44 protein-coding genes and 1 pseudogene (1 of these 45 running past the window's edge) are annotated in these 57,671 nt (G+C 71.2%); 23 read left to right on the plus strand and 22 right to left on the minus strand.

Annotated features, from left to right (window positions below; genetic code table 11):
- Window positions 1–490 precede the first annotated feature (490 nt).
- From ACLBYB_RS05260 to ACLBYB_RS05270, 3 genes are read right to left on the minus strand one after another with little or no spacing between them, the layout of a single operon-like run.
- Window positions 491–3,640: an efflux RND transporter permease subunit gene (locus tag ACLBYB_RS05260; RefSeq protein ID WP_447698148.1), complete on the minus strand. Its 3,150-nt coding sequence runs from the start codon at window positions 3,638–3,640 to the stop codon at window positions 491–493.
- Between the two features lie 9 nt (window positions 3,641–3,649).
- The gene (locus tag ACLBYB_RS05265) at window positions 3,650–4,990 is read right to left on the minus strand and encodes an efflux RND transporter periplasmic adaptor subunit (RefSeq protein ID WP_447698149.1); all 1,341 of its coding nucleotides are present in this window, start codon (window positions 4,988–4,990) and stop codon (window positions 3,650–3,652) included.
- Window positions 4,991–5,045: 55 nt separating this feature from the next.
- Window positions 5,046–5,243: a polyhydroxyalkanoate synthesis regulator DNA-binding domain-containing protein gene (locus tag ACLBYB_RS05270; RefSeq protein WP_091675875.1), complete on the minus strand. Its 198-nt coding sequence runs from the start codon at window positions 5,241–5,243 to the stop codon at window positions 5,046–5,048.
- Between the two features lie 246 nt (window positions 5,244–5,489).
- On the opposite strand from ACLBYB_RS05270, the gene ACLBYB_RS05275 reads away from it, so the two are divergent.
- Together ACLBYB_RS05275 and ACLBYB_RS05280 are read left to right on the plus strand one after the other, a co-directional pair.
- Window positions 5,490–6,167, plus strand: coding sequence for a response regulator transcription factor (locus ACLBYB_RS05275; protein ID WP_020091096.1), 678 nt, complete (start codon window positions 5,490–5,492; stop codon window positions 6,165–6,167).
- Window positions 6,160–7,578 carry an ATP-binding protein gene (locus ACLBYB_RS05280; protein ID WP_447698150.1) on the plus strand — a complete coding sequence of 473 codons (1,419 nt, stop codon included), beginning with the start codon at window positions 6,160–6,162 and terminating at the stop codon, window positions 7,576–7,578. The genes ACLBYB_RS05275 and ACLBYB_RS05280 overlap by 8 nt, the downstream gene beginning before the upstream one ends.
- Before the next feature lie 516 nt (window positions 7,579–8,094).
- Here the strand turns inward: ACLBYB_RS05280 and ACLBYB_RS05285 are convergent.
- The gene (locus ACLBYB_RS05285) at window positions 8,095–9,711 is read right to left on the minus strand and encodes an FAD-dependent oxidoreductase (RefSeq protein ID WP_447698151.1); all 1,617 of its coding nucleotides are present in this window, start codon (window positions 9,709–9,711) and stop codon (window positions 8,095–8,097) included.
- 127 nt (window positions 9,712–9,838) lie between these two features.
- Here ACLBYB_RS05285 and ACLBYB_RS05290 point away from each other — a divergent pair.
- A pseudogene (locus ACLBYB_RS05290) lies at window positions 9,839–10,273 on the plus strand (IS481 family transposase); the annotation flags it as partial.
- A 460-nt stretch (window positions 10,274–10,733) separates the two neighbouring features.
- On the opposite strand, the gene ACLBYB_RS05295 reads toward ACLBYB_RS05290, so the two are convergent.
- Window positions 10,734–10,907, minus strand: coding sequence for a hypothetical protein (locus ACLBYB_RS05295; RefSeq protein WP_165923179.1), 174 nt, complete (start codon window positions 10,905–10,907; stop codon window positions 10,734–10,736).
- Between the two features lie 79 nt (window positions 10,908–10,986).
- Entirely contained in the window at window positions 10,987–11,253 is a 267-nt protein-coding gene (locus ACLBYB_RS05300; protein WP_091675883.1) for a hypothetical protein, read from the minus strand.
- Between the two features lie 984 nt (window positions 11,254–12,237).
- On the opposite strand from ACLBYB_RS05300, the gene ACLBYB_RS05305 reads away from it, so the two are divergent.
- Complete coding sequence (locus ACLBYB_RS05305; protein WP_020091090.1) at window positions 12,238–12,462, plus strand: hypothetical protein; 225 nt, start codon at window positions 12,238–12,240, stop codon at window positions 12,460–12,462.
- Window positions 12,463–12,961: 499 nt separating this feature from the next.
- Here ACLBYB_RS05305 and ACLBYB_RS05310 read toward each other — a convergent pair whose 3' ends face one another.
- The 3 genes from ACLBYB_RS05310 to ACLBYB_RS05320 form a co-directional block, all read right to left on the minus strand.
- Window positions 12,962–14,290 (minus strand): HlyD family type I secretion periplasmic adaptor subunit, encoded by a 1,329-nt coding sequence (locus ACLBYB_RS05310; protein ID WP_447698152.1) that lies wholly within the window; start codon window positions 14,288–14,290, stop codon window positions 12,962–12,964.
- The gene (locus tag ACLBYB_RS05315) at window positions 14,287–16,011 is read right to left on the minus strand and encodes a type I secretion system permease/ATPase (RefSeq protein ID WP_100251533.1); all 1,725 of its coding nucleotides are present in this window, start codon (window positions 16,009–16,011) and stop codon (window positions 14,287–14,289) included. The genes ACLBYB_RS05310 and ACLBYB_RS05315 overlap by 4 nt, the downstream gene beginning before the upstream one ends.
- A gap of 105 nt (window positions 16,012–16,116) precedes the next feature.
- Window positions 16,117–18,726, minus strand: coding sequence for a hypothetical protein (locus tag ACLBYB_RS05320; protein ID WP_447698153.1), 2,610 nt, complete (start codon window positions 18,724–18,726; stop codon window positions 16,117–16,119).
- Between the two features lie 485 nt (window positions 18,727–19,211).
- Between ACLBYB_RS05320 and ACLBYB_RS05325 the strand changes: the two genes are divergently transcribed.
- Entirely contained in the window at window positions 19,212–20,492 is a 1,281-nt protein-coding gene (locus ACLBYB_RS05325; protein ID WP_447698154.1) for a family 16 glycosylhydrolase, read from the plus strand.
- Window positions 20,493–20,671: 179 nt separating this feature from the next.
- Here the strand turns inward: ACLBYB_RS05325 and ACLBYB_RS05330 are convergent, their stop codons facing one another.
- From ACLBYB_RS05330 to ACLBYB_RS05345, 4 genes are all read right to left on the minus strand, one after another.
- Window positions 20,672–21,619 (minus strand): hypothetical protein, encoded by a 948-nt coding sequence (locus ACLBYB_RS05330; RefSeq protein ID WP_447698155.1) that lies wholly within the window; start codon window positions 21,617–21,619, stop codon window positions 20,672–20,674.
- Between the two features lie 206 nt (window positions 21,620–21,825).
- Window positions 21,826–25,014, minus strand: coding sequence for an efflux RND transporter permease subunit (locus ACLBYB_RS05335; RefSeq protein WP_447698156.1), 3,189 nt, complete (start codon window positions 25,012–25,014; stop codon window positions 21,826–21,828).
- Window positions 25,015–25,145: 131 nt separating this feature from the next.
- Window positions 25,146–26,318, minus strand: a complete 1,173-nt coding sequence (locus tag ACLBYB_RS05340; RefSeq protein ID WP_447698556.1) for an efflux RND transporter periplasmic adaptor subunit — start codon at window positions 26,316–26,318, stop codon at window positions 25,146–25,148.
- Between the two features lie 64 nt (window positions 26,319–26,382).
- Window positions 26,383–26,589, minus strand: coding sequence for a hypothetical protein (locus tag ACLBYB_RS05345; RefSeq protein WP_447698157.1), 207 nt, complete (start codon window positions 26,587–26,589; stop codon window positions 26,383–26,385).
- A 49-nt stretch (window positions 26,590–26,638) separates the two neighbouring features.
- On the opposite strand from ACLBYB_RS05345, the gene ACLBYB_RS05350 reads away from it, so the two are divergent.
- The gene (locus ACLBYB_RS05350) at window positions 26,639–26,935 is read left to right on the plus strand and encodes a hypothetical protein (protein ID WP_447698158.1); all 297 of its coding nucleotides are present in this window, start codon (window positions 26,639–26,641) and stop codon (window positions 26,933–26,935) included.
- Window positions 26,936–27,256: 321 nt separating this feature from the next.
- On the opposite strand, the gene ACLBYB_RS05355 is transcribed toward ACLBYB_RS05350, so the two are convergent.
- Window positions 27,257–27,787: a hypothetical protein gene (locus ACLBYB_RS05355; RefSeq protein WP_447698159.1), complete on the minus strand. Its 531-nt coding sequence runs from the start codon at window positions 27,785–27,787 to the stop codon at window positions 27,257–27,259.
- Between the two features lie 7 nt (window positions 27,788–27,794).
- Window positions 27,795–29,915, minus strand: a complete 2,121-nt coding sequence (locus tag ACLBYB_RS05360; RefSeq protein WP_447698160.1) for a M48 family metalloprotease — start codon at window positions 29,913–29,915, stop codon at window positions 27,795–27,797.
- Window positions 29,916–30,380: 465 nt separating this feature from the next.
- On the opposite strand from ACLBYB_RS05360, the gene ACLBYB_RS05365 reads away from it, so the two are divergent.
- Window positions 30,381–31,475 carry a DUF4272 domain-containing protein gene (locus ACLBYB_RS05365; RefSeq protein WP_447698161.1) on the plus strand — a complete coding sequence of 365 codons (1,095 nt, stop codon included), beginning with the start codon at window positions 30,381–30,383 and terminating at the stop codon, window positions 31,473–31,475.
- Window positions 31,476–31,487: 12 nt separating this feature from the next.
- On the opposite strand, the gene ACLBYB_RS05370 is transcribed toward ACLBYB_RS05365, so the two are convergent.
- Window positions 31,488–32,876 (minus strand): FAD-binding oxidoreductase, encoded by a 1,389-nt coding sequence (locus ACLBYB_RS05370; RefSeq protein ID WP_447698162.1) that lies wholly within the window; start codon window positions 32,874–32,876, stop codon window positions 31,488–31,490.
- A gap of 88 nt (window positions 32,877–32,964) precedes the next feature.
- A complete protein-coding gene (locus ACLBYB_RS05375; RefSeq protein WP_056529845.1) occupies window positions 32,965–33,447 on the minus strand; it encodes a nucleoside deaminase in 483 nt (160 codons plus the stop codon).
- A 1,150-nt stretch (window positions 33,448–34,597) separates the two neighbouring features.
- On the opposite strand from ACLBYB_RS05375, the gene ACLBYB_RS05380 reads away from it, so the two are divergent.
- Window positions 34,598–35,554: an antibiotic biosynthesis monooxygenase gene (locus ACLBYB_RS05380; RefSeq protein ID WP_091675915.1), complete on the plus strand. Its 957-nt coding sequence runs from the start codon at window positions 34,598–34,600 to the stop codon at window positions 35,552–35,554.
- Between the two features lie 77 nt (window positions 35,555–35,631).
- A complete protein-coding gene (locus ACLBYB_RS05385; RefSeq protein WP_447698163.1) occupies window positions 35,632–36,756 on the plus strand; it encodes a hypothetical protein in 1,125 nt (374 codons plus the stop codon).
- 57 nt (window positions 36,757–36,813) lie between these two features.
- On the opposite strand, the gene ACLBYB_RS05390 is transcribed toward ACLBYB_RS05385, so the two are convergent.
- Window positions 36,814–37,179 carry a response regulator gene (locus ACLBYB_RS05390; protein WP_020091072.1) on the minus strand — a complete coding sequence of 122 codons (366 nt, stop codon included), beginning with the start codon at window positions 37,177–37,179 and terminating at the stop codon, window positions 36,814–36,816.
- Window positions 37,180–37,212: 33 nt separating this feature from the next.
- Window positions 37,213–37,494 (minus strand): STAS domain-containing protein, encoded by a 282-nt coding sequence (locus ACLBYB_RS05395; RefSeq protein ID WP_447698164.1) that lies wholly within the window; start codon window positions 37,492–37,494, stop codon window positions 37,213–37,215.
- 319 nt (window positions 37,495–37,813) lie between these two features.
- On the opposite strand from ACLBYB_RS05395, the gene ACLBYB_RS05400 reads away from it, so the two are divergent.
- From ACLBYB_RS05400 to ACLBYB_RS05430, 7 genes are all read left to right on the plus strand, one after another.
- Window positions 37,814–39,061, plus strand: coding sequence for a methyl-accepting chemotaxis protein (locus tag ACLBYB_RS05400; RefSeq protein WP_447698165.1), 1,248 nt, complete (start codon window positions 37,814–37,816; stop codon window positions 39,059–39,061).
- Window positions 39,062–39,681: 620 nt separating this feature from the next.
- On the plus strand, window positions 39,682–41,781 hold the full coding sequence (locus ACLBYB_RS05405) for a chemotaxis protein CheA (RefSeq protein WP_447698166.1): 2,100 nt from the start codon (window positions 39,682–39,684) through the stop codon (window positions 41,779–41,781).
- Complete coding sequence (locus tag ACLBYB_RS05410) at window positions 41,781–42,290, plus strand: chemotaxis protein CheW (RefSeq protein WP_020091068.1); 510 nt, start codon at window positions 41,781–41,783, stop codon at window positions 42,288–42,290. The genes ACLBYB_RS05405 and ACLBYB_RS05410 overlap by 1 nt, the downstream gene beginning before the upstream one ends.
- A gap of 63 nt (window positions 42,291–42,353) precedes the next feature.
- Window positions 42,354–44,546: a HAMP domain-containing methyl-accepting chemotaxis protein gene (locus ACLBYB_RS05415; RefSeq protein ID WP_447698167.1), complete on the plus strand. Its 2,193-nt coding sequence runs from the start codon at window positions 42,354–42,356 to the stop codon at window positions 44,544–44,546.
- 112 nt (window positions 44,547–44,658) lie between these two features.
- Window positions 44,659–45,132, plus strand: coding sequence for a chemotaxis protein CheW (locus ACLBYB_RS05420; protein WP_026604606.1), 474 nt, complete (start codon window positions 44,659–44,661; stop codon window positions 45,130–45,132).
- 13 nt (window positions 45,133–45,145) lie between these two features.
- Window positions 45,146–45,994 carry a CheR family methyltransferase gene (locus ACLBYB_RS05425; RefSeq protein ID WP_447698168.1) on the plus strand — a complete coding sequence of 283 codons (849 nt, stop codon included), beginning with the start codon at window positions 45,146–45,148 and terminating at the stop codon, window positions 45,992–45,994.
- The gene (locus tag ACLBYB_RS05430; protein WP_020091064.1) at window positions 45,991–47,076 is read left to right on the plus strand and encodes a protein-glutamate methylesterase/protein-glutamine glutaminase; all 1,086 of its coding nucleotides are present in this window, start codon (window positions 45,991–45,993) and stop codon (window positions 47,074–47,076) included. Before ACLBYB_RS05425 ends, ACLBYB_RS05430 begins: the two co-directional genes overlap by 4 nt.
- Window positions 47,077–47,102: 26 nt before the next feature.
- Here the strand turns inward: ACLBYB_RS05430 and ACLBYB_RS05435 are convergent, their stop codons facing one another.
- From ACLBYB_RS05435 to alr, 3 genes are all read right to left on the minus strand, one after another.
- Window positions 47,103–47,438 (minus strand): hypothetical protein, encoded by a 336-nt coding sequence (locus tag ACLBYB_RS05435; protein WP_447698169.1) that lies wholly within the window; start codon window positions 47,436–47,438, stop codon window positions 47,103–47,105.
- Between the two features lie 343 nt (window positions 47,439–47,781).
- A complete protein-coding gene (locus ACLBYB_RS05440) occupies window positions 47,782–49,041 on the minus strand; it encodes a D-amino acid dehydrogenase (RefSeq protein WP_447698170.1) in 1,260 nt (419 codons plus the stop codon).
- 8 nt (window positions 49,042–49,049) lie between these two features.
- Window positions 49,050–50,183 (minus strand): alanine racemase, encoded by a 1,134-nt coding sequence (alr, locus tag ACLBYB_RS05445; RefSeq protein WP_447698171.1) that lies wholly within the window; start codon window positions 50,181–50,183, stop codon window positions 49,050–49,052.
- A gap of 147 nt (window positions 50,184–50,330) precedes the next feature.
- Here alr and ACLBYB_RS05450 point away from each other — a divergent pair, with 147 nt between their 5' ends.
- From ACLBYB_RS05450 to ACLBYB_RS05480, 7 genes are all read left to right on the plus strand, one after another.
- Complete coding sequence (locus ACLBYB_RS05450) at window positions 50,331–50,780, plus strand: Lrp/AsnC family transcriptional regulator (RefSeq protein WP_020091060.1); 450 nt, start codon at window positions 50,331–50,333, stop codon at window positions 50,778–50,780.
- A gap of 13 nt (window positions 50,781–50,793) precedes the next feature.
- Window positions 50,794–52,035 carry an amidohydrolase gene (locus ACLBYB_RS05455; protein ID WP_447698172.1) on the plus strand — a complete coding sequence of 414 codons (1,242 nt, stop codon included), beginning with the start codon at window positions 50,794–50,796 and terminating at the stop codon, window positions 52,033–52,035.
- A complete protein-coding gene (locus tag ACLBYB_RS05460; RefSeq protein WP_020091058.1) occupies window positions 52,032–52,943 on the plus strand; it encodes a LysR family transcriptional regulator in 912 nt (303 codons plus the stop codon). The genes ACLBYB_RS05455 and ACLBYB_RS05460 overlap by 4 nt, the downstream gene beginning before the upstream one ends.
- A gap of 101 nt (window positions 52,944–53,044) precedes the next feature.
- On the plus strand, window positions 53,045–53,929 hold the full coding sequence (locus ACLBYB_RS05465; RefSeq protein WP_447698173.1) for an NAD(P)-dependent oxidoreductase: 885 nt from the start codon (window positions 53,045–53,047) through the stop codon (window positions 53,927–53,929).
- A complete protein-coding gene (locus tag ACLBYB_RS05470) occupies window positions 53,929–55,467 on the plus strand; it encodes an aldehyde dehydrogenase family protein (RefSeq protein ID WP_447698174.1) in 1,539 nt (512 codons plus the stop codon). The genes ACLBYB_RS05465 and ACLBYB_RS05470 overlap by 1 nt, the downstream gene beginning before the upstream one ends.
- A 330-nt stretch (window positions 55,468–55,797) precedes the next feature.
- Window positions 55,798–57,174: a DUF3100 domain-containing protein gene (locus ACLBYB_RS05475; protein WP_447698175.1), complete on the plus strand. Its 1,377-nt coding sequence runs from the start codon at window positions 55,798–55,800 to the stop codon at window positions 57,172–57,174.
- 78 nt (window positions 57,175–57,252) lie between these two features.
- Window positions 57,253–57,671 carry the start of a M20 aminoacylase family protein gene (locus ACLBYB_RS05480; RefSeq protein ID WP_447698176.1) on the plus strand. 736 nt of this gene lie beyond the right edge of the window, so only the first 419 of its 1,155 coding nucleotides appear in the window; its start codon is at window positions 57,253–57,255; the stop codon falls past the right edge of the window.

Here is a 57,671-nt window from a genome sequence, read left to right on the forward strand (position 1 = left end):
GATGCCGACGGTGGTGATCTCCATGGGGATGGCTCCTGCATGAGCGTGGCTGCTGCTTTGACAGCAACCACATCTTGGCATCGAGATGCCGTCAGTCGGAGCGGGAGCCATCCACCCCATCTGCTTCCCAGATCTGGCCTCCCGGCTCCCCATGGCCGCCGGCATGCAGTAGTCTCGCAATCGGCTCGGTCCAAAATACCGGTCAGGTCAAGGAGACACCCGAGCCGAGGCTATGAAGATGGGGGCATATGCGGACGTTCCGCTGGCGACCCATGCCGGCCGCCCGGATCGCGGCCAAGCTTTCGCTCAAGGCGGTCATCTGCGACCAGCCGTGCACGGTCGGTAGCCATCGAAGTCGGCGGCGACTGTACCTGAGATTCCATGATCGAAGCAGTTCAACGCGGCGAACTCGTAAAGTCGGGCAGGTTGTGTCGCGAGCAACGTCGGTACTCTCGCCCCCCGGCGAACGCAGCCGTCGCCGTGAGTGCGCTCATCGACCGGTCCCCTGCTGCATCCGCTGGCGGGGCTTCGTATGCCGTCGCTTGCTCACCCTGCCGAAGGGCAGGCGCAACGTCGCGATCACCGGATAGACGGCGGGAAGAACGACGAGCGTCAGCAGCGTCGCGGTGATCAGGCCGCCGATCACCACCGTGGCGAGCGGGCGCTGCACTTCCGCGCCCGCGCTGGTCGAGAGCGCCATCGGCAGGAAGCCGAGCGCTGCGACAAGGGCCGTCATCATCACCGGGCGCAGGCGCCTCTCGGCCGCCCGGGTGGCCGCCTCCCGCGGGTCCAGGCCGGAAGCTTCGAGGTCGCGGATGGTGCTCGTCAGCACCACGCCGTTCAGGATCGCGATGCCGAAGGTCGCGATGAAGCCGATCGCCGCCGAGATCGAGAACGGCATGTCGCGCACAGAGAGGGCAAGGATGCCCCCCGTCGCGGCCATCGGCACGTTGAGGAAGATCAGCCCGGCGCGGCGGATGTCGCCGAACATCACGACGAGGAGGACGAGGATCCCCGCCAGCGCCGCCGGCACCACCACCGAGAGGCGGGCGGTAGCCTCCTGCAGGTTCTGGTACTGGCCGCTCCATTGCAGCGCGTAGCGGGGCGGCAGCTTGACCTGATCGGACACGGCCTTCTGCGCGGCGTCCACGAAGCTCTGCACGTCGCGGCCGCGGACGTTGGCCTGGATCGAGATCCGCCGCTGCAGCCGCTCGCGGCTGATCTGGGCCGGGCCGGAGGTGACCTCCACCGAGGCCACCATCGCGAGCGGCTCCGTCATGGCGGGACCGGTCTCCTTGCGCGGCCGCCCCACCGGCAGGGCGCGGATGCGCTCGATGTCGCTGCGGTCGGCCGGGTCGAGCCGGACCACGATGTCGGTGATGGAATTGTCGTCGCCGTAGACCATGCCGGCGGTGCGCCCGCCGATGCTCTCGACCACGTCGAGCACGTCCGAGACGTTGATCCCGTAGCGGGCGGCCTTGACCCGGTCGACCCGGATCGAGAGCGCCGGCATCCCGGCCTGCGCCTCGGCCTTCACGTCCGCCGCGCCCTGAATGCCTGAGACCACCCGCACGATGGAATCGGCCGTGTCCTTCAGGACCTTCAGGTCGTCGCCGTAGAGGTTGATCGCGACGTCGCCGCGCACGCCCTCCAAGAGGTCGTCCATCCGCATCTGGATCGGCTGCGAGAAGCTGTAGGCGACGCCCGGCACCTCCTCCCGGAGCCGCTTGTCGAAGGCCGCGACGAGCCCTTCCTGGCTGTCGGCGGTCCTCCAGGTCGAGGGGTCGGTCAGGGTGATGAAGCTGTCGGTCGATTCGACGCCCATCGGGTCGGTCGGGATCTCGGCGCTGCCGGTGAGGGAGACGATCCGCTTCACCTCGGGGAAGGATTTCAGCACCCGCTCGATGCGGGTCACGGTGGCGAGCGAGGCGTTCAGCGCGATGCCGGGCAGCTTCTCGGAGGTGATGACGATCGAGCCCTCCGACAGCTTCGGCAGGAACTCGCCCCCGAGACGCGTGGCCATCGCGCAGGAGCCGGCGAACAGGGCGACCGTCGTGAGCACGGTGACGAACGCGTGCCGCTCGGCCCAGCGCAGCACCGGCGTGTAGACACCCCGCACCGCGTGGACGAGGCGCGTCTCGCGCTCATTGACACCGCGCCCGGTGAGAAAGAGCGCCGCGAGCGCCGGCATCAGGATCAGGGTGACGACGAGCGACGAGGCGAGCGCCAGGATCACCGTGAGCGCCATCGGGGCGAACATCTTGCCGGCCACGCCTTCCAGCGCGAGGATCGGGACGTACACGATGATGATGATCGCCACCGCGAAGATCACCGGGCGGGCCACCTCGGCGGCGGCGTCGCGGATCACGTCGTGGGCCGGGCGGTCCGGGTGCTCGCCCCGGGCGCGGAGCACGTTCTCGATCATCACCACCGCGCCGTCGACGATCAGCCCGAAATCGATCGCCCCTAGGCTCATCAGGTTGCCCGACAGGCCGAGCAGCCGCATCCCGGCGAACGCCATCAGCATCGAGAGCGGGATCGCGGCGGCGACGATCAGCCCTGCGCGCAGGTTGCCGAGCAGCAGGAGCAGCACCACGATCACCAGCACCGCTCCCTCGAGGAGGTTGTGCTCCACCGTGCGGATGGTGCGGTCCACCAGCGCGCTGCGGTCGTAGAACGGGACGATCTCGACCCCTGGCGGCAGTTGCTGGCGCAGGGCGGCGATCGTCTTCTTCACCTCCGCGACCACGGCGCTGGCATTCTCGCCGTAGCGCATCATCGCGATGCCGACGACGGTCTCGCCTTCCGCGTCGTTGGTGACGGCGCCGAGCCGGACCTTGGGGGCCTCCTGCACCGTGCCCAGCGTGCCGAGCGTCACCGGCACGCCGCCGGGGCCCGTCGCGACGACGATGTTCGCGATGTCCTCCGGGCCCTTGGCGAGGCCGAGGCCGCGGATCGTCTCCTGCTGGTCGTTGTGCTCGATGTAGGCGCCGCCCCGGGCGGCGTTGTTCTCGGCGAGCGCCGTGTAGACCTGGGCCAGCGTCACGCCGTAGCGGCGCAGCGCGTCCGCCGAGACGCGGACCTCCTCGGTCGGCATCTGGCCGCCGTAGATGTTCACGTCGGCGATTCCGGGGGTGAGCTTCAGCTTCGGCGCGATGGTCCATTGCAGGATGCGCTTGAGCTGCATCGGCGTGTAGGCGGGCCCGCGCAGCTCGAACTGGTAGATCTCGCCGAGCCCGGTCGCCATCGGACCCATCTGCGGATCGCCGACTCCGGCGGGCATCAGGCTCTTGGCCTGGGGCAGGCGCTGGAATACCTCCGCCCGCGCCGCTGTGACCGACACGGATTCGTCGAAGGTGACGTAGACCGCCGAGACGCCGGCCCGGGACGTCGAGCGGACGTTGGAGAGCCCCGGCGCACCGGCCATCGCGTTCTCGACCGGAAAGGTGACGAGCCGCTCGACCTCCAGGGGGCCGAGCCCCGGCGACAGGGTGAGGATCATCACCTGCTTCGGCGAGATGTCCGGCACCGCGTCGATCGAGAGACCTCCGAGGTTAGCGGCTCCGCCCGCCGCCGCGGCCAGCGCGATCATCAGCACGAGGAAGCGGCGGCGGACCAGGATGGCGAACCAGCTCTTCATCGCCGGCGCTCAATCCGTCGAGCCGAGAAGGCTGCGCAGCAGGATGGCCTTCAGGCCGAAGCTGCCCGCGGTCGCAACACTCTCACCCGCCGCCACGCCTCGGTGCACCTCCACCCAGTCAGTGCGCTGGATGCCCAGCGTCAGGGCCCGCCGCTCGAACCTGTCCGGGGCCGTGCGCACGAAGGCGATGGGGCCGGTGTCCGTCTGCTGCACGGCCGCCGCCGGGATGGTCACGCCGTCGCGACCGAGATCAGCCCCGACCATCACCGAGACGAAAAGGTTGGCGCGCAGGAGATCCTGCGGGTTGTCGAGTTCGATCCGCGCCGGCGCCGTGTTCGTCGCCGGATCGAGGGCGGCGTTGACCGAGCGGACATGGCCCTCGAAGGGCGGATGGCCGGGCACCGGGCTCTCCACCGAGACCGCATCCCCGGCCTTCACCCGGGAGATGTCGGCCCCGTAGAGGTTCGCCAGCACGACGACACGGGTGGGATCGGCCACCGTGAAGGCGTCGCGCCCGGTATCGACGACCTCGCCCAGGGTGATGCCGACGCTCGTCACCACGCCGGCAATCGGCGTGACCACGGCGCTGGTGCCCGGCGCGGCGCCCTCGGCCGGGGCGAGGCGCCGGTACTGCGCCCGGTACATCTCCGCGTTCGCCTGCGCAGATTTCACCGCCGCCTGTGCCTTGGCGAGATCGACCTGCCGCCGCTCGACCTCGGCTTGCGCCACGCCCCCGAATTTCAGCTGCTCCAGCCCACGCTTCACCTGGAGCGCCGCCACCGCCTCGGAGGCCCGCGCCTCGCCGAGGGCGGCTTCAGCCGCCTGAAGCCCGTTGCGGGCGTCGAGGAGGCCGGCTGCATCGAGGGTCGCGAGCGTCTGCCCCGCCGTCACCCGGTCCCCGGGCTGGACGGCGAGGCTCAGTACACGTCCCTGCGTGCGCGGCTTGAGATGCGTCACCCGCCGCTCGTCGAAGGCGACGGTGCCCGGCGCCCGCACCGGGAGCACGATCCGGCGGGTCTCCGCCGTGCCGAAGGCTAAGCCGATCCGCGTCTGCCCCGCCCCGTCGAGGGTGACGAGATCGGGGTTCGCCGGGGCGTCGTCGGAACGGTCCGCCTTCGCCTCGGGGACCGCGGGCGGGGCGAGGCCAAGGCCGGCGAGGATTGGGCCGCGATAGGTCCAGCCCGCGAAGGCCACGGCGGCCAGCACCGCCAGGATGAGCAGCGCTCGCGGCGCGCGGCTCCGGCTCACAATCGGAGCCGGCGCGGAGGCATCCCCGCGCCCGAAGCCATCTGTCTCGGATGCCTCGGAGACCTCCGCGGGGCGCGCGGACGCTTCGGCGTTCAGCGACATGGACAGGCAGCTTGCCGACCGGTCGGGCCGGACGCCGCGCGGGTGAGGATGAGGTTCATGCGTCGAAGCCGGTGGGGAGCACCTCGTCGCTGACGAAGCGCCCGGTCTCGACCTCGCGGATCACAACCTCGAAGCCCTCGCCGCGCCATTCCCGCAGGCGTTCGACGGAGACATAGGTGCGAGTCTCGACGTCGTAGAGCCGGCTCTGGGCGTAACGGTTGATGAGGCGGCGGGGCCGCCGCTTCCGGGGCATGTGTGGACTCCCTCAGCGGTGGGGGATCGCGGCGGATGCGGGGAAGCGGCGTAGCAGGAACAACATCGGAGGAGCCCGCTGAGGATCGCGCCCAGCCGAACAGGGCCCGAGGTGCGCGCTAGAGTCATTCTAATAAATTGGACGAAGCCGATGGGGCGCCACTAAATTCTGGTTCACAGTCGCTTCCTCGCGCAGGCCGCAGGGCCGACATGCGACACACTGGCAACGCGGGAGGACCGGGTTCACGTGGCGAGGCTGCTGCTGATCGAGGACGACGGGGACACGGCCGGGGACGTGCGCGACGACCTGCGCGGGCGCGGCCACGAGGTCGCCTGGGCCGCGACCGGGCCGGACGGCGCTCGCTCGGCGCGGCAGGGCGGCTGGGACGCGATCATCCTCGACCGGATGCTGCCCGGCCAGGACGGGCTCGGCGTGCTGCAGGACCTGCGCCGGGACGGGGACCGGACACCGGCCCTCGTCCTCAGCGCGCTCGGCGACGTCGACGAGCGCATCCGCGGCCTCCGGGCGGGTGGCGACGACTACCTCGCCAAGCCCTTCGCGCTCGGCGAACTCGCCGCACGGATCGAGGCGCTGCTCCGCCGCCCGGTCGACACCCGCGAGACGCTGCTGCGGGTCGGAAGCCTGGAGATCGATCTGATCGCCGGGACGGGCCGGCGCGGCGCGCGCGACCTCGACCTCCTGCCTCGGGAACTCAAGCTCCTCGCCTATCTGATGCGCGCGCCCGGTCGGATCGTCACACGGGCGATGCTGTTCGAGGAGGTCTGGAACTACCGCTTTACTCCGAAATCGAACCTCATCGACGTCCATCTCGGCCGCCTGCGCCGCAAGCTTGAGGCGGCCGGGGAGGCGCCCCTGATCCAGAACGTCCGCGGCGTCGGTTTCACCCTCACGCCCGATGACTGACCTCCTGCGCTCGACCACCCTGCGGTGGGCGGTGGGGATCGCCCTGTGGTCGGTGCTTCTCGCCCTGACGATGTTCGCCTTCATCTACTGGCAGACGGCCTCCTACCTGCGGGAGGAACTCGCCGAGACCCTGCGGCTGGAAGTCCGCGCGGCCGCCGCCGACCCCGCCGCCACGGCGTTGCGGGTCGACACCTGGACCGCCATGGACCCGCATGCCCGGCACTATGGCGGCTACTTCGCTCCGGACGGCGGCCGGCGCGCGGGTAACCTCGATGCGATGCCGAAGGGGCTGCCGCGGGACGGGGATGCCTACCGGGTGAACGCCACGGTGGAGGTCGGGGGCCGCAGCCTCGCCGACGAGATCTGGGCCGCGGCCCTGGCGCTGCCCGGTGGCGGCACGGTGGTGATCGCCCACGACACCGACGACATCGACCGGGTGCGGGTCACGACGCTGCGGGCGCTCGGCCTCGGGCTACTGCCGATGCTGGCGCTCTCCGGGATCGGCGGCCTCGTCCTCGCCCGCCGGGGCCGCAGGCGGTTCGCCGCCACCGAGGTGGCGCTCGCCGAGGTGATGCGCGGCAACCTCGGCAAGCGCCTGCCGGTCGGAGGCCGGGGCGATGAGTTCGACCGCCTTGCCGCCAACGTGAACCGCATGCTCGACGAGATCGAGCAACTTATGGGCGAAGTCCGCAGCGTCGGCGATGCCGTCGCCCACGACCTGCGGACGCCGTTGACCCGCCTGCGGGCCCGGCTGGAACGCAGCCGGGCGCAGGCGCGAACGGTGGCGGAATTGCACGAGGCGATCGATCAGGGCCTCGCCTGGATCGACCAGACACTCGCGATGGTGACGGCCGTGCTTCGGATCGGCGCGATGGAGGAGGGCCGCCGGACCGCCTTCGCGCCGGTCGACCTCGGGGAGGTCGCCGCTGCGGCGGTCGACTTCTTCGAGCCCGAGGCTGAAGAGAGGGGCGTCCGGCTCGTCCTGTCGGCGGTGGGGCCTTTCACCGTCCACGGCGACCGGGACCTCTGCTTCGAGGCCCTGTCGAACCTCATCGACAACGCCGTGAAGTTCACGCCCCCCAGAGGGACCGTCCGGGTCGGGGTCGCCTGGACCGGCCAAGCGATCGAGGTGGCCGTGGAAGATACCGGCCCAGGCCTGCCGGCGAGCGAGCACGAGAAGGTCTTCCGCCGCTTCTACCGCGCCGAGATGTCCCGCCAGACCCCCGGCAACGGCCTTGGCCTCAGCCTGGTCGCCGCCATCGCCAAGATTCACGCCGCAAGCGTGAGTGTTCGCACGTCGGAAAAGGGTGGTTGCCGTTTCGCGATGACGTTCCCGAATTTGACCATCGAAGACTGCACGTCTTCTACTTATTGGACGGCTTCGAGAAAAGGTCCGCTTGTCAATTTTTGAATGAATTTCTGGCCCTGCCCGCTAAATGATCTGCCAATGGGCTCGCGTATCAAGAAGCGTCGCGGCACGTCTGCTTCCATGTCTATGCCAGTCGAAAGCGGGCCGTTTCAGATCCACCCATCTTGGACGTTCAGAAGAGCGCGTCGTGGTGGTGACCTGGCCGGTCACTAGGTCGAGCGGGGCGCGTTCGTGCCGGTCCTGCAGAGCTTCGCCACTGAGCGCTCTGTGTTCACGGCGCTGTGGCCGGAGAGCCGACGCGGCGATCCAAACGTGAAGGCTTTCCCGGCATTCCTCGGTGGTATGCTCCCATCCCCGACACCTTGGGACAAGCTGTTCGAAGGTGCGGCGAGGGCGTGAGCGGTCCCCGTGGAGATGTCCGCTTCGGGACATCCGCCGATCGGAAGCAGGCGGGCAGGAAGCCACCCGAAACAGTCTGGCAGATAGTCAGCAGAGCTTCCCAGAAACGGCCGCTCGTCGATCCGGCGCTCCGATCGTGTGCGTCCCGGGCGGCGAACTCTACGACCGAACGTGCTCCCACACCTTGGAGATGACGACCGATCCCTCGCCGACCGAGGCTGCGACTCGCTTGACGGAGCTGGCGCGGACGTCGCCGACCGCGAAGATTCCCGGATGCGACGTCGCGTAAGGCGAATGCGCGCCGATCGCGTCTCCGGTCAGGACGAAGCCGTGGCCATCGAGCTCGACGAGCCCCGAGAGCCAGCCGGTATTGGGGGCGGCGCCCACCATGACGAACACGGCGCAGGTCGAGATCCTGCGCGTCGCTCCGTCGGCGACGGTGCGGATCGTCACCGCGTCGAGATGGTCATCGCCGTGCAGGTCGGTGACTTCGGCCCCGTACTCGATCGTGATCGCCGGGTCTGCCTCGAGCCGGCTCGACAGGTATCTCGACATGGAGGTGGCGAGCGATTGCCCGCGCACCAGGAGGCGAACGTGCCGCGCTGAGCGGCTGAGATACATCGCAGCTTGGCCCGCCGAGTTGCCGCCGCCAATAATGATTGCCTCGGCATTCCGGCAGTAGCGCGCCTCGATCTCCGTCGCAGCGTAGTAGATGCCGGCGCCCTCGAACGCTTCGAGGCGGTCGATCGGCAACCTTCGGTACTGGACGCCGGTCGCGACGACGACGGCCTGTCCCCGAACGCGCCGGCCGTTGTCAAACGTCGCACAGAACGATCCGGCCTCAAGCCGCTCCAACTTCGCCACCCGTCGCGGCATCGCGAAGCGAGTACCAAACTTCATCGCCTGGATCTCGCCGCGCCAGACGAGGTCGGCGCCCGAGATCCCGGTCGGGAAGCCCATGTAGTTCTCGATCCGGCTCGATGTGCCGGCCTGACCGCCGATCGCCACATCCTCGATGACCAACGCGCGCAGCCCCTCCGCACCCGCATAGACGCCCGCCGCCACCCCGGCCGGCCCGCCGCCCACGATGAGGACGTCGAAGGCCTCGTCGTCGACGAGGTTGTAGTCGAGGCCGAGCAGCCGCGCGACCTTGGCGGGCGTCGGCTCGGTCACGACCACGTCCCGGCCGAAGATGACCGCCGGTCGGTTTGCCGAGATCGAGCAGGCCGTTGCGACGCTTGCCGCCTCCGGGCTGCCCAACGGATAGGTCCTGTAAGGAAGCCGGTTGCGGCTCGCGAACTCGGCGATCCGCCGCACGCTCCGGTCGTCGTCCTCGCCGATGAGCACGAGCGTGCCGTCGTGCGAGTCGAGCTGCCGCCGCCGCCGTGCGGCGAGGACTGTGATGATGATGTCCGACATCTCCGGGATCTCGGACATCAGTCGCAGCATCTCGGGGCGCGGCACCTCGGTGACGACCGTATCTGCGCTGGCCCGCATGGGCATCGACCAAACGCCGCCGTTCAGGAACGAGATTTCGCCCATGAACTGGGTCGGACCGAGGGTGGATGGGAGATGGCGCTCGTCTGTGAAGGGATTCACGACTTCGATCTCGCCGGCCTCGACATACACGAAGCGATCGGCTGGCTCACCGGCACGGACGAGAAAGGCGCCTGCGGAGTAGTGCTTCTCGGCCCCGATCGCCCGCAATGCGGCGACATGCGATGCAGCGAGGGGTATGCGCTGCATCTCCCGCAGGTCACGGCCGATCGTTTCCAAGGGTCGCTCCCGTCGTAGGCCATCCGCTGCGGCGCAGCATCGATGGCTCGGCCGCTACAGGCAAGACCCTCGATGTTTGATCCCGCGGTGTGGTGGTACGGTCGACCGTCATGCTGCGAGGGATGCCCCGACGACAGTCCAGAAGTGGCGAACGCGGCAGACGACAGGTGACGCCGCTATGGGGCCGAAGCAGCCCCGTTCGACGGTTCTGACCCCAGCGGAGGAGGTCATCATCGTCGCCTTCCGCCGGCACACCCTGCTGCCGCTGGACGACTGCCTCTACGGCCTACAGCCCACGATCCCGCACCTGACCCGCTCGTCGCTGCACCGCTGCCTGGAGCGGCACGGCACCAGGCGCCTACCGGACGGAAGGCGACAAGCCCGAGAAGAAGCGCTTCGCCGATCACCCAGTGGCTACATGCACATCGATATCGCCGAGCTCAGGACAGAAGAAGGCAAACTCGACCTGTTTGTGGCCATCGACCGAACCTCGAAGCTGGCTTTCGCCAAGCTGGAAGCAGAAGCGAACCGCTATACGGCATCGGACGTCCTGCGCGCGCTGACGAGACGGAGGGACTGGGTTGCCGCTGCGAAAGCGCAGCGATCCTGCTACCCTGCGCACAGCCGTCGCCGCTCGGTGGCGCACCTCAGCGCGAGGCAAGTCGATCATGCATAGCGCGGCGATCAGGTGGCTCGTTGTCGCGCTCGCGGGCTTCGTGAGCACCGAAGCTGTCGCGCGGCGTTCTCGAGCGAGCAGCCCCGTCCCGCGCGGCGCGACTGCGTTCTCCCCCTTCGCCTTCCCGCGGCCGCCCAATACCGCGCCGCGTCCCGCCGGCGACGGGATCATCCACTGGAACACGCCGAACAAGGACGGCAACCTCGGCGGACCCGGAACAGGGGGAGGGGGCGGCGGTGGAGGCTGACCCCGCTCAGCTTCGCCATCGGGCGCCCGTGGTCCCGCACCCCGTCGCGGAAGGGGCGTCTCGGGAGCAGCGGCGGCAACCCTCAGGCAGGGACGCCTGTCAGACCGCACTCAGGCCCATCAGCACGACGGCCATTTGCCAGCCGACCACCAGCATCGCGGCGATCCACACCACCGTCGCCACGCCGCCCGCGACCATGATCATCGTGAGGAAGCGATCCATCCAGGGACGCATGGATTGATCCTGAACCGACACCGTCTCGATGTGAGCCATGATTCACCGTCGCATCAGCGTACCGAGGCGATGTCCGCAAGCTTGGTTCCTGCGGCGGAGCACACAGCCCGCCCGCCAGTCAGGCATACAGGAGGTAGAGCACGGTCGCCGGAGCGATCACGACATTGGCTGCACCGAGGCACACGAGAATCGTCACGGCTGTCGCATGGAGGTTCGGCCTGTTCTTGAACATCCATTCTGCAGGGAATGCGAGTACTGTGATCGGCAGCATGCAGAGGACGATCGAGATCCACAGCAGTGCGCCCGGCACGAAAATCAGGAGACCGATCCGGCTTCTCGGCAACCACTCCGTCCGTTGATCGCGTGCAAGGATGGCTTCCGACATCTGACGCGCCGTCCCCTCTTCCAGATGGCTAATGCAACTAAAAGTGGTATATGCCGGATTAGCGTCACCTCAACGGGAAATCCCCCGGCGCCTCGGGTTCGGATTACGCAGAACCTGAGCAGCACCCGCCGTTGCGTTGCCCACCTGCCGATGGGCCTGTGAACACAGCAGGATGGCGGCGCCCGACAGGGTGACCGGTAACGCGTTCCAGCCTCAGCGGCGGCGTGCGACCCTCGCCGCGACCCAAGGTGAGGCGGGCGCGGGTCTCAGCAGCGCGTCTCCGGCCTCGAACCTCGCCACCTCATGGTCCGTGCCGCCCCCGGACCTGCTCTGAAGCGGGCTGTGGACCTCCTCAACACGGAGAACGCCCGATACCCGAAGACCGAAGACACGGAAGACCCGCGGAAGCTGCGTACGCTGCTGGGCGCGAGGCCCGCGTCGGTGCTGAGCGGCAGACCGCTCCTTCCGCCTGCTCCGGCTGCGGCAGGGCTTGGCTGACGTCCCGGCGGTCGGCCTCTCGCGAAGGACCGCGATGAGAGCGTCGTCGCGAAGCGGGAGACCGGAATCCGAGCGCCCCGGCTGGCGCAGGTCGATCCTGCCAGCCTCATGCAACAATCGGAGCAATCCTGGCGACATCCAGCTTGACCATAAGGCCGCCTCGGAACAGCCGAGCTGACGGGGCCACGATGACCAAGCCGATCACCCTGACGAACCGTCTCGTCGACGCCGTCGTGACGGCCGCCATGGCGTTCAGTCTCGTCGTGCACGCCCAGGTCATGATCCTGCCGCCGCACTTCGTGTGACGGACGATCGAACGTGGAGGATGCCGAATTGTCTCACCCGCTGTCGCGCGCGTGAGAAGGGGCCGTCGGCCCCGGCTCGGCAGTGCCGAGCAGCTGATCCCTCGCGAACCCAGCAGTTTGCCACATTGAACCATCACCGTTTCATGCACGTATGCGTTGTATATGGAGCTTGGAGGTTGTGATGCAGGCATCCGAATGCTGCATCATCCGGGTATCTATCGCCGCGAGCCTCGGCTGGCTCATCGCGATTACCCTGATGTGGAAGCATGGCGTGCTGGCCGCGCTGATCGTCAGCCCCTTGTTCGGGACCGCGGCGGCGATCGCCGCCATGACCCTGTTCTGGTTCGTGAGCCTGTTCGTCTCCTGCGAACCCATCGGGCCGCGGGCGTCTGACACCAACCGGTAGCAGGATCGGAGAAGGTCGCAGCGCCGAGCCATGTGCACCGGGATCGGCACGGCGCCGGCCGGCGCCCGATCGGAGCCGGGCGCGTCGGGGCGTGTCAGGTCCGCATCCTGCGGGGAGCAGGCGCAGCTGCTAAGACGTGGCCATGAAGCGGAGACCGCCTGACCGACTCACGACGATCGCGATCCTCGCGGTCACCGCCGCGCTCGCAGCCGTGCTCGTTGTGAGGCTTCGTGACCCCACGCCTCCGCACCGTGGCCCCCTGCCCAGTGCGTCCGCCGCCAGGCGATGAAGCTCCACAGCCCGCGTTGAACAAATGCAGCGGGTGGAAGCGGAATGGCTTCTCGCATGCGCGCCGCCCGCGAAGGCGGACGTGCGTTGGCCGGTGCTTCCCCGTGCTCGGACCGGCGTTTCGCCGAGCGCGACACAGTCGGTCCTGTAGGGATCGGCTCCGCGATCTCCGCAGGTTCCGTGACCGTCCATGCGGGCGACCGGGCGGATCTCACTTCTCCCGGAACGCCCGCCGGGCTTGATCGACGAGCGGCTTGGTGAGGTAGGACAGCACCGTTCGGTCAGCCGTGCGGATGAAGGCCTCCACGGGCATGCCGGGCATCAACTTGGCCCCGTCCAGTCGCTTCATCTCCTCCTTCGTCACGCCCAGGCGAACGAGGTAGTAGAAGCTGCCGGTCCGCTTGTCCTCGCTCACATCGGCCGCGATCCGGGTCACGCGCGCGTTGAGCTCGGGTGTCGTCCGCTGGTCGAAGCTCGGGAAGCGCAATCCCGCGGCCTGACCGGTCTGCAACCGGTCGATGTCCTGCGGCGCCACACGTACCTCGGCGACGAGGGAATCCGCGGTCGGCACGATCAGCATGATCGGCTCGCCCGGGGAGATCACACCGCCGCGGGTGTGGACCGCGAGTTCGTGCACGTAGCCGGTCTGCGGCGCGCGGATCTCGATGCGCTGCAGCTGGTCGAAGGCCGTGATCCGCTGCTCGGTCAGCGTCGCCGCCTTGGCGCGGTTCTCGGCGAGCTCCTTCGCGACGTCGCTGCGGAGATTCTGCTCGAGCTGGATGATCTGCAGCTCGGTCTCCGAGACCTTGCCCTTGGTCTGCGCGATGTTGGCGACGAGGACGCCGCGCTCGCCTTTCAGGCGGGACATGTCGCGCTGGAGGCTCGTGAGCCGGGTCAGCTGGATGAGGTTCTTCCGCCAGAGATCCTCGACACCCTCGTACTCCCGCCCGATGATCGCGGTCTCCTGCTCCTTCGCGGCGGCCTGCTCGGACAGGCCTTTGATCTCCTCGTTCAGCTGCCCGACCCGCTCGCGGAGCTGCGCCTTCTGGCCCTGGAGCGCGTCCTGTCGGAAGCGGAACAGCTTGCGCTCGCCGTCGACGATCCGGGCCACATCCGGTCCGGCTCCCTCGAGCTCGGGGGCGATGGCGAGGCTCGCGCGGCCGTCGCGTTCGGCCTCCAGCCGGGCATTGCGCGCCGCGATCTCCCACAGGCTCTTGGTGAGGCTGTCGTAGGTGGCCTTGGCGGTGGTCGCGTCCAGGCGGACCAGCAGGTCGCCCGCCTGGACGCGCGCGCCCTCCTGAACCGGCAGTTCGGCGACGACGCCGCCGGTCGGATGCTGGACCTTCTTGATGTTGCTCTCGACCACCAGCGAGCCCGTGGCGATGATGGCGCCGGACAATTCCGTCGCCGCCGTCCAGGCCCCCGCGCCCGTGGCGACCACGATCACGGCGGCGACGCCGGCGACGTGCCGCCGCAAGGAGCGGCGCGTCTCGTATGTCGGATCCGTAGCCGGCCCGTCAGGCGTGCGATCCGTCGTCATGCGACCCTCGTGGGCGTCTGCCGCGTCAGGGCGTTCAGCTTCGACAGAACTTCGTCGCGCGGGCCGTGCAGCTGCACGCGCCCGTCCCCGAGGACCAGGATGCGATCGACCGCCGCCAGCGCGCTCGGCCGGTGCGCGATCACCACGACGATGCCGCCGCGGGCGCGCACGCCCTGCACGGCCGCGGACAGGGCGCGATCGCCGTCGACGTCGAGATTCGAGTTCGGCTCGTCGAGGACCACGAGGAACGGATCGCCGTACAGCGCCCGCGCGAGCGCGATCCGCTGCCGCTGACCACCGGAGAGGCCCAGGCCGCCGGTACCGACGCGGGCGTCGTAGCCGCCCGGCAGCCGGAGCACGACCTCGTGCACGCCGGCGGCCCGGGCAGCCGCCAGCAGGGCCTCGGGGTTGGGCTCGGGATCGAAGCGCGTGATGTTCTCGGTGATCGTGCCGTCGAACATCTCGATGTCCTGCGGCAGGTAGCCGACCGCGCGCCCGAGGGCATCGGGATCCCACTGATCGATCGCCGCGCCGTCGAGGCGGATCACGCCGCGGTTCGGGCGCGCCAGCCCGACGAGGGCACGGGCGAAGGTGGATTTGCCGGAGCCGCTGGCTCCGATCACCCCGAGGGCGCTTCCGGGCGCGAGAGCGACGTTGACGTCGTGGAGCACCAGGGTGTCGGTCCCGGGCGCCGCGATCGACAGGGCCGTCACGCGCACGCTCTCCCGCGGCGCCGGGAGCGGCGTGAGGGCGGCGGGCTCCCGCCGGGGCAGGAACGCGACGAGGCGGCCCCAGGCCTGCCGGGCGCCCGAGAACGACTTCCAGTTGGCGATCGCCAGGTCGACCGGCGCGAGGGCGCGCGCGGACAGGATCGTGGCGGCCAGCATCACGCCGGCCGTCGCCTCCTCGCGCACGACGAGGAAGGCGCCCAGGCCGAGGATGCCGGATTGCAGCACCGTGCGCAGCAGGCGCGCCGTCGTGCCGAAGCCGATGGCCAGGTCGTTCCCGTACGCCGCGACGTCGAGGTTCCGACGGGCCCGGACCTGCCAGAGCTCCGCGATGCGGGACCGCATCCCGAGCGCCGAGAGCAGCGGTGCCGTCCGGTGCGCCATGTCGGTGAAGGACCGGCGCTCACCGGCCGTTCGGACGGCCTCCTGGGTGGACGCGGACGAGGCCCAGTCCGTGAGGATCGTCAGCACGCACAGGAACAGGGCGCCCCCGGCCACCGCCGCGCCGAGCCAGGGATGGAACAGGAAGCAGACCGCGACGTAGAGCGGCACCCAGGGCAGGTCGAAGAAGGCGCTGACCGCCATGCTCGACACGAAGCCGCGGACGGTGTCGAGATCGCGCAGGGCCTGGGGCCCGTCATCGCTGCGCGGCATCTCGGCGCCGCGGACCAGCAGCGTCCGGAAGATCCGCGGACCGAGGCGCTCGTCGACGAGGCGCGCGAAGCGCGCCAGGATCCGGGCACGGAAGATCTCGAAAACGCTCTGGATCACGAGCAGCATCAGCGTGATGCCGGCGAGACCGACGAGCGTCGCGATGCTCCGGCTCGGCAGCACCCGGTCGTAGACCTGCAGCATGAAGATCGGGGCCGTGAGCATCAGCAGATTGATCAGACCGCTGACGATCATCACGGTGATCAGGCACGTGCGCCCGGCCCTGACGGCGGACCAGAACTCGCGCCGCTTCGCGACACGCAACACGCGTTCATCGGTCACAGGTCGATCCCTCGGCTTGGCACGTCAGCGGAGCGGTTCGGGCCGAAGCGGGTCGGGCCCCGGCGTCGCGGAAGCCCCCGCCGCGTCGGCGGCGGGGGCCGCGTTTCACAGGCCGAGCAGGTGCAGGCCGCTCGTGGCCGTGTGGGGAGTCGGGTCCGTGTGCTGGACCTCGGTGTGGCCGCCGAGATCGATCGTGGCGACGCCGAGATCGACGCTCACGCCCTGGGCGGCGCCCGCCTCGGCCGGCGCGGCGGAGGTCCCCGACACCGCGTCCACGAGGTGGCCGACGAGGGAGTCGGCACCGCCGCCCGTCTGCGGCAGGTGGATGCTGTCGCCGCTGAGCAGGTTCGCCGTGGCCAGACTCGGCTGATCGGCGCTCACCGCGACCGCGCTCACGTCGACGGTGTGGGCCGGATCGGCGGCGGGCGTGAGCACGGCGACGTCCGCCACCGGCGTCGAGGTCGTCGGGCCCGCCGACACGTCGATCAACGGGTGGGTCTCGGCTCCCGGCTCACCCGACGTGCCGCCGGTGAGCGTGCCGAGCAGGTTGCCGACGGCGCTCGCCGCCCCACCGGTCTCGCCCCCGCCCACGACCGTGGTCACGGTCGCGACGACGCCGTCGACCGGGGAGCCCGCCTGATGGCCGTCCCCGCCGGCCGCGGGAAGGATCCCCGCCACCGAGCCCACGACGCCGCCGGCCGCCTCCGTCACGGACCCGAGATCGCTCGCGACCTGCGCCACCGCGGGGCCTCCGTCGCCGTTCAGGACCGCCCCCGGCAGGTTGACGACATCGGTCACGAGGTTGCTCGACCCGCCGAGCTCCCCAAGGCCGACCGTGGTTCCGAGGTTGATCACGGCGTGGAGCGGGTCGTTCAGGACCGGCACATCGTGGCCGACCTGTTCCAGGGCCGCATGGACGCCGTCGATCAGCGTATTGGCGACGTCTCCGACCGGCTGCAGCGGCGCGTTCGTCCCGAGCAGCGCGCCGGCCGCGCCGGAACCCGGGCCTCCGTTCAGGCCGCCCAGGAGACCGTCGAGGGCTCCGGCACCCTGGTCCCCCGTCAAGCCGCCGAGGGCGGAGGTGACCGGTGCCAGGAGACCGCCGCCCGGCAGGCCGGATCCGAGACCGCCGCCGGCCGAGTCGAGGAGGCCGGTCGCGGAGCCGACGACGCCGCCCAGCGCGCCCGCCACGTGCCCGAGGTCGTCGACGACCTGCGCCACGCCTCCGGGTGCGTTCCCGGTCAGGATCGCGCCGGGCAGGTTGATGGTGTCGGTGAGCAGGTTGTGGCTGTCGCCGAGTTCCCCCAGTCCGACCGTGTTGCCCAGCGCGATCACCGCGTGGAGCGGGTCGTTGAGGAGCGGCACGTCGTGTCCGACCTGCTCCAGCGCCCCGTGGACGGTGTCGATCAGCGTGTTGGCGACAGCGCCCACCGGCTGCAGCGGCGCGTTCGGCCCGAGCAGGGCGCCGGTTCCGTCCGGAGCGCCGCCGGTCACGGTGCCGAGCAGGCCATCCACCGCGGCGGTGACGGGGGTGAGGAGACTGCCCGCGCCCGGCGCGCCCGCTCCCCCCAGGTCGCCGACGATGCCGGTGACGCCGCCGAGCAGTCCGCCGGCCGCACCGGCCACCGCGCCGACATCGCCGAGGATCGGGGACAATGCGCCGATTCCCTGGCCGCCCAGCAGGGCACCGGGCAGGGCCGCGGCGTCGGTCAGCAGGTTTCCGCCCTCGCCCAGATGGCCGAGTCCGAGGGTCTCGCCCAGATTGGTCAGGCCGTGGACAGCGCCGTTCAGCAGCGGGACCTCGTGCCCGAGATTCTCGAGGGTCATGTGGACGTCGAGGACGGCGGTGTTCGCGAGGTTCGCGACCGGGGCGAGAAGGCCGCCCGACGCGAGCAGCCCGCCGGCCGTCGCGGCTCCGGTGACGGAGGTGATCAGCGTGTCGGTCGCTTCGAGGACGGAACCGAGATCCGCGAGGACCGGCGTGGCCGAGCCGAGGCCGCCGCCAGTGAGGAGCGATCCCGGCACGGCGAGCGTGTCGGTCAGGAGATTGCCCGCCTCGCCGATGCGACCGAGGCCGACCGTCTCGCCGAGGCCCGTGAGGGCGTGGATCGGCGCGTTGAGCACGGGGACCTGATGGCCGACATCCTCCAGCGTCGTGTGCAGGTCGAGGACGGCTTGGTTGAGAATCCCCACCGCCGGCGCGAGCGTGCCGCCGGAGCCGACAAGGCCGTTGCCGGCCACGGGCAGGGCCGTGACGGTATTCAGCAAGGTTCCGTCAGCCTCGGCGACCTGCCCGGCATCGTTCAACACCGGGACGACGCTGCCGGCATCGGTCGGGTTGGCGACGGCGCCGGTCAGGTCCGTGATCAGGTTGCCGCCCTCGCCGATATGACCGAGCCCGACCGTCTCGCCGAGATTGGTCAGACCGTGGAGCGGGCCGTTCAGCGCCGCGACCTGATGACCCGCGTTCTCGAGCTGCGCATGGGTGTCGAGGACGATCTGGTTCGCGGTATCGGCCAGCGCGCCGGGAAGCGGTGATCCGCCCTCGTCCGCCGCACCGACGTCGACGGCACTCTCGATGAGCGAGGTAATCGGACCGAGACTCGTCAATTGGCCGGTCGACAGTGCGGTGGAGGACAGTAGCGCGCCGGACCCGACCAGCCATTCGAGCGAGCGTGACGACGGGTTGAGCGCGGCGAGAGGGGACGACGACATGGGCACCTCCGGTTTTGATGCGTAACCGGCAGTACAATTATGGGTTGCAGTGTCGAGCGTCGGTAAAGAATACCGAGCCTGCGGCCTGCCGTTGCTGCGTGCGGCCGGTCACGACACCGCCGAGGGAGGAGGTCCAACCGCGTCCGGCCTGGGTCGCGGACAGCAATATGCGTCGCAGAAATGACGTGCTCGAATGTTATTTATAGTAATATTGCGTGGATAAAAGCGGCAAAGGAGAGCAATGTTCGTTATAAATCAATAATCGCGGCGGATGACAGGGAATATATAGATAAATATCCGCTGTCGATCGGCTCCTCCGTATCGATCTGCTCGGATCGACGGCGGCATCCCGCGCGTCGTGCCATCGACCAGACGGTGCCCGGCAATCATCGTCAGGACCCAGGCGCCCTGTTTTCCGATGCAGCTTATGATTGTATTGTGCGGCGCGGCCACTTCAGTGCGTGGCACGAATGGGCAGGTGATCCGTGGCCATTGATCCGAGGAATCTCGCCCAGACGGCGACACTCACCTACAGCCAGGACTTCGACACCCTGCCGCTCTGGGACGGCACTTCGGGTCTCGACACGTCCGGCGGCCCGCAGTGGAGCATCCACGTCACGTCGACCGGGACGCGGCCCTTCAATCAGGAGCAGCAATGGTATGTCCGCGCCGATCAACCCGACGGCAGCGCGCTCCCGAACCCGTTCCGCGTCCACGACGGCATCCTCACCATCACCGCCGCGCCGTCGGATCCGTCTATGCTCCATGACCTGGGGGATCAGCCCTACACGTCGGGAATGGTCAATACCTTCCACAGTTTCAGCCAGACCTACGGCTATTTCGAGATGCGGGCCGAACTGCCCGCCGGTCAGGGCTTCTGGCCGGCGTTCTGGCTGCTCCCGGCGGACGGTTCCTGGCCGCCCGAGATCGACGTGATGGAGATGCTCGGGCACGATCCCGGCACGCTCTACACCACGGTGCACAGCCTGGCGCCCGGCCAGACACCCGGCAACCACACGATGAGCCAGGGGATCTCCGCAGTCGCCGACATGAGCGGCGGCTACCACACCTACGGCGTTGACTGGCAACCGGACACGTTGACCTTCTACTTCGACGGACAGGAGATCTATCGTACGCCGACGCCGGCCGGTCTGGACAAGCCCATGTACATGATCGCGAATCTCGCCGTCGGCGGCTCTTGGCCGGGTGACGCCGACGCGTCGACGCCATTTCCCGCGCAGATGAATATTGACTACATGCGGGCTTATCAGGCCAGTCCGGGCGCCGCGGCGCTTGAGCCGGTTTTTCACTTCTACGACGCCGCCTCAGGACGGCATTTCTACACGGCAAGCGTCGCAGAACGCGCGCAACTTGAGAGCACCCCGTCGGGCTACGCCTATCAGGGCGTCGGCTGGGCCGCGCCAGTGTCGTCGTCTGTCACGGCTGACGTCTTTCGATTCACCAACCCGACGACCGGCGACCACTTCTACACGACCAGCACCGCGGAGCGCGACGGGCTTCTCTCGGACGGTTCCGGCTACAACTATGACGGTGTTGCGTTCGACGCCTATGCGAGTTCGACCGCCGCGGGATCGCATGCGTTGACCGTCGAGCGGTTCGTCAACACCGAGAGCGGACGGCACTACTACGCTTCCAGCGCCGATGAGATCAGCTACATCGAGCAAGGTCACGCCGGAAGCGGCTGGATTGATGAGGGTCATGCCTTCACGTTGCATGCTCCGACTGCGAACATGTTCGGCATGTAACGGCCTTTTCGGAAGACCTGCTCCGAGGCAGCCAGTCCCTCTTCTCGTCGCGTCAGGGCCGCTTCCCGCCCGTCGGCACGGGCGGTTCGGTCCCTCGACTGCTCCACCAGGGTCGCGTTCTCGGCGCCTGTCCGCCCACCCTGAGGCTCGCAGGCCGCGGTGCGGCGACAGGGCCGCGATCAGAAGCTGTACCCGACGCGCAACCGCATCTGATGGCGGTCGAAGCTCGACAGGTCGAGCGGGCCGGGCTCGCCCGTCGCCTGGCCGGCGACCTGGAAGCTCCAGGTGAACGAGGCCCAGGCCTGGGGTGACAGGGTCATGTAGGCGGTTGGTCCGAGATACACGGCCTCGCCCGCGAACCGGTCGAGCGCCAAGCCGTCGTAGGTCCGGGCATAGCGTGCCTCGCCGCCGAGGAAGAGGCCGGGCCGGACGCAGTAGGCCAGCGCCCCCGCCACCTCGATCCCCGATCCGCGCACGGGCGCGTCCATCACGGTCAGCCGCGTCGTCGAGAGCGCGAAGCCGACATTGACGGCGGCGATCAGCTTGCCGGGGATGATCTCGCGATCCGCCAGCAGGCCGATCTCGGTGGCGAAGCTGCGCGCCGGCACGCCCGTCCCGCCGTCGACGGTTCCGTAGCCCGGCACGATGTTGAGGGTCAGGCCGAAGGGGGCCGTCCGGCGATCCATCAGGCGCACCCGGGTCTCGAGGAAGCCGCCGTTGAAGCCGCCCGTGGTCCGGGCCGGGGTGCCCGGCGCGCCGATGTCGTAGGCGTTGAAGGTGACGCCCGGGGCCAGGCGGAAATCGTTGGTCAGCGGCACCTTCAGGGCCAGGGAACTGTCCACGGTCAGGAAGCGGGCGACGCGCCGGCCGAGGCGCCCGCTCGTCTCCCACTCCAACTCCGCCTCCTCGGGAACGCCGAGGTCGCTCCCCTCGGTGAAGCCGAACAGATGCTCGCTGTCGAGGTCGCCCGGCGTCAGGTTCTCGGCGGCGGTGGGCAGGGACTGGGCCAGTGCCGGCCCGAGCGCTGCGGCCACCCAGAGCGCCGCGGCCAACCCGAGCGCCGCGGCGAGGCTGCACAGGACCGATCCTGGAGCCGAGAGGCGACGCGGAGCGCCGGTGTGCGTCATAGCCCTGACCCATCATTATAGCTAATGCTATATCTAATAGGGTGGGCGATGTAAGGCCGTCAACGGTCGAGCATGCCGGACGCGTGGTCTTTGGAAGTCCGGTCGCGGATCCGGCGCCGCGCGTCGGAGGGAACGGCGTCGCGCGGTGACGGAGGCGCGGGGCGTGAACCGCAGGGCGCGGAGCAGCGCCGCGTCAGCGCTCCGGCTCACGCCGGTCCGGTCTCGGGGGTTGTCCCGGCCGGGGGCGGGGACGCGACGGGCCCGGGCTGCCCCCGGTGCGCGCGGCGCTCCTCGATCCGCTGCAGGATCACGTAGAAGGACGGCACGAACAGCACCGCCAGGCAGGTCGAGGCGAGCATGCCGCTGAACACCGTGATGCCGATCGATTTGCGCGCCGCGGCCCCGGCCCCGGAGGCGGTGACGAGCGGCAGCACGCCGAGGATGAAGGCGAACGAGGTCATCAGGATCGGGCGGAAGCGCAGCCGCGCCGCCTCCACGGCGGCGGCCGCGATGTCGAGGCCGGCCTGCCGCTTCTCGCGGGCGACCTCGACGATCAGGATGGCGTTCTTGCTCGCCAGCGCGATCAGCAGGATCAGGCCGATCTGCGTGTAGAGGTTGTTGGCGACGCCAAGGAGCAGCAGCGCCCCGACCGTGCCCAGCAGCGCCAGGGGCACGCCGAGCAGGACCGCCAGCGGCAGGATCCAGCTCTCGTACTGGCCGGCCAGAACCAGGTAGACGAGGAGGATGGCCAGCGCGAACACGAGGTAGATCTGCGCGCCGACCGCCTTCTCTTGGTACGACATCGCCGTCCAGTCGTAGCCCGTGCCCGGCGGCAGCACCTTGGCGGCGATCTGCTGCATCAGGTCCAGCGCCTGCCCGGAGCTGAAGCCCGGCGCCGCCCCGCCCACGATCGTCGCCGTCGGGTAGAGGTTGTACAGGCTGATCAGGGACGGCCCCTGCACGGACTTGATCTCCACGACGGTGCCGAGCGGCACCATCACGCCGTTGCCGGCGCGCACCTTCAGGTTCTCGACGTCCTCGGGGCGGAGCCGGTAATCGGGCGCGGCCTGCACGTAGACCTGAAAGGTCCGGCCGAACTTGTTGAACTGCGTGACGTAGGACGACCCGACGTAGCTCGAGAGGGTCGAGAAGACCTGCCCGACCGTCACGCCGAGAGCCTCGGCCTTGACCCGGTCCACCGCGATCGCGATCTGCGGCACGCCGGCCCGGAACGAGGTGTTGAGCTTCCGCAGCCCGGATTGCGAGTTCCCGTCGGCGACGACCGTCCGGGCGACGCTCTCCAGCAGGGGGTAGTCGAAGTCGCCGTTGCGCAGCTCGATCTGCATGGTGAAGCCGCTGGCGTTGCCGATGCCCTGGATCGGCGGCGGGATCAGCACGAAGGTGTCGGCGTCCTCGACGCCTTCCAGCATCGTGTTGAAGCGCTCATAGAGGCTGCGCAGATCCTGGCCCTTCTCCTTGGCCCGGACATCCCAGTTCTTGAGAACCACGTAGGCGACGCCGGCATTGGGCAGGCTGGCGCTCGAATCGAGGACCGAGATCCCGCTGATCGAGAGCACGTTGTCGACGCCCGGCGTCGCCTTCGCCTGGACGCTGATCCGCTGCATTACCGCGTCGGTGCGCTCCTTCGAGGCCCCGTCCGGCAGCTGTGCGCCGATCAGGACGTAGCCCTGGTCCTCGGTGGGCAGGAAGGCGGTCGGCAGGCGGGTCAGCCCCCATCCGGCGAGCCCGATCAGCAGGAGCGCCACGGCGACCATGAGGCCGCTGCGCCGGACCATGGTGGCGATCAGCCGGGCGTACCAGCCCTCGAGGACCCCGTAGACGCGGTTGAAGCCGCGGTAGAACACGTTCCGCTTCTCCGGCGGCACCGGCTTGCGCAGCCACAGGGCGCACTGGGTCGGCTTCAGGGTGGCGGCATTGATCGCGCTGATCAGCGCGGTGGCGGCGATCACCAGGGCGAACTGCTTGTAGAGCTGCCCGGTCAGGCCGGGCAGGAACGCGGCCGGCACGAACACCGACATGAGCACCAGGGTGATGCCGATGATCGGGCCGAACAGCTCCTCCATCGCCTTCTCGGCCGCCGCCCGGGGCGAGAGGCCCTCGTCGATGTGGTGGGAGACCCCCTCGACGATCACGATGGCGTCGTCCACCACGATGCCGATGGCCAGCACGATCGCGAACAGCGTCGAGAGGTTCACGCTGAAGCCCATCGCCGCCATGGCGGCGAAGGCGCCGATGATCGTCACCGGCACCGTCGTCGCCGGCACCAGCATGGCGCGCCAGTCCTGGACGAAGACCAGGATGACGATCAGGACCAGGACGGCCGCCTCGAACAGCGTCATGTAGACCTCGTGGATCGAGGCCTGCACGAACTCCGTCGTGTCGAACGGGATGGCGTAGACGAGGCCCGACGGGAAGGTCTTCGCGAGCTCGGCCATCCGGGTGCGGACCGCGTTCGCCACCGTCAGCGCGTTCGCCTCGGGCAGCTGGTAGATGCCGATGCCGGCGGCGGGCTGCCCGTTCAGGGTGAAGGACTGGCTGTAGGTCTGCGCGCCGAGCTCGACGCGGCCGACGTCACGCAGGCGGGTGATGCGGCCGCCGTCCTGCGCATCCGCCTTGACGACGATGTTCTCGAAGTCCGGGGCGTTGTTGAGCCGCCCGTTGACGTTGAGCGTGTACTGGAAGTCCTGGCCTGCCGGGACCGGCGGCATCCCCACGGCGCCCGCGGTGACCTCCTGGCTCTGCTGCTGCACGATGTTGATGATGGCGTCGGGGGTAAGGCCCCGGGCCTGGACGAGGTCAGGGTCAAGCCAGATCCGCATCGCGTACTGGCCGGCGCCGAACACGGTGACGTTGCCGACGCCGGGCAGCCGGGCCAGCTCGTTCTGCACGTTGATGACGCCGTAATTCGACAGGAACAGGCTGTCGAACTTCCCGTCGCTGGCTGACAGCGTGACGAATTGCAGGACCGCGGTGGATTTCTTCTGGGTCGTGACGCCCTGGACCTGGACCGCCTGCGGCAGCGACGACATCGCGATCGCGACCCGGTTCTGCACCAGCACCTGGGCCTGATCGCCGTCCGTCCCGATCGCGAAGGTGACCGTGAGGGTGTAGGTGCCGTCGCTCGCGCTGGTCGACTGCATGTAGAGCATGCCCTCGACGCCGTTGACCTGCTGCTCGATCGGGAGCGCCACCGTGTCGACCACCGTGCGGGCGCTCGCACCCGGGTAGCGGGTGGTGACCTGGACCGTCGGCGGCACGACGTTGGGATACTGCGACACCGGCAGGTTGAAGAGCGACACCGCGCCGATCAGCACCATGACCAGGGCCAGCACGTTGGCCAGGACCGGCCGCTCGATGAAGAAGCGCGAGATCATGCCGTTGGCCCTCGGTGCCGGCGTCTCAGGGGCGGCCCGCCGCCAGGGCGGGACGCGGGGTGGCGGAGATCACTGTCCGATCGTCGGGCGTGTCGGCCTCGTCGGCAGCGCCGGGACTTCCGGACGACGGCTCACCGCGGGAGTGGCGCCGGGTCGGGCAAGGCTTCGGCCACCGCCACCTTCTGGGGCGCGACCTTCGCCCCGGGGATTGCCCGCTGGATGCCGTCCGTGACGACCCAGTCGCCGGGTGCGAGCCCGGCCTCGATCACCCGGTAGCGCCCGTCCCGGGGCCCGAGCGTCACCACCCGCTGCGAGACCGTGTCGTCGGCGCCGACCGTGAGCACGTAGCTGCCCTGCTGGTTGGTCCCGATGGCGTCGTCGCGCACCAGCAGGGCCTTGTCCTGGCGCCCGACCGGGACCCGGACCCGAACGAACAGGCCCGGGAGGAGCGCGTGGTCGCCGTTCTCGATGAGCGCCCGCGCCATCAGCGTGCCGGTGGACGGGTCGACCTGCGGCGCGAGGTAGTCGAGCTTGCCGGCATGCGGATAGCCGGTCTCGGTCTGCAGGCCGATCTCCACCGGGATCCTGGATAGGTCGCCCAGCGTCCGGTGCGTGGCGAGCAGGTGCTCCTTGACCAGCAGCACCTGCTGCTCGCTGATGTTGAAGTAGACGTAGAGCGGATCGATGCGCACGAGCTGCGCCAGCTTGGTCGGTCCGCTGATGCCGACGAGCGCCCCGACATCCGCGAGGTGGTTGGTGACCACGCCGTCGAACGGTGCGGAGACTTGCGTGTAGCCGAGATTGATGGCGGCGATGTCGAGGTTGGCCTGCGCCTCCATGACGGCGGCGCTGGCTTGGTCCTGCTTGGTCTTCGCGTCCTCGACGCGCGCCTGCGAGGCGAATTCCTGCCGGCCCAGCGTGGACTGGCGCTGATACTCGGACTGGGCATTTGCCAGGGCGGCCTGCTGCGCCGCCAGGGCGCCCTGCGCCTGCTTGAGCTGCGCCTCGTAAGTGTTGCGCTGGATCGAGAAGAGCGGCGTGCCCTTCTTCACGACGGCGCCGTCCTTGTAAGTGATCGCCTCCAGGAAGCCCTGGACCCGTGCCTCGAGCTCGACGGCCGCGAACGCCTTGGTGTTGCCGGTGAGCTCGAAGTAGCGCGTGACCGTGCGCACGAGCGGTTGCGCGACCGAGACCGTCGGCGGCGGTGGGGGAACGTACTGGTTCGCATCGCGGCAACCGGCGGCGAGGCCCGCGATGGCCGCCAGGGCGAGGAGACGGAGGGATCCGGGAAGCTGCAGCACGATCGGCACGGTCGACCCTCAACCTGAGAGCGTTACGGGACGGTCTTCGGTCTCGGTCCTGACGCGGCTACTGATCGTCCTCGGCCTTGGCTTCCCGGGCGAGGGTCAGGCACTCCAGCAGATCGACGTAGCTGGGCAGGCCGTCGAGCTGGGCCTCCGCCGCGCAGCGCGTCCGGTCGACCGCCGGGAAGCTGGACCACTTCTTCGCCACCTCGGCACGGGCCGACCCCTCGTCCTGGAGGCAGAGCTTCTGCCGAACGGGATCGAGGGTCATCGCCGTCGTTGCCGCTCGGCAGCTGCCGTGAACGTCGAAGACCGGCATCTTGTCCGAGACCGGTGTCGTCAACGCCAACTCCAACAGCAGGGCGGGGACAGCAAACATCATGATCGGCACACCCGCACGTCGCGTCGACCGGACGGCCCGGTCGATCCTTGTTCTGGCGGCCCCGCACGGTTGCCGTGCCCTGCAGCAATACAGGTTCGATATTAAAGACCGGCCCGATTCGGACGCCTATCCTGTATCGATAGCATATGTCGCGGTTAAGTTGTTGCAACAAAAATTGTTATCAACCACGGCGCACTACCTAAACCGGTCTGCGCCCGGCAAAGCGGCAGTGTGATTTCTCCGATGTCCGTCAAGTGAGTAAAATCGAATGAAAAACCGGAATGTTTGGTGAAGCAACGGGAGCTTTCCCGCGTATGAGGTCGATTTAGCGAGTGCGCAGAGCACCTATACAAATGTTCGCGTCGGGGGCGCCGGCGCCAGTCCGCCCGGCGCGGCCGGCGGCTTTGGCATCGGGACCGGCTGAGGCGTCGACGGCGCAATGACGCACACGTACCGAATCGCCGGGCCGGCAACCGGTATGGCACCGGTCCGCCGGTTCGAGCGTGTCCCGTGACGCGGACGGCCCTGCGCGGCCGAGATCCCGGCGCGGGGCCGGTCAGGCGGCGGTCCGGAACGCCGCGCGCCCGTTGCGGAGGATCGAGATCAGCGCTCCGGCGAGGCCGGCCAGGATCACCCCGTCGATCGCCAAGAGGGTGATCGCCCGGTTCCACAGCCGGTCGAGGCCGAGATCGGTGGTGACGGCTTCGGGATGCGCCGGGTCGGCCATCACCCCGATCGTCCAGTCGCCCGCGTGCAGGCCGGTGAACACGTAGTTCACCCGGCGGGTCACGCTGCCCGCGGGCGTCCGCAGCGAGAGCGTCGCGTCGCAGATGTGGAACACGAGCTTGGTGCTGCACTTGCCGTCGCTCACGCGGGCGTTCGGGACGGGCCGGGCGGCCTCGCGGACCTGCCAGTCCGAGATCAGCACGGGCGCCGTGTAGACGGCGCTGGCTGCCAGGAGGCCGCCGAACAGCACGAAGCCGAACAGCACGCCCAGGATGACGGTCCAGCTCGCGCGGTCGGGCGGCAGGCGCAGGGTCTCGGCGGTCTCGGGCTTGGCGGTCTCGGGCTTGGCGGGCGATCCCATGCGATCCTCAAGCAGGCAGGGCTTCGGGAGAAGGGGTGCCGGCGGCGACGGTCGCGCGCGCGGCGCGCTCGGCCAGGGCGCGGCGCGCGTGGTGCGCGGCTTGGTAGCGGGCGATCAGGTCGGCGAAATCCTGCGGCTTCATCCCGCGCGGCAGTCCGACCGTGAGGGTCACGATGCGGCGCTTCGCGTCGAGCTTCACGGGGTGCCGCCCCGGGGCCCGCTCCGGCCAGTCCACGCCCGGCGGCAGCAGCAGGCGGGTGACGATGCCGCCGCGGCTCAGCGACATGTCGAGATCGGCGACGGCCTCCCAGGGTATTACCCTGTCGAGACCGGGCGCCGTCAGCCCCGCGGGGCTCAGGATCAGGGCGATCGGCTCGCCCCGTGACAGGACGAAGGCGCCCGCCCCGCCGAAGGCGGCCGCGAGGGCCAGGGCCACGGCCGCCACGATACGGGCCTCGTACGGCGACAGGCCCGGGATCCGGAACAGGGCGAGCGCGAGCGCCGCGGCGGCGAAGAGGCCGGCGCTGGCGGCCAGCGTGAGGCCGCGGGCGCGGTGGCTGGCGCGCAGCACCCGTTCCTCGGTTCCGATCTCCGCGGCGGTCGCCTCCAGATGTGCGCGGGCGGCGGTCTCCCGCGCGCGGACCGCGCCGAGGAAGTCCCGCGTCGCGGCCCGGCACAGGCCGTCGGGGTCGGCGAAGTAGGCGGCGAGCTGGTCGCGGGCCCGGGCCGGCGGCGCGGCTCCCGCCGCGGCCAGCAGGTCCGCGTCCATCGCCAGCCCGAGGGCGGCGACGCGGTCGCGGGTCGGCGGGTGGGTGTCGGTCGGGTGGGCCTGCTCGTCCTCGAGGCGCGCCGCGGGATCCTCGAGGCCGCGCGCGATCGCGCCGTCGAACGCCGCCGCCACGAGGTCGGCGGCGGCCGTCTCCGGCGCGTCGGCCGCCGCGTCCAGGGTCTCGACGACGCGCGGGCGCGCGGCGCCGTAGCGCAGGAGCGCCCGGGCCGAGGCGTCGGGGGAGGTCACGGCGGCGCCGGCCGCGTCGGCCGCGAACTCGCGCACCCGGCTCCAGTGGCGCACGGCGAGGTGGAACTGCTCCATCACGAACAGGCCGAGGCGGATCGACGGCCCGAGCACGCCGAGCGCGCCGCGCTCGCGCTCGGCCATCGCGTCGAGGGAGCGCCCGACGCCCGCGTAGATCGGCAGGAAGCGCTGGCTGTAGGCGGTGTCGCCGCCGGCGTAGTGGGCGAGTTCGTGCCCGAGGATCGCCGCCGTCTCGTCGACGCGCAGCAGGGCGAGATAGGGCAGGGGCACGTAGAGGATCCGGCCGTCGAGCCGCGCGCCGCCGGGCTCGAGCACGGCCGGGCCGGCGCTGACGAAGAAGCCCTCGGTGAGGCCGACGACCAGGGCCTCGGGCTTGAGCGCGCCCATCCGGTCGGCGAGCGCCTCGACGAGGCGCCAGAGACCCGGCGCCTCGGCCGGCGCGATCCGCCGCCCGAGGATCGGCAGCGGCTCGGGCGCGAAGGCGACGAGGGCCCGGCGCAGGCCGATCAGGGCGCCGCACGCGGCGAGGATCGTGGCGCCGACCGCGCCGGCCGCGATCGCCAGGAGCTTCACGCCGCCGCCGCTGAGGCCGCCGTCGACGAGCAGCCCGGCCTCGAACAGGACCACCGCGACGAGGCCGGCGGTCGCCGCCACGATCTGGGCGGCGAGGGCGGGCGGAAGCAGCCGCCGCACCAGCGAGAAGCCGCGGACCAGGGCGTCGCGCGACCCGCGTCCCAGCTGCCCGAGCAGGCCGCCGACGAGCAGAACGAGCACGGAGAGCGCCGCCGCGATTCCGCCGCCCGCGACCGCGACCGCCGGCAGCCTGCGCCGCCAGTCCATCACGGCGGCGAGGGTCCCCGCGTGGTCGCGGATCTCGCGGGCCTTCACCGCGGCGTAGGGGCCGCCGTAGAGGCGACCGTCGTGCCGGAACTGCAGGCTGAAATCGGGGCGCCCGTCCCGCGGAGACCGCGCCTCCAGATCCGCCACGACCGCGCCGAGGCGGTCGCGCTCGGCCGCGAAGGCCCGCCAGTCGTCGAGGCCGCGCTGGCCCTGCCAGAGCCCGATCAGCAGGATCGCGAGCGGCAGCAGCACGGTCGCTGCCAGGAGCCCGGCGAGGGCGCGCGGACGCGAGCGGTCGCGCGGGGGCGCTGCTTCGGCGATGGTCGGCTCCTGATGGCGAGACGCCGGCGCGGCAGGGCGGGCGCGGCAGGATTGCGGTCGGGTCGGCGTCCCGGTATCGAGCCGGCGCAGCGAACAGTCTCGGTCCAGGAGGCTATAGATGCGGTCGAGCGACAGCTTCCGAGCGACAAAGATTGGGCGCAACCGGATCGATAACCGATTCGACGGCCGGTTTTCTAAACGGCCGAACGGCCACGTCAACCGAATGCTGCGGTCCGGCCTCCGAGGGCTCCGGGCGCGGCGCGCCTTGCCCGGCCGGTGCGCCCGCCCCACTCTGGGCGCGCCCGCTTCCGCGCTCGCGCGCCCGGCGCGACCGGGCCCGGTGCGGATGCCGGCCTCGGAGGCGCCGCTCCGCGGGAAGACCGGAAGGGAGAGACCATGAATCTGCTGAAGCGGCTGTTCGGACGCGCCGATGCGGCACCGGCGGAGGCGGCGCCGGACGAACCGCTTCTCGTCAACGCCTACGCGACCGTGCGCGACCTGCCCGCGCTCCCCTTCGACCACGCGCTGAACGGCCGGCGGGACCTGTCCGACCCCGAATTGCAGCCGCATCTCGACGGGTTCATCGGCTACGTCATGGGACGGGGCGACGGGCAGATGACCGCCCTCCGCTACCATCTCTGGCGCCACCTGCAGCGCGTCCGCAACCACGTCAGCTTCGCGGTCGCCGCGTCCGACCTGCCGCGCGTGGAGACCTGGGCGCTCGCGGCGAACGCCGTCCTCTTCCTGCCCGACGGCTCCGTGCGGGCGCCCGACATGGCGCTCCTCCTGTCGGCCGCGGGCGAGACGGATCCGGCCGCGCGTCTGCCCTATCCGCCCGACGCCGTCGCGCGCCGCGCCCGGACCCTGGAGCGCCTGGAGGATCTGGACCCGAGGCCGCCCGCCGGCATGCCCCCCGCGCTCGGCGAGGCGGAACTCGCGCTGCGACCGCCGGCGGAGGTGCTCCGGCGGGCTCTGGCCCTGCTCTACATCGCGGCCTGGGGGCAGGCCTTCGGCGCCGGCACGACGCTGCGCGAGCCGGGGCAGAGGACGCTGAATCCCACCGGCTTCGCGGCCCTGTCGCCGGCCGAGCGCGCCCAGATCGAGGCGGCGGACCCGAAGGACGCCGCGGCGGCGTCCTGGCGCTACGAGGCCGCGAACACCCTGCTGTGGGCGCTCGGCGTGCGCGCGGCCCGGATCGCCGACAGCGACGCCACGGTCGACGTCGACGCGCTCTGGCGGGCGGTCGCGCCGCTCGCCCGGGACGCGGGCGCGGCCGACGCCGCGCGGCTGCGGCCGCCCGGCGAGATCCTGGAGGCGCTGGACCGCGCGTGGCGGGCGCACTGGGTCGTCCGGCAGGCGCGGCAGAAGGGGACAGCCCCCGCGGGGCTCAACGGCGACGTCGTGGCGGAGCGCCACGTCGCGCTGAACTGGCTGACCGGATTCCAGAACGACCGCGACACGCCCTGGGACGCGACCGACACGCCGACGTGACCGCGCCGCGGCTCAGCGGAGACCGTCGAAATAGTCGAAGAACACGCGGTCCGGATCGTGCTCGTCGCGCAGCGCGCACAGCCTCTGCCACTTCTCAAGCGTGAACGCCTGGGCGACGATCTCGGGCTGCTCGACCGTGTTGGTCTCGCCGATGTAGTAGCCGATGTTGAGCGGCTTCAGCGCGGCGATCACCGCCCGATGCCAGGCGGCGTTGGCCTGATCGTCGTCCGCCTCGTGCCACATGGTCCAGGGGCCGCCATAGACCTTCGAGGTCATGGAGCGGGCCATGTTCCGCTGCGGCCCCGGGACGTCGGGTCCGCAGAAGATCGTCGACAGGAACACCGAGGTCGCCGAAGGCGCCCGCTGCCACAGGGGCAGGATGGCCGCCATCACCGCGCCGGGGCTGTGATTGGAGAAGGTGGCCTCGACCCGGGATCGCACGCCCTCCGGGAAGAGCGCGCCGGACGCGTCGAACAGTTGCTCGAAGTCGAGGGGCGTCACCCGCGCGCTCGACAGGGGCGCGACCGGTGCGTCATCGAGCGGCGCCAGCGCGCGCCGGGCCGCCTCCGGGGTGTCCTCGAAGGCGGTGGCGGTGACCATGCAGACCCAGCCGTTCCGGTCCGCCGCCGCCTCGGCCAGCGCGGGCGGCGCCTTCACGAGGAACTGGGTCAGCTCGACGCTCGGCGCGATCGTGGGCGCCGCCTCGCCGAGCCACGTGCCGACGGCCGGCGCATCCTCGAGGCGATAGAAATACTCGCTCCCGTGAATGGCCTTCGGCAGCGCGTGGAGCTTGAGGAAATACTTCGTGACGATCCCGAAGAAGCCCGGACCGGCGCCGCGCGCGGCCCAGAAGAAGTCCGGGTTCTCGGTCTCGCTGGCCCGGATCCGCTCGCCCTGGGCGGTGACGAGCTCGATCGCCTCCAGGCTCTCGGTGCCGTAGCCCCAGACCGTGGGGTTCCAGGCCATGCCGCCGCCGAGGAAGTAGCCGCTCGCCTTGACCTGGGGGCAGTGGCCGGTCGGGAAGGCGAGTCCGTGGGCGTTGAGCGCCTTCTGGATGTCGCGGTTGCTGACGATCGGCTGGATGACGGCCCGGCGCTGCGCGACATCGATCGCCAGGATCCTGTCGAGGCTCCCGAGGTCGATCAGGATCCCGCCGTTGCGCAGGGTCGGCTGGCACCAGTTGTGGCCTCCGCCGCGGACGACGACCTTGAGGCCGTGCGCGCGGGCGAACTTCACGGTGGCGACGATGTCGTCCTCGTCGGCGGCCCTGACGATCATCTGCGGCGCCCGGTCGGGGATCAGCCTGTTCCACAGGTTCCCGTGAAGCGCCTCCCGGAACTGCGGGTCGCCCGCGTCGATGACCGGGCCCTTGCAGGCCGTCCTCAAGGTCTCAGCATTCATGACTGGGCACTGCGCGGGCGTGGAGGCCCGCTCGGGCGACGGTGGCCTGAGCGGGCGGAGCAGGGCGGCCGGTCTCGCGATCCGGCCCTCAGTAGGGGACGCGGTCCGCCTTCTGGGCGTACTTCTTCCAGACCTCGACGGCCTCCGCGCGCATGATCTGCTGGGTCGGGATGGAGCGCTCGCCGACATCCTTCTTGAGCTCGGCGTAGATCATGCTGTCGTCGAAGCCGCCGTATTCCAGCGCGTCCTCGACCTGCGCCGCGTAGTAGACGTTCTTGACGCCGGCCCAGTAGGCGGCCGCCATGCACATCGGGCAGGGTTCGGCGCTGGTGTAGAGCGTCGCGTTCCGGAGCTTGAAGCTGCCCTGCGCCTTGCAGGCCTTCCGGATCGCCTCGATCTCGCCGTGCCAGGTCGGGTCGTTCTCGGCGACGACGCGGTTGGCGCCCTCGGCGATGATCTCGCCGTCCTGGACGATCACGCAGCCGAACACGCCGCCGGCACTGTCGACCAGCGACGTCTTCTCCGACAGGGCGATCGCCCGGGCCATGAACTTTTCGTGGTTGTCAGACATTGGAACCTCTGTCGTCGCGAAACGGGTCGGTTGGTCGGGACTATGAACCGCGGAGATTTCTTAATCGAGGGGCGGTCCGGATTGTTGTGTCGGACCGCACTAGACTTCGCGCGGCGTGCTTAACAACTCCGGGTCGGCCGACCGGCATTGGCTTCGGGTTGAGCGATGTCGCCGCGCGGTCCGGCCGAGCGGTGCGGGGTGTCACGGAGCGCGACCGCCGTCGAGCCGCGCGGGCAGGATCGGCGACGGGGCCGCGCGCGGATCGGGACGTTCCGCTGAAACCGTGCGTCCTGCGAACGCATGTTCGTCAGCCAGTAACGAGCGGCTACCCGCGGCTTGGCGACAGAATAGACAGGGGCGGAAGTGCCGCGTCAACGCCGACCCGCGACTGTCGGCAGTCGAATTGTAAATATAGGGAAATGCAATAAAACGACCGTGAAGAGATGATCGATCAGGCTCTCCGGCCCGATCCGAGCAGCACATATGGCGCGTCGCGGTCGCGGCGGCGGCTCCTGATCGGGACGGCGGCGCCCCGCCTGAGACGGACGGACAAGAAATAATCCGTCCCGTCATGGCAGGGCACCCCGACCCTGCGCCCCGACCCTGCGCCACACCCGGCGCCACACCCTCCGCCGCGCCCGGCGACGATCGTCTCCGCCCCGTCTTTTCATTGTCGCTCCGTCCCAGCTCGGCGGGGCTCGGGCGGAGCGGGCGCCGAAAAAGTCCGGCATTCCGGGCCGCGCGCGCGGAAGATAAATATCGTGCAAGCGTTTCCTCTTAAAAGACGATCGCCGTAGAGAACGTGCTGTATTTACAATTAAAATATTCGACCTCCGCGCTGAGGTCTTGACTCCGGTCGAAGATTGCCCGCTGATACAGGCATGCAGAGCAGTGCTGCCAATGGAGTGGCGGGCGCTCGATGCAAGATCAATTTTCGGTTGTTTATCCTCGTGTTCCGCGGCGCGGCAGATCCCTGCGGGTCCGCCGCCGCCTCGGTGCCGCGGTCCACGGACCGGCCGTCCGGGCCGCCGGAGGTGGCGCCTCTCGGCACCGCCCCGGACCCGCCGGGCGGTGACCGGGCGCGGCGCCGGGGGCCGCGCGAAGCCAACGCGCGAGTGCAGGCAGCCGTGCAACGGAAGCGTGTCGGTTCATGAGCGGTGCCACATCGTCCGTCAGCATCGTGACGCAGACGACCATCCGGCCGGAGAGCGCGGACGCCTTCGCCCGCTGGCAGGTCGACACCAGCGCCGTCGTCGCGGCCTTCCCGGGCTTCATCGAGCAGCAGCTGATCCCGCCGCGCCCGCCGCTGCAGGTGGACTGGGTGATCGTGCAGCGGTTCCACAGCCTGGAGCAGGCCAAGACCTGGATGGCCTCCCCCGAGCGGCAGGCCCGCATCCAGGGCGCCACGCCGATGCTCGTCGGCCGCGACGACGTCCACATCGTCAAGGACGACGCCGGCGCGGCCCGGACCTCGCCGGTCAGCGCGGTGATCAGCACCCGCGTGAAGCCCGGCATGGAGGCCGCCTACCTCCGGTGGGAGCAGAAGATCGCGGCCGCGCAGTCGCGGGCGCCCGGCATGCAGGGCTACCGGTTCGAGCCGGCCGTGCCGGGGGTGCAGGAGGACTACGTCGCGATCCTGCGCTTCGACAGCGAGGCGAACCTGCGCACCTGGATGGACTCGCCCGAGCGGCGGGCCCTGGTCGCCGAGGCGGCGCCGATGACCGCGGAATTCCACACGCGGACGGTGCAGAGCGGCTTCGAGCAGTGGTTCCGCAACGTCGCGCCGCCCGGAGAGGGCGCGCCCGCGGCGTGGAAGATGAACATGATCGTCGTGCTGACCCTCTACCCGACCGTGTTCCTGTGGGGCGTCCTGGTCGGCGCGCCGATCCTGGCCGGCATGCTGAAGGTGGATTTCCCGGTCGCCCTGTTCATCGGCAACGTGTTCAGCGTCCTGCTCACCTCGCTGATGGTGCCCTGGACGGCCAAGCGGCTGGGCTGGTGGCTGACGCCGGATCCGGCGCGGCGGACCCGGGTCAACCTGCAGGGCGCCGCGTTGCTGATCGCCGCCTACGGGCTCATGATCCTCGTGTTCTGGAAGCTGTTTTGACCGGCGGCGCGCCCGGGCGGTCCCGGCCCGCGCGGCGCCGTCGCGGGCCGGGACCGGGCGCGGGGACAGGGCGCGCGATGCTCCGGTCGGTGTCCCGGGCGAGCCCGCACCCGGCGGCCGGCCTGCTGATCCTGGCCTGCGGGGTCGGTCTGGCCGGGCCCGCCCGCGCCGAGCCTGCGCCCGCTCCGGCCACGGCCGCGGCCAGTTCCTCGACCACGTCGGGGGCGGGTGCGGCCGACGGGACGCCCGTCGCGGCCGCGGCCCGCGCGCGGCGCCAGGAGGCCGCCGTTGCCGTCGCGGCCGCCACCGTGATGGCGGCGCCGCCGCCGTCCTTCTTCAACTTCTCCGACACTGTGGTGAGCTACCGCTTCCAGGGACCCTCGGCGGAGCCCGGCCTCCGGGTCCAGCGTCCCGACGGCCAGTTCGTGGGGCGCGAGGTCCCCAAGACCGTCATCAACCTGTTCCACGCCAACGCGTGGGCCTACGGCACCAACCTGCTCTCCCTCGACATCCTCCGGTCCGGATCCCAGGATCCGGCCGGCAATCAGGTTGGCCGGTTCGAGGGCGTCGGCGCCACCGAGTTCTACCTGATCTACCGGGGCGTCCTGAGCCTCAACAAGGTCTTCGACACGCAGGCCCTGGCCATCCCCGGCCTCGTGAAGGATGTCGGCCTGTCGTTCGGGGCCGACGTCAACACCAAGGACACGACCTTCGATTCCGAGAAGCGCGCGGGGACCTTCGGGCTGAGCTTCGCCTTCGACGTGCCGGCCGGGTTCGTGAACCTGAAGGTCCAGGGCTACAAGGAGTTCTCCCGCAACGGCTTCGCCGGATACGGGCCGGTGCCGGGCTTCGACTACGCGCACTTCCGCAGCGTCGAGTTCAAGATGACGCCGGAATTCGAGATCACCTACACGATCCCGCTGCCGTTCACCGGGCTGCCGCTGTCGCTCGCCGGCTTCAACACGATCGTGCTGCCCAAGGGGCGCTACGGTCGATTCAACGAGAACGACACCCAGCTGGAATTCGTCTCCCAGACCAACCTCGTGCTCGATGTCGGGCAGCTCGTCGCCGGCACGCCCAACCGGGTCGAGGTCTTCGCCGGGTTCCAGTACTGGCACAACAAGTTCGGGGGCGACCCGCGGCGCACGCTCAACACCGAGGAGAAGGCGCTGATCGCCGGGGTGGCCTACCACCTGAAATGAGCCCGCCGGATCGGCGCGTCCGCGACGGGGTCATGACGGGCCCCGCGAAGCGCGGCCTCAGGCGCGGACGAGCTTGCCCACGACGGCGAGCAGCTGCTCGGGCTTGAACGGCTTGGTGATCCAGCCGGTCGCCCCGGCCGCCTTCGCCTGCTGCTTGATCGCCTCGTCGGATTCCGTGCTCAGGAAGAGGATCGGCACGCCGGTGCAGCTCGGCAGCGTCCGCAGCTGCTTGATCATCTCCAGCCCGTTCATCACCGGCATGTTGAGATCGGTGATGACGAGGTTGACGCTCTCGCTCCTGGCCTTCGCGAGGCCTTCGGCGCCGTCGCCGGCCTCGATCACCGTGTGGCCGGCCGGGCCGAGCACCACCTTGATCATCTGCCGGATGCTGGGCGAATCGTCGACGGCGAGGACAGTGGCCATGACACGGATTCCGTTCTTGTGCCTGACGCGCGCCTAGAGGAGCGGCGCGCTGGGGTGTTCGATCGCGGCGCGCCGGAACGCGCTCTCGACCGCCGGGGGGACGTTGACCAGCGCGATCCCGGCGGCCCGACCCCGCGCCGTCCGGTCGGCCGCGAGCACGATCTGGACGAAGGTGACGTCCGCGCGCTCGACCGCCGCGCAGTCGAGGGTGAGGCGCGCCCCGCCGGCGAGCGCCGCCGACAGCGTGTCCTGCAGCGTCCGGACGGTCCGGATGGTGCAGTCGGGACCGAGCGTGAGGACGGGAGCCTCGGACATGCGGGTTCGTGACCTCGACGACGGATGTGCGGGGCGACGCGCCGCCGCGCCCGAGTCAACACCGCGGCGGGTAAATTCTTCCTGAAGGTCCGGCCAATCGCGGACGGACGACGCGGCCGCGGGCCTAGCACAGGATGGTGGTCTGCCCGGCCTCGGACAGTGTTGATTGGCTAATACTGTGATCTGTGCCGGCCGTTGCGGCCATCGGCCGGGCGATAACGCTTTCTTCAACGGCGTTCCTTAGCCTCGGTCGGGTGCCGACCGTGGGATTGTTGCATGACCCGCGCGCGTCGGACGACGCCGAGAGACCCGCCCGCCGATGGCCTTCCAAGTCGCCCACGACATCCTCAGGCAGGTCCCGGCCCGGTTCCGCCGGCCCGAGATGCGGCCCGAGGTGGGGTCCGAGGTGGGGCTCGATGACCGGTGCGGATCGGGCGCGGCGATCCCGGCCGCCCCGCTCCCGGAGGCGGCCGCGTCGTCCAGCGAGCCCGCGCCTCTCCCCGCCGCGATCGTGGCCGAGCCGGCGCCCGCCGCGCAGGCGGCCGACCTGCTCCAGGCCTGGCTCGGCCTCTCGGCGCAGCAGCGGACGCTGCTCGACGCCCTCGTCGCCGAGCTCGGGATCGTCTCCACCGATGTGGAGGCCAACGTCCACGGCCTGTCCAACCGCTTCCAGAGCATCGCCGCCACGACCTGCGAGCAGTCGGAGATCGTCCGGGGGCTCGTCGCCTCGGTCCAGACCGTCCGGATCGACGACCGGACCCTGCAGCTCGGCGACGTCGCCGCCGGCCTCGGCGAGACGCTCACCGCCCTGATCGAGCGGATCACCCTGATGTCGTCCCGCGGGTCGACCCTCGCGCAGGGTCTGGCCGGGGTGCTCGAGGGCCTGTCGTCGGTCGAGGGGAGCGTCGCGCAGATCGAGCGGATCAACCGCCAGACCAACCTCCTCGCCCTGAACGCCAAGATCGAGGCGGCCCGGGCCGGCGCCAGCGGCGCGGCCTTCGCGGTGGTCGCCGACGAGGTGCGCGGCCTCGCCACGACGATCAACGCCCTGTCGGACGTGATCAAGCAGCAGATCGGCACCATGGCGGCCGGCCTGCGCGGCAGCCATGCCCTGCTGGGCGACATCGCGGCGATCGACATGTCCGAGGAGAGCCGGACCGCCGAGACGCGCGTCCGCATGGTGATGCGGGCGCTGGTCGAGCAGAACGCGCAGGTCGCGGGCATCCTGCAGCAGACCGCCGAGACCACGCAGGCCATCACGCAGGACGTGTCGGCGGCGATCGTGGCGATGCAGTTCCAGGACCGGGCCAAGCAGCGCATCCAGAACGTCGAGGGCCTGCTGCGCTCGGCCGGCGCGGAGCTCGGGCGGCTCGCCGACCACAGCGCGGACCGCGTCGCGGCGCCGGATGCCGCGGCCGATCCGGCCTGGATCGCGGCGGCGATCGCCGGCTGCACCCTGGGGGAGGTTCGCGCGCGCCTGACCGAGCGCCTGCTCGGGGGGGCTCCGGCCTCCGAGACGCCGGCCGACGCCGCCGCCGACGATCTGGACGGCATCGACCTGTTCTGAGCGCGCCGGCGCGCGCCGAGGGCAGCCCGTTCGGGCCCGGTCGGCGGTCGCGCCGCGGCCGGGCCTTCCCGCGCCGGACCGGCCGCGACCGGCCCCGTTCCCGGTTCCAGTCCCATCGCGATCCGCGCGCCGCCCGCAGGGACCTGCCGCGGCCCGCATCCGCGCGGCTGCGCGCCGGTGGACGTCGATGTTCGTCCACGCCCGTCCACGCCCGTCCGCGTCCGTCCACGTCCGACTGAGTCCATCGACGTTCGTCGACGCGCCGTGATGGCCGGAGCCGTGCCGCACCGCGCGCCCGAGATCCTGTGATCCGCGTCTCACACGATCGCAGTATCCGACAATAAAATTCTTCGAAACCGATGTGGATATACTTCCTGTTCAGGATTCAAATCTGTTCGTTAACCGAAAATTTCTGGTCCGATTATATACAACCCACGAAGTCAGGCGGCGGCTTCGCGTCGTGTCCCGTCACCGCGCGGTCGCCGCGCGCCGGGACAGTCTGTTCGACTGCTTGATCGCGAAAGACGCGGCCGGTCTCCGGTATCGGCGCGTCCGTTCGCGCTCAGGATCGGGCGGTTGGTTCTGTATCTGCGTTCTGTGTCCGGGGGTCCGTTCGTCCCATGACTGCTCTCGATCCCGCGGAGATCTTCCGCGCCGAGGCCGCCGAGCTGCTCGCCCGCCTGGAGACGACGCTGCTCGACCTCGGCGACCGGCCCGAGGACCGGGCCCTGATCGACACGGCCTTCCGGGCCCTGCACACCATCAAGGGCTCGGGCGCCATGTTCGGCTTCGAGCAGGTCGCCGCCTTCACCCACGATTTCGAGACCGCCTTCGACCGCGTCCGGCGCGGCGAGGTCCCGGTCGGCCGCGACCTCGTCAACGTCTCCCTCTCGGCCAAGGACTACATCCGCGGCCTCATCGAGGAGCCCGAGGCGAGCGCCCCGATCATCGGCGAGGCCATCCTGGCCGAACTCGAGCAGCTGCTCGGCGCCGCGTCCCGCCCGGCCGCCCCGTCCGCGCTCCTCCCGGAGCCGGCCGCCGGGCCCGCTGCGGCGGGGGAGGGAGGCTGGCAGATCGGCATCGCGTTCGCGCCCGAGATCCTCCGCAACGGGACCAATCCCCTGGCGCTCCTCGACGAGCTGCGCGACCTCGGCGCCTGCACGATCGTGCCGCGCCTCGACGCGCTGCCCGAGCTGCCGGCCCTCGACCCCGAGAGCCTCGCCATCGGCTGGGACGTCACGCTGTGCGCGGCCGTGCCCCGCGAGGCGATCGAGGACGTCTTCCTGTTCGTCCGGGACGAGATGACCCTGACGCTCGTCCCGGTCTCGGCCGCGCCACCGGACGCCGCGCCCGAGCCGGCCGAGGCCGCACCGTCGCCGTCGGGGCCGCCGTCGGGGCCGCCGTCCGGGCCGCCGTCCGGCGCGGTTCCGGCTGCCGGTCTCGCCGCCCGCGCGTCCGGCGAGACCGGACCGGCCGGACCGGGGGCGGTCGAGCCCGCGGCCCGGGCCACCGAGCGCGTCCCGGCCCGGCGGGCCGAGGAGCGGCCGGCCAGCAGCGTCCGGGTCGAGGCCGAGCGGCTCGACGAGCTGATGGACCGGGTCGGCGAGCTGGTCATCGCCCAGGCGCGGCTCAGCCAGCTCGCCGGCCTGCATGCCGATCCCGGCCTCAAGGCCATCGCCGAGGAGATCGAGCGCCTGTCCGCGCGGCTGCGCGACACCACGATGAGCATCCGCATGGTCGCCATCGGCGCCCTGTTCGGCCGCTTCCGCCGCCTCGTCCACGACCTCTCGCGCGATCTCGGCAAGCCGGTCGAGTTCGTCACCGCCGGCGAGGAGACCGAGCTCGACAAGACCGTGATCGAGCGCCTGGCCGACCCGCTCGTCCACCTGATCCGCAACGCGATCGACCACGGCATCGAGGCGCCCGAGCGCCGCGCGGCCGGCGGCAAGGCCGCCACCGGGCGGATCACGCTCACCGCCGAGCATGTCGGCGCGCAGGTGCTGGTGAGCGTGCGCGACGACGGCGCCGGGCTCGACGCGGCCCGCATCCGCGCCAAGGCCGAGGAGAAGGGCCTGTGCGCGCCGGGCGCGGTGCTCACCGACCAGCAGATCTACCAGTTCCTGTTCGCGCCGGGCTTCTCGACCGCGCAGGAGATCTCGGCCCTGTCGGGGCGCGGGGTCGGCATGGACGTCGTCAAGAAGACGATCGAGAGCCTGCGCGGCACGATCGACATCGCGACCGAGCCGGGCGGCGGCACCTGCGTGGCGCTGCGCCTGCCGCTGACGCTGGCGATCATCGAGGGTCTGCTGATCCGGGTGGGGGAGGGACGCTACGTCATCCCGCTGGCCGCGGTGGAGGAATGCGTCGAGCTGCCCGCCAGCGAGCGCGGCGGCCGCGGGCGGGACTTCCTCAACATCCGCGGCGCGCTGGTGCCGTTCCTGCGGCTGCGCAGCCTGTTCGGGGCCGCGGGCGAGCCGGACCTGCACCAGAAGGTGATCGTGGTGGCCGCCGGTGAGGCGCGGGTCGGCCTGGTGGCGGACCAGATCATCGGCAACCACCAGACCGTCATCAAGTCGCTGTCGAAGCTGCACGCGGACGTGGCGACCTTCTCCGGGGCGACGATCCTGGGTGACGGCACGGCCGCGCTGATCATCGATGTCGGCCGCCTCGTGAGCGGCGGGCGCGCCGAGGGCGTGCGCGAGTACCAGGAGGTGGCGTGATGAGCGGCGGCGTGGCGCGCGGAGTCGTCGAGCCCGGCCCGCAGGCGGCCGCCGACGGCGGCCAGCGGGACGGTCGGCAGGGCGGCCAGCAGGTGGTGATGTTCCGGATCGGCTCGGAGAGCTTTGCGCTGGAGGCCGGGATGGTGCGCGAGATCATCGATCCGATCCCGGCGACGCGGGTGGCGGGGGCGCGCCCGCATATCGATCGGATCGTGAACGTGCGCGGCAACGTCGTGCCTCTGGCCGACATCCGCGAGCGGTTCGGGATGCCGGCGGCGTCGGCGAGCCCGGACACGCGCTTCCTCGTCCTGGAGGTGCCGGTAGCGGGCGACCCCGTGGTCGTCGCGCTGGTGGCCGACAAGGTGTTCGCGGTCACGGAGGTCGATCCGGCGCAGTGCGAGGCGGTGCCGCCCGTCGGCACGACTTGGCGCCCGGAATACATCCGCTCGATCGTCAAGGCGGGGGACGAATTCATCATCGTCCCCGAGCTCGAGCAGATCCTCGACTGAAGTCTTTCCGAAGTATTTCCGAAGTCCCGTCAGAATCTCGTGTTTGCGTAGGGGTAAAGGGCGATGCGTTTCTCGATCAAGGCCAAGCTCGGGGTCGGCTTCGGCGCGATCCTCGTTCTCCTGGGGACGGCCAGCGGGGTCGGCTACCAGAGGCTCACGGCCGCCGACGCGACGATGAAGTACGTCCTGAGCCGCGCCGAGATCCAGAAGCAGGTCCTCGAGGGCAAGGCGCACGCCATCCGCAGCGCGTTCAACGTCCGCGGAGCCCTGATCAGCCCGGACGAGACGCAGATGACGGAGTTCGCCAAGCGCTCGGCGACCAACCACGGTGACGCCATGGCGTCGCTGGCCAAGGTGAAGCCCCTGCTCATGACCGACGAGGGCAAGCGGCTCTACGAGGACCTGTCGGCCAAGTACGAGAAGCAGAACGCGCTGGGGAACCGGGCTCTGGAGCTGACCCGCGACAATTCCAACGGGAAGACCTGGGCCGAGATCAATGCGGCGGGTCGCCCGGCGCTGGCCGCCCTGCGCACGGACCTCGACGCCCTGATCAACACGGCGACCGACGCCCAGAGCCCCGCCGGAGAGCGGCTCGCCCGGGTCGCCGCGGTGTTCAAGAGCCGGGTCGAGCGGGCCTGGGGGCAGCTGACCTCGGCCACCGGGACCACGAGCGTCGAGGCGCTCCAGCAGCGCGTGGCCCTCGCCAAGCAGTCGCGCGAGGAGATCAACCGGTCGGTGGACGAGCTCGCGGCGGCGTCCCAGGCGGCGGGAATCGCCGTGACGGCCGTCCGCGAGCGGTTCGGGACCTGGGCGTCCTCCTTCCAGCGGGCGCTCGCCCTCGTCGAGATCGGCAGCTCGGTGAAGGCGGCCGAGGTCGCCTCGGGCGAGTACGCGACGGTGAGCACGACGGCGATCAACGCGTTCGAGGCGCTGGCGGATCGGCAGAAGCGGTTCATGGACGACGCCGCGGCCCAGGCCAACGCGGAATCCGCCCAGGGTCAGACGATCCTGCTGAGCGTGGCGGCGGCCGCGCTCCTCATGGGCCTCGGCATCGCGACCTGGCTCGCGCTGTCGATCTCCCGCGGCCTCGGCCGTGCCGTCTCGCTGGCCGACGCGGTGTCGATGGGCGACCTGAGCCAGACCGCGACGGTCACGACCAACGACGAGCTCGGCGACCTCGTCGGCGCCATGGGCCGCATGACCGAGAACCTGAACGCGACCGCGGCGCTCGCCAACGCGATCGCCCAGGGCGACCTCACCGTGGAGGCCCGGCCGCTCTCCGACAAGGACACGATGGGCCTCGCCCTGCAGACCATGCTGACGAAGCTGCGCACCGTCGTGGCCGAGGCGACCGCAGCGGCCGGCAACGTCTCGGCGGGGTCCCAGGAGCTCTCGGCCTCGGCCGAGCAACTGTCGCAGGGTTCGACCGAGCAGGCCTCGTCGACCGAGGAAGCCTCGGCCTCCATGGAGGAGATGGCCGCCAACGTGAAGCAGAACGCCGAGAACGCCAGCCAGACCGAGACGATCGCCCGGCAATCGGCCCAGGATGCCGAGGCGAGCGGCATCGCCGTCGGCCGCGCCGTCGAGGCCATGCAGACCATCGCCCAGAAGATCACCATCGTGCAGGAGATCGCCCGCCAGACCGACCTGCTGGCGCTCAATGCCGCCGTGGAGGCGGCCCGGGCCGGTGAGCACGGTCGCGGGTTCGCGGTGGTCGCCAGCGAGGTGCGCAAGCTCGCCGAGCGCAGCCAGGCGGCCGCGGCCGAGATCGGCACGCTCTCGTCCGACACCGTCAAGGCCGCCCAGCAGGCCGGCGACATGCTCGGCAAGCTCGTGCCCGACATCAAGAAGACCGCCAGCCTGGTCGAGGAGATCACCGCCGCCTGCCGCGAGCAGGATGTCGGCTCGGGCCAGATCAACCAGGCGATCCAGCAGCTCGACAAGGTGACCCAGCAGAACGCCAGCGCCTCCGAGCAGGTCTCGGCCACCTCCGAGGAGCTGGCCACCCAGGCCGAGAAGCTGCAGGCGACGATCGCCTACTTCCGGATCACCGAGGCGGCCGCGCCGGTGGCCGGTGTCGACCAGGCGGTGACGCGGCTGCGCGCGACCGCGGCGCGGATGGGCACGCCCTCGGCGGCGATCCGCTCCCCGAGCCCGAAGCGGGCGGGCGCGCGCGGCCCGGCCGGGGGCGGCGGCTTCGCCCTCGACATGGGCGAGGGCGACGCGCAGGACGCCGCCTTCACCCGGGTCGCCTGACACCTCGCCCGAGGCCCGGATCCGCGCGGTGCTCGTGCCCGCGCGGATCCCGCCGTCGTCAGCCGCCGTCGCGAGCCGCCGTCGCGCGCCGCGATCCAGCCGGAGACCCTGCATGTCCAGTGTGTGGCAGTACCTGACCCTCGGCCTCGGGGCCGAGACCTTCGGGATCGACGTCGAGCACGTCCACGAGATCCTCGACTACCGGGTCCCGGCCGCGCTGCCGCAGGCGCCGGCCTTCCTGCTCGGCATGATCGACGTGCGCGGGCAGAGCTACCCGGTGGTGGACCTGCGGACCAAGCTCGGACTGCCGCCGGTGGCGCGCACGCCGGCCACCCGGATCATCCTGCTCAACGTGCCGATGCCCGGCCGGGCGCTGCGGGTCGGGTTCGTGGCCGACCGGGTGATCGAGGTGACCGAGCTCGACCGGGCCGAGATGGAGGCGGCGCCCGAGGTCGGCGGGCGCTGGAACGCCCGCTACATCGCGGGGATCGGCCGCCGGGGCGAGGCCTTCGTCGTGGTGTTCGACCTCGTCGCGCTCATGGACGGCGACGGCCCGGCCCTGGTCGCGACCCCGCAGGCCGCCTGAGGGATCCGCCACCATGGAGGCCGATCCGGGTCACCTGAGCGACCGGCACTTCCGCTCGGTCGCCGACCTCGTCCAGCAGCATGCCGGCATCCAGCTCCCGCCGGCCAAGCGCACCATGGTCGAGGGGCGGCTGCGCAAGCGCATGCGCGCCCTCGATCTCCCGACCCTGGAGGCCTACGGCCGCCACCTGTTCGAGGCCGGCCACCTCGCGGACGAGTTCCCGCACCTCGTCGACTGCGTGACGACGAACAAGACCGACTTCTTCCGCGAGCCCGCGCATTTCGACCTGCTGCGCGAGACGATCGTGCCGCGGCTGGCGGCGCGGGGCGACCGGCCGCTGCTCAAGGTCTGGAGCGCGGCGGCCTCGACCGGTGCCGAGGCCTACACGCTGGCGATGGTCCTGCACGACATGGCCGCCGACCGGTTCCGCTACGCCATCCTCGGGACCGACATCTCCTCGGAGGTGCTCGACCGTGCCCGCACGGCGATCTACCCGGCCGAGATGCTCGACGCGGTGCCGCCGGACCTGCGCCGCCGCTACGTGATGGTCGCGCGCGATCCGGCCCGGCGCGAGGGGCGGATCGTGCCGGAGCTGCGCGCCCGGGTGCGGTTCCAGCGGCTCAACCTGATGGACGAGACCTACCCGATCGACCGGGACGTCGACCTCATCTTCTGCCGCAACGTGCTGATCTACTTCGACAAGCCGACCCAGAGGGCGGTGGTCGCGCGCCTGGCCGGGCACCTGCGCCCCGGCGGCTACCTGATCGTCGGCCATTCCGAATCCATGGCGGGCGTCGGCGTGGCTGGCCTCGACCAGATCTCCTCGACCGTCTTCGGCAAGCTGCGGGATTCCGGCCGGTGAGCGCGTCCAGACCGATCCGCGTCCTGATCGTCGACGACTCGGCCTCCGTCCGCCAGACGCTGTGCAGCATCCTGGGGACGGCGCCCGACATCGAGATCCTGGGCACCGCCGCCGATCCGTTCATCGCGGCGCGCCGCATCCAGGAGGAGATCCCGGACGTCATCATCCTCGATCTCGAGATGCCGCGCATGGACGGCCTGACGTTCCTGCGCAAGATCATGGCGCAGAAGCCGCTCCCGGTGATCGTCTGCTCGACCCTGACCGAGGCCGGGTCCCGGATCCTGTTCGAGGTGCTGGAGGCGGGCGCCGTCGACGTGCTGCCGAAACCGCGCGTCGACACCCGCCAGTTCCTGCTCGAATCCACGGTCCGGGTCTGCGACGCGGTCCGGGCCGCTGCCCGGGCCAAGCTGCGCGGGAGCCGGCCGTCCCGGCCGCTGGTGGAGGCGAAGCTCTCGGCCGACGTCGTCCTGCCGCCGCCCGTGCCCGGGCGCGTCGTGGCCGGGACCGACCGGATCGTCTGCATCGGCGCGTCGACGGGCGGCACGGAGGCGCTGCGCGACGTGCTCGAGGTGCTGCCCGCCGAGTCCCCCGGTCTCGTCATCGTGCAGCACATGCCGGAGCATTTCACGGCGGCGTTCGCCAAGCGGCTGAACGGCCTCTGCGCGATCGCCGTCAAGGAGGCGGAGGACGGCGATCCCGTGGTGCGCGGCCGCGCCCTGATCGCCCCGGGCGGGCGGCACCTCATGGTCGAGCGCCGAGGCGGCAGCTACGCGGTGTCGGTGAAGGACGGTCCCCTCGTCGCGCGCCACCGCCCGTCGGTCGACGTCCTGTTCCGGTCGGCCGCCCGGGCCGCGGCCGCGAACGCGCTCGGCATCCTGCTGACCGGCATGGGCGACGACGGCGCCAACGGCCTGCTGGAGATGCGTCGCGCCGGGGCGCAGACGGTCGCCCAGGACGAGGCGAGCTGCGTCGTGTTCGGGATGCCCAAGGAGGCGATCGACCGCGGTGCGGCCGCCAAGATCCTGCCGCTGGAGCAGATGCACCTGGAGATCCGGCGCTTCGGCCTGCCCGCGGCGCGCTGAGGCCGGGGCGAGCGCCGGGGCCGGGTTCAGGACTGGTCGCGTTGCCCGGGCTGCGCCTCGGCCACCGCCTGGCGCCCTCGCGTGCGGCTGGACGGCTGGTCCGCTGCGCGCCGCGTCCGGCCGGTACCCGTCTTCACCGACCGGCCTCGAGGAAGCTTCTTGCTTCCGCCGCGCCGCGCGCTGCGCTGCGTGATCTGTTCAGGGTGGGGACCCTGTTCCTGCGTCCCGGAATCCAGCAGGTGCTGAACACCGGGCGGATGCTCGGGCACGCCGAACAGGCGGGCCAGCCCGTCGGCGACGCCCCGAAGAACGGCATCGGCCTGCTCGTGATCGTCCTGGCCCTGTACGACGATGAAACTCATCTGCGCACCCGGATCGTTCGTTCAGGTCCTCAACTCGACACGCTGCGAAGGGTTGCCTGGGCCTGTCGGAAGTCATCCGACGATTATGCGAATCCGCACGTCATGAACGTCATGTAATCAACCGGTGGTCGTATCTCGGTGAATCATGAATGATTGTGCCCGGTGGTGACGGCGACTCGCCACGATTCCCGGAGTCTTGCTCAACGCACGGTCGGATCGCGTTCGGGGCGATACCGGGCAGAGTTGTGCTGGTGCGCCACGGCACGCGCTGCGCAGCGCGACGGCGGTTCAGTGACCGGGCGACGGGGAGTCGGACCGGTCAGGGCCGATCCGGCCGGCCGGCTCACGCGGCGTAGCGGTCGAGGGCCAGATCGTCGCTCGCGATCTCCGGCGCCCGTCCGGACACGAGGTCGGCGAGCAGGCGGCCCGATCCGCAGGCCATCGTCCAGCCCAGCGTGCCGTGACCGGTGTTGGTGAACAGGTTCCCGATCCGCGTGCCCCCGACGATCGGCGTGCCGTCCGGCGTCATCGGCCGCAGGCCGGTCCAGAACGCGGCTCGGTCGAGGTCGCCGCCGGCCGGGAACAGGTCCTGCACCGAGCGCGCGAGGGTCTCGCGGCGCGGCCCGCGCAGGGCGCTGCTGAACCCGGCGAGCTCGGCGGTGCCGCCGACGCGGATGCGGTCGCCGAGCCGGGTGATCGCGACCTTGTAGGTCTCGTCCATCACCGTCGAGACCGGCGCGGCCGCCGGATCGGTGATGGGGAGCGTGAGCGAGTAGCCCTTCACCGGGTAGACCGGCAGGGCGATCCCGAGGGGGCGCAGCAGGGCCGGCGTGTAGCTGCCCAGCGCCGCCACGTAGGCATCCGCCCGCAGGAGGTCGCCGTCGGCGGTCTCGACCGCCGTCACCCGGTCCCCGACGTGATGCAGGCGCGCGATCGCCGTGCGGTAGCGGAAGGTGACGCCGAGGCCCTCGCAGATCGCGGCGAGGCGCTGCGTGAACAGGTGCGCGTCGCCGGTCTCGTCGCCCGGCAGCCGCAGGCCGCCGACGAAGACGTCGCGCACGGCGGCGAGCGCCGGCTCGGCACTGACGCAGCCGGCCGGGTCCAGCACCGTGTAGGGCACGCCGTAGGCGTCGAGGACGCGGGTGTCGTCGCCGACATGGTCGAGCTGCTTCCGCGTCCGGAAGAGCTGGAGCGTGCCCTTCTCCCGGTGATCGTAGGCGATGCCGGTCTCGGTGCGCAGGTCGCGCAGCGCGTCGCGGCTGTACTCGGCGAGTCGGACCATGCGGCCCTTGTTCCGCTGGTAGGCCTCCTCGGTGCAGTTCGCGAGCATGCGCGTGAGCCACGCGTAAAGGCGGGGCTCGAGCCGCGGCCACAGCACCAGGGGGCGGTGCCGCATCATCAGCCACTTGAGCGCCTTCACGGGGATCCCGGGTGCCGCCCAGGGGGCCGAGTAGCCGGGCGAGACCTGCCCGGCATTGGCGAAGCTGGTCTCCAGGCCGGAGCCCGGCTGGCGCTCCAGCACGGTGACCTGATGGCCGGCCCGGGCGAGGTAGTAGGCCGAGGTGACGCCGACGACGCCGCCGCCGAGGATGATCACGTGCATGGCTTGCCTCAGGCTCCGAGATAGATGCGGTGGAAGCGGTGGCCGAGGCTGGTCAGGACCTCGTAGCCGATCGTGCCGGCCGCCGCGGCGACGGCGTCGACGTCGCGCTCCGGCCCGACGATGTCGACGAGCGCCCCCGGCCCGAGGGTGCCGGGCGCCACGTCGGTGACGTCGAGGACGAGGCTGTCCATCGAGACGCGCCCGACCACGGGCAGCCGGACGCCGCCGAACCACGCCGCGCCGCCCGCCGTGCTGCGGAAGAACCCGTCCGCGTAGCCGATCGCGACCGTGGCGAGGCGGCTGTCCCTGTCGACTCGGGCCGCGTGCCCGTAGCCGACCGGCGTCCCCGCCGGGACGCCGCGCGTCTGCATCACCCGGGCCCGCAGCCCGATCACCGGCCGCATCGGGTTCGCCGCGCCCTCCTGCGGGGCGATCCCGTAGAGGGCGGCGCCGGGGCGCACGAGGTCGAAGTGGAAGTCCGGACCGAGGAAGATCCCGGACGAGGCCGCGAGGCTCGCCGGCACCGTCGGCAGGCGCTGCCGGACCGCCCGGAAGACCGAGAGCTGCGCCGCGTTGACCGGGCTGTCCGGCTCGCCCGCGCAGGCGAGGTGGCTCATCACCAGCCGCAGGTCCAGGCCCGCGAGGGCGTCTGGGTCGTCGAGCAGCGCGCCGACCTCCTCCGGCGCGAAGCCGAAGCGGGCCATGCCGGTATCGACCTGGAGGATCGCCGGCAGGCGCCGCACGCGCCGCCGGGCCAGGCCCTGCCAGCCGTCGAGCTGGGACCGGTCGTTGAGCACGGGCACGAGGTCGTGGTCCGCGCAGGCCGCCTCGCTGCCCGGGGCGGCGCCGTTGAGCACGGCGATCGCCGCCCCGGGGCCGAGGATGGACCGGAGGGCCACGCCCTCACCGACCTGGGCGACGAAGAAGTGCCGGCAGCCCGCGGCGGCCAGGACCGGCGCGACCCGGTCGGCGCCGAGGCCGTAGGCGTCCGCCTTGACGACGGCCGCGCAGGCGGCCGTCCCGGCTCGCGCGGCGAGCAGGCGGTAATTCTCCGCGATGGCCGCGAGATCGATCGTGAGGAGGGCGGAGGCCGTCCCGGCCGGGCCCGCATCGGGCCGGAGCTCGCGGTCGATCATGCTCATGGCGGCCCTCGGAACGGCGCTCGGATGCAGTGCCAAAAGGCTACACGAAGGATCGTCGAACGAGCGTGCATCCTGTCGAAGAGATTTGAATTTCGAGCTTGGCCGTGGAAATATCTGCGGCGAGTTCGAAGATCCTGCGAGGCGCGCGTGGACGCGATCGACCGCCGCATCATCCAGGCCCTGCGCGGCGACGGCCGGATCAGCAACGCGGATCTCGCCGCGGCGGTCGGCCTGTCGGCGTCCGCCTGCCATCGCCGCGTGCGGCTGCTGGAGGAATCCGGAATCATCCGGGGCTACACCGCGCTGATCGGCGGCGCGGTCGACGGGCCGGGCCTCGTGGTCCTCACGCAGTTCACCCTGGACCGCCAGACTGAGGACTATCTCAACCGGTTCGAGGCGGCCGTCCGGCGCTGTCCCGAGGTGCAGGACTGCTATCTGATGACCGGGACGGCCGATTACCTCGTGAAGCTCAAGGTGATCGACGCGGCCGACTACGAGCGGCTGCACAAGGATGTCCTGTCGCGGCTGCCGGGGGTCGCCCGGCTGCAATCGAGCTTCGCGATCCGGACCGTCGTGGCCGCCGGCCGGCCGCTCTGAAGGAAGCCCCGTCATGACGCCGAGCACCGAACCGCGCTGGGACGCCCCCTGCGACCTGCGCCTCCACGACGCCGCGCTCGCCGAGGGAAGCCGGGCGACGATCGACATCCGGGGCGACCGCGTGTCGGCGCTGCGGGATCCCGCCGCGCCGCTCCCGCCCGCCGGCCGCACGATCGATCTCGGCGGCGCCCTGGTGCTGCCGGGCCTGTCGGACGGGCACGTCCACCTCGACAAGTGCCTGCTCGGCCTGCCGTGGCGCCCGCACGCGGCGGCGGGGTCCGTCCGCGCGATCATCGACGACGAGAAGGCGTTCCGCCGCGCCACGCGGATCCCGCTCGCCGAGCAGGGCGCCGAGGCGCTGCTCGAACGCATGCTCCGCGGCGGCACGACGAGCCTGCGGACCCATGTCGACGTCGACGACGTCACGCGGCTCGACCACCTCGCCCAGATCCTCGACCTGCGGGCGCGCTGGGCCGACCGCCTGCAGATCCAGATCGTCGCCTTCCCGCAGAGCGGGATCCTGGGCTGCCCGCCGGTCGCCGACGACCTGGGCGCGGCCCTGCGGATGGGCGCGGACCTCGTCGGCGGCCTCGATCCCGTCGGCATCGACGGAGACCGCGACGGTCACCTGGACATCGTCTTCGCCCTGGCCGAGCGGCACGGGCGGGGCATCGACATCCATCTCCACGAGGGCGGCGCGGCCGGACTCGCCACGATCGCGGCGATCGCGGCCCGGACAGCGGCAGCCGGGCTCGGCGGGCAGGTCACGATCAGCCACGCCTTCGCCCTCGCGGAGGCCGACGACCTGGAACTCGGCCGGATCGCCGAGGCCCTGAACCGGGCCGGCGTCGCGATCCTCAGCAGCGTGCCGGGCGGGGCCCGATGCCCGCCGATCCCGCGGCTGCGCGCGCTCGGCGTCCCGGTCTGCCTCGGCACCGACAACGTCCGCGACTGCTGGAATCCCGCCACGGTCACCGGCATGATCGCCCGCGCCCAGCTCGCCGCCTACCGGTTCGACCTGCGCACCGACGCGGACCTCGCGGCGTTGCTGGCGCCGATCACCGCAATCCCGGCGCGGGTGCTGGGCCTCGGTCCGGGCGCGGTGGCGCCCGGCGCGCGGGCCGACCTGATCGCCTTCGCGGCCGGCGGCGTACCGCAGGTGATCGTGGAGCGCCAGGAGCCCGTGCTGGTCGTGGCGCGGGGCGCCGTCGCGGTCGACCGGCGCGGCGCGGCCGCCGGGGATCCGCCGCCGTGAACGACCGCGCGCTGCGCTACCTGCTGGCCGTCGTGCGCGCGGGCTCGGTCCGGGCGGCCGCCGATGTCCTGAACGTCGCCGCCTCGGCGGTGAGCCGGCAGATCATCGAGCTGGAGGCGCAGGTCGGCGAGACCCTGCTCGAGCGCCTGCCCCGGGGCGTGGTGCCCACCGAGGCCGGCCGCCTCGTCGCCGAGCACGCGCAGCGGCAAGCCGACGAGGCGGCCCTGCTGGAGGACCAGCTGAAGCGCCTGCGCGGGGTGCAGCGGGGCACGGTCAGCCTGCGCTGCGGCGCCGGCTTCCTGATCGACCTCCTCGACAACGCCCTGGCCGGCTTCGCCCAGGACCATCCGGGCATCGCCTATCAGGTCGAGATCGGAACGACCGACGGGATCCTCGCGGCGATCGCCCGGGGGGACGCGGATATCGGCCTCGTCTACAACCCGCCCGCGCACCCGGACGTCCGCGGGATCGTCTCCGCCCGGCAGCCGCTCCTCGCCGTCCTGCCGATGGGGCATCCCCTCGCCGACGGGGCGGCCCCCGTCCCGCTGCGCAGCTTCGCCACCGAACCCGCCGCCCTCCTGCCCCCCGACCACGGGGTCCGGCAGCTGATCGGCCGCGTCGAGGCCGACGGCGGATTCCGACTGGTGCCGCGGCTGGAGACGGCGTCCTTCGAGCTGCACCGCCGCTTCGTGATGGCCGCCATGGGCGTCGCGTTCCTGCCGCGCTTCGTGGTCGCGGCCGAGCTGCGCGACGGCCTCCTCGCGGCCTTACCGCTGCGCGACGCGATCCTGTCGGAGGCGAGCGCCCACCTCGTCGTCCGCGCGGGGCGGCGCCTGCCGGAGGGCGCGGCGCGGCTGCTCGGCTGGCTGGCCGACCACATGGTGGCGTTCCGGCCGCCGCCGGCATGACGCGAGCGTGCGGATTTTCCGCACGCTTCGTGCAGAAATCGGTTGTTGTCGCAACGCTCGTTTGCCGGAACTATCGTGCCGCTTCGTGAGGACGGATCGGCATGACCATCGCAACGGTAGGCGTCGTCGGGCTCGGCAACATGGGTCTGGGCATGGCCGCGACCCTGGCCCGCAAGGGCTTCGCGGTCCTGGGCTACGACCTCAGTCCGGCCCGGCGCCCCGCCGCCGAGGCGGCCGGCGTCACCGTCCTCGACGCCCTCAACGACGTGCTCGGCCGGGCCGACGCCCTGGTGTTCTCGCTGCCGCTGGCGCGGGACGTGGAGGCGGTGGTCACCGCGGAGGGCGGGCTCCTGTCCCGGACCGACCGGAAGGTGGTGGTGATCGACACCTCGACCTCGGATCCCGGCACGACCCGGCGCCTCGCCGAGCGCCTCGCCGCGGCCGGTCACGCGCTCCTCGACGCCCCCGTGAGCGGCGGCCCGTCCGGCGCCGCCGAGGGCACCCTGACCATGATGATCGGCGGCGCCGAGGCGGATTACGAGCTGGCCCGGCCGGTCCTGGAGGCGATGTCGGCCCGCGCGCCGCATGTCGGGCCGTCGGGCGCCGGCAACATCGTCAAGCTCGTCAACAACCTGCTGGTGGCGGCCCATCTGGTGACCACCGGCGAGGCCCTGCGCCTCTCCGAGGCGGCGGGCCTCTCGGCCGAGGAGGCCGTCCAGGTCGTCAACACCGCGACCGGCCGCAGCGCGATCAGCGAGGTCATGGTCCCGCGCTGGGTCCAGTCCGGCACCTTCGACAGCGGCTTCTCGGCCGGCCTGATGCGCAAGGACGTGCGCCTCGCCCTCGAACTCGCCGCCGAATGCGGGATCGACCTGCCGCTCTCCGCCGAGGTGAAGCGGATCTGGCAGGCGACGCAACCCGCCATCCCCGACACGGCCGACTTCACCCGCATGGCCGATTACCGCGATCCCAAGGGAGCCCACTGATGTCCGGCACGCCGCACTCGCCCGCCGCCGACCGGGTCGCCGCCCTCCTGGCCGACCTGCTGCCGGGCGGCCGCATCGGCAGCGTCGTGGCCGGCGAGATCCTCGCCGGGACCGGCGCCGCCCTCGATCTCACCAACCCGGCCGACGGCGGCGTGCTCGCGACCTTCGCCGATGCCGGCCCGTCGGTCGTCGAGGCCGCCATGGCGGCGGCCCGCGACGCCCAGCGCGCGTGGTGGGGCATGAGCGCCGCCGCCCGCGGCCGCGCGCTGTGGGCGGTCGCCGCCCTGGTCCGGCAGCATGCCGGCGCGCTCGCCGAGCTGGAGACCCTCTCGGCCGGCAAGCCGATCCGCGACACCCGCGGCGAGGTCGCCAAGGTCGCCGAGATGTTCGAGTACTACGCCGGCTGGTGCGACAAGCTGCACGGCGACGTCATCCCGGTCCCGACCTCGCACCTGAACTACACCCGCCACGAGCCCTTCGGCACCGTGGTGCAGATCACCCCCTGGAACGCGCCGATCTTCACCGCGGGCTGGCAGATCGCGCCGGCCATCTGCGCCGGCAACGCCGTGGTGCTGAAGCCCTCCGAGCTGACGCCCCTGACCTCGCTGGCGTTGGGCCTGCTCTGCGACCGCGCCGAGGGGATGCCCCGCGGCCTCGTCTCGGTGCTGGCCGGCGCCGGCCCGACCACCGGCGCCGCCGCGGTCGCCCATCCCGAGACGCGGCTCGTCGTGTTCGTCGGCTCGGCCGAGGCGGGCGCGCAGATCGCCGCCGCGGCGGCCCGCGCCATCGTGCCGAGCGTGCTGGAGCTCGGCGGCAAGTCGGCCAACATCGTGTTCGCCGACGCCGACCTCGACCGGGCGCTGATCGGCGCGCAGGCCGCGATCTTCGGCGGCGCCGGCCAGAGCTGCGTGGCGGGCTCCCGGCTCCTCGTGCACCGCTCGATCCACGCGTCCTTCGTCGAGCGCCTGTCCCGCGCCGCCGCGCGCATCCCCGTGGGCGCGCCGACCGACCCGGAGACGCAGATCGGCCCGATCAACAACCGGCGCCAGCGGGACAAGATCGCCGACATGGTCGAGGCCGCCGCGGGGGCGGGCGCCACGATCGCGACCGGCGGGGCCTGCCCCGCCGCCTTACGCGACACGGGCGGCTTCTACTACGGCCCGACCATCGTGGACGGCGTCGCGCCGGACGCGGCGATCGCCCGGGAGGAGGTGTTCGGCCCGGTCCTGGCGGTCCTGCCGTTCGACGGCGAGGACGAGGCGATCGCGCTGGCCAACGGCACGCCCTACGGCCTCGCCGGCGCGGTCTGGACCGGCGACGGCGGGCGCGGCCACCGGGTCGCGGCGGCGCTTCGGGCCGGCACCGTCTGGGTGAACGGCTACAAGACCATCAACGTGGCCTCGCCGTTCGGCGGCTTCGGCCGCTCGGGCTTCGGCCGCTCCTCCGGCCGCGAGGCGCTGATGGCCTACACCCAGACCAAGAGCGTCTGGGTCGAGACCGCCGCCGCGCCGGCCGTGACCTTCGGCTACGTGGGCTAGCGCTGTGCCCGATCGCGTCGCGACAGACTGAGAAGCGAGCGACGCGGGTTCCGACAGCGCGACGGTTCCCCCTCTCCCGTGCGGAAGAGGGTCGGGGTGAGGGACGAGAAGGTTCAGAATCGAGCGCACCATCGCGGCGGGTACAGGTCACGCCTCATCCGGAAAGACCTGGATCCCTCACCCTGTCCCTCTCCCGCACGGGAGAGGGGACCCGCGCTCCATCCGGCTCGGGCACGCCCCGCGGCGGCGTCCGCGCAGCGATCTACCGACAAGCCGGCGATCAAGATCGGCACGCACAGCAACGGGTGCCCCCAAGGGGGGCCAAGGAGGATGACGATGGCGGGGGAACTGTTTGCGACGAACACGCGGCCGGTCGCGCCGCCCGTCTCGGGCGGGGGTAAGCTGACGCTGTTCCTGCTCGCCCTCGTCATCGTCGTCATCGCGGAGGCGATCGGCAACGTCAGCATCCCGGTGGGCGCCGGCAAGATCGTGCTGCTCCCGCTGCTCTGGGCCCTGCTGCTGGGCGGCGCGCTGGGGCTGATGAGCCCGCGCCTGCCCGCGCCGCTGCGGCTGTCGGGCGCCCTGCAGAACGCGGCCGGCGCCTACCTGCAGCCGGCGCTCCTGATCTTCATCGCCAAGCTCGGCCTGCTCGTCGGCGGGTCGCTGCCGAAGATCCTCGCCTCGGGCTGGGCCCTGGCCTTCCAGGAATTCGGCCACTTCTTCGGCACGATGGTGTTCGGCCTGCCGGTGGCGCTCCTGCTCGGGATCAAGCGCGAGGCGATCGGCGCGACCTTCTCGGTCGGCCGCGAGCCCAGCCTCGCCATCATCGGCGAGCGCTACGGCATGGACTCGCCGGAGGGGCGCGGCGTGCTGGCCGAGTACCTGACCGGCACGGTGTTCGGCGCGGTGTTCATCGCCCTGCTGGCCGGGCTGATCACCAGCCTCGGCATCTTCAACCCGCTGGCGCTGGCGATGGGGGCCGGGGTCGGCTCCGGCAGCATGATGGCCGCGGCCTCGGGGGCGATCGCGGCCCAGCAGACGCCCGAGGTCGCCAAGGACGTCGCCACCTTCGCGGCGGCCAGCAACCTCGTGACCACCACGATCGGCACGTACTTCACCCTGTTCCTGTCGCTGCCCTTCACGATCTGGGCCTACGGCAAGCTGGAGCCGATCCTCGGCCGCAACCGGCCGGACGCCGCCCGCCCGGCGGCCGCCGACCCGCAGGCGCCCGCCCATCAGTCGGCCCACGAGGAGGTGCGGATCGGCCTCGGCGAGACCGTGCTCGCCTGGATCCTGATCGGCGCCTACGGGCTCATCGGCAACTGGCTGACCTACGGAATCGTCCCCGACGCGAGCGTCGTGGCCGGGATGGCGATCATCATCGGCACCGTGCTCGCCGGCTGGGGCCTCTACCTGCTCCTCGGCCGGCGCCTGCCCGCCGTCCTCTGGGTGTCGATCATCGGCATGGCGCTGACCTATCCCGGGACGCCCTACGCCGCCGAGATCGCCGCCCTGACCGGCAAGCTCAACTTCCTGGCGCTCGCCACGCCGATCCTGACCTTCGCGGGGCTCTCGGTCGCCAAGGACGTGCCCGCCTTCCGCCGCCTCGGCTGGCGGATCGTCGTGGTCTCGTTCATGGCCAATGCCGGGACCTTCCTCGGCGCGGCCCTCATCGCGCAGTTCTTCATGCACCCGCCGCTGGGGTGAACCGCCGCGCCGATCGGCGTAGGGTCCGGGCGGGGGATCGAGGCGCTCCGGCAGCCTCCCGTATCTGAGAGAGATCGCATGCGCATCGAGGCGGAGACCGTGGAGCGGATGGTCGCGTGGCGGCGCGACCTGCACGCCCATCCCGAGCTGGCCTTCCAGGAGGTCCGCACGGCGGATCTCGTCGCCCGGGAACTGGCCGCCTGCGGCCTGTCGGTGAAGACCGGGCTCGGGCGCACCGGCGTGGTCGGGACCCTGAGCCGGGGCGACGGCCCGACCATCGGCCTGCGCGCCGACATGGACGCCCTGCCGATCCAGGAGGCGACGGGCGCCAGTTACGCCTCCCGGACGCCCGGCGTGATGCATGCCTGCGGCCATGACGGCCACGTGGCGATGCTGCTCGGCGCGGCCCAGCACCTCGCGTCGCGCACCGACCTCTCCGGCACGGTGCACTTCATCTTCCAGCCGGCGGAGGAGTGCGAGGGCGGCGGGCGCGCCAT

This window comes from Methylobacterium sp. D54C (genome assembly GCF_053345595.1).

Coding starts and splice junctions, on each gene's coding strand:
- ACLBYB_RS05440 (WP_447698170.1), bottom strand. CDS start 49,041: ATGCACGTGATCATCCTCGGCGGCGGCGTCGTCGGCGTCACCTCGGCC.
- ACLBYB_RS05380 (WP_091675915.1), top strand. CDS start 34,598: ATGAGCGGTGCCACATCGTCCGTCAGCATCGTGACGCAGACGACCATC.
- alr (WP_447698171.1), bottom strand. CDS start 50,183: ATGAGCATGATCGACCGCGAGCTCCGGCCCGATGCGGGCCCGGCCGGG.
- ACLBYB_RS05410 (WP_020091068.1), top strand. CDS start 41,781: ATGAGCGGCGGCGTGGCGCGCGGAGTCGTCGAGCCCGGCCCGCAGGCG.
- ACLBYB_RS05265 (WP_447698149.1), bottom strand. CDS start 4,990: ATGTCGCTGAACGCCGAAGCGTCCGCGCGCCCCGCGGAGGTCTCCGAG.
- ACLBYB_RS05375 (WP_056529845.1), bottom strand. CDS start 33,447: ATGTCTGACAACCACGAAAAGTTCATGGCCCGGGCGATCGCCCTGTCG.
- ACLBYB_RS05295 (WP_165923179.1), bottom strand. CDS start 10,907: ATGGCTCACATCGAGACGGTGTCGGTTCAGGATCAATCCATGCGTCCC.
- ACLBYB_RS05420 (WP_026604606.1), top strand. CDS start 44,659: ATGTCCAGTGTGTGGCAGTACCTGACCCTCGGCCTCGGGGCCGAGACC.
- ACLBYB_RS05475 (WP_447698175.1), top strand. CDS start 55,798: ATGACGATGGCGGGGGAACTGTTTGCGACGAACACGCGGCCGGTCGCG.
- ACLBYB_RS05435 (WP_447698169.1), bottom strand. CDS start 47,438: ATGAGTTTCATCGTCGTACAGGGCCAGGACGATCACGAGCAGGCCGAT.
- ACLBYB_RS05270 (WP_091675875.1), bottom strand. CDS start 5,243: ATGCCCCGGAAGCGGCGGCCCCGCCGCCTCATCAACCGTTACGCCCAG.
- ACLBYB_RS05300 (WP_091675883.1), bottom strand. CDS start 11,253: ATGTCGGAAGCCATCCTTGCACGCGATCAACGGACGGAGTGGTTGCCG.
- ACLBYB_RS05455 (WP_447698172.1), top strand. CDS start 50,794: ATGACGCCGAGCACCGAACCGCGCTGGGACGCCCCCTGCGACCTGCGC.
- ACLBYB_RS05470 (WP_447698174.1), top strand. CDS start 53,929: ATGTCCGGCACGCCGCACTCGCCCGCCGCCGACCGGGTCGCCGCCCTC.
- ACLBYB_RS05415 (WP_447698167.1), top strand. CDS start 42,354: ATGCGTTTCTCGATCAAGGCCAAGCTCGGGGTCGGCTTCGGCGCGATC.
- ACLBYB_RS05355 (WP_447698159.1), bottom strand. CDS start 27,787: ATGGGATCGCCCGCCAAGCCCGAGACCGCCAAGCCCGAGACCGCCGAG.
- ACLBYB_RS05310 (WP_447698152.1), bottom strand. CDS start 14,290: ATGACGACGGATCGCACGCCTGACGGGCCGGCTACGGATCCGACATAC.
- ACLBYB_RS05365 (WP_447698161.1), top strand. CDS start 30,381: ATGAATCTGCTGAAGCGGCTGTTCGGACGCGCCGATGCGGCACCGGCG.
- ACLBYB_RS05320 (WP_447698153.1), bottom strand. CDS start 18,726: ATGTCGTCGTCCCCTCTCGCCGCGCTCAACCCGTCGTCACGCTCGCTC.
- ACLBYB_RS05385 (WP_447698163.1), top strand. CDS start 35,632: ATGCTCCGGTCGGTGTCCCGGGCGAGCCCGCACCCGGCGGCCGGCCTG.
- ACLBYB_RS05390 (WP_020091072.1), bottom strand. CDS start 37,179: ATGGCCACTGTCCTCGCCGTCGACGATTCGCCCAGCATCCGGCAGATG.
- ACLBYB_RS05345 (WP_447698157.1), bottom strand. CDS start 26,589: ATGACCCTCGATCCCGTTCGGCAGAAGCTCTGCCTCCAGGACGAGGGG.
- ACLBYB_RS05305 (WP_020091090.1), top strand. CDS start 12,238: ATGCAGGCATCCGAATGCTGCATCATCCGGGTATCTATCGCCGCGAGC.
- ACLBYB_RS05395 (WP_447698164.1), bottom strand. CDS start 37,494: ATGTCCGAGGCTCCCGTCCTCACGCTCGGTCCCGACTGCACCATCCGG.
- ACLBYB_RS05400 (WP_447698165.1), top strand. CDS start 37,814: ATGGCCTTCCAAGTCGCCCACGACATCCTCAGGCAGGTCCCGGCCCGG.
- ACLBYB_RS05425 (WP_447698168.1), top strand. CDS start 45,146: ATGGAGGCCGATCCGGGTCACCTGAGCGACCGGCACTTCCGCTCGGTC.
- ACLBYB_RS05260 (WP_447698148.1), bottom strand. CDS start 3,640: ATGAAGAGCTGGTTCGCCATCCTGGTCCGCCGCCGCTTCCTCGTGCTG.
- ACLBYB_RS05330 (WP_447698155.1), bottom strand. CDS start 21,619: ATGACGCACACCGGCGCTCCGCGTCGCCTCTCGGCTCCAGGATCGGTC.
- ACLBYB_RS05465 (WP_447698173.1), top strand. CDS start 53,045: ATGACCATCGCAACGGTAGGCGTCGTCGGGCTCGGCAACATGGGTCTG.
- ACLBYB_RS05405 (WP_447698166.1), top strand. CDS start 39,682: ATGACTGCTCTCGATCCCGCGGAGATCTTCCGCGCCGAGGCCGCCGAG.
- ACLBYB_RS05370 (WP_447698162.1), bottom strand. CDS start 32,876: ATGAATGCTGAGACCTTGAGGACGGCCTGCAAGGGCCCGGTCATCGAC.
- ACLBYB_RS05280 (WP_447698150.1), top strand. CDS start 6,160: ATGACTGACCTCCTGCGCTCGACCACCCTGCGGTGGGCGGTGGGGATC.
- ACLBYB_RS05335 (WP_447698156.1), bottom strand. CDS start 25,014: ATGATCTCGCGCTTCTTCATCGAGCGGCCGGTCCTGGCCAACGTGCTG.